This window comes from Flavobacterium saccharophilum (assembly GCF_900142735.1).
Classification (GTDB): Bacteria; Bacteroidota; Bacteroidia; order Flavobacteriales; family Flavobacteriaceae; genus Flavobacterium; species Flavobacterium saccharophilum.
In genome coordinates this window covers 865,071-922,741 of record NZ_FRBY01000001.1, presented here as the reverse complement: position 1 = coordinate 922,741, position 57,671 = coordinate 865,071, and the positions used below count along the sequence as shown (strand labels likewise).

The 57,671-nt window shown below is 34.3% G+C and carries 46 protein-coding genes and 2 tRNA genes (2 of these 48 cut by a window edge); 25 read left to right on the top strand and 23 right to left on the bottom strand.

Going from position 1 to position 57,671, the window contains the following annotated elements:
- From BUA98_RS03865 to BUA98_RS03840, 6 genes are all read right to left on the bottom strand, one after another.
- Window positions 1–175: the 5' portion of an HlyD family secretion protein gene (locus tag BUA98_RS03865; protein ID WP_072970293.1), read on the bottom strand. It extends 878 nt beyond the left edge of the window; only the first 175 of its 1,053 coding nucleotides appear in the window; its start codon is at window positions 173–175; the stop codon falls past the left edge of the window.
- Window positions 176–287: 112 nt separating this feature from the next.
- Complete coding sequence (locus BUA98_RS03860) at window positions 288–1,646, bottom strand: TolC family protein (protein WP_072970292.1); 1,359 nt, start codon at window positions 1,644–1,646, stop codon at window positions 288–290.
- Window positions 1,647–1,899: 253 nt separating this feature from the next.
- Window positions 1,900–2,721 (bottom strand): AraC family transcriptional regulator, encoded by an 822-nt coding sequence (locus BUA98_RS03855; protein ID WP_072970291.1) that lies wholly within the window; start codon window positions 2,719–2,721, stop codon window positions 1,900–1,902.
- Between the two features lie 179 nt (window positions 2,722–2,900).
- A tRNA-Asp gene (locus BUA98_RS03850) sits at window positions 2,901–2,974 on the bottom strand.
- Window positions 2,975–3,556: 582 nt separating this feature from the next.
- A tRNA-Asp gene (locus BUA98_RS03845) sits at window positions 3,557–3,630 on the bottom strand.
- A gap of 86 nt (window positions 3,631–3,716) precedes the next feature.
- Window positions 3,717–4,643, bottom strand: coding sequence for a DUF58 domain-containing protein (locus tag BUA98_RS03840; RefSeq protein ID WP_072970290.1), 927 nt, complete (start codon window positions 4,641–4,643; stop codon window positions 3,717–3,719).
- 443 nt (window positions 4,644–5,086) lie between these two features.
- Between BUA98_RS03840 and BUA98_RS03835 the strand changes: the two genes are divergently transcribed.
- Complete coding sequence (locus BUA98_RS03835) at window positions 5,087–6,667, top strand: M61 family metallopeptidase (RefSeq protein ID WP_072970289.1); 1,581 nt, start codon at window positions 5,087–5,089, stop codon at window positions 6,665–6,667.
- 70 nt (window positions 6,668–6,737) lie between these two features.
- Here the strand turns inward: BUA98_RS03835 and BUA98_RS03830 are convergent, their stop codons facing one another.
- From BUA98_RS03830 to BUA98_RS03820, 3 genes are all read right to left on the bottom strand, one after another.
- Window positions 6,738–7,211, bottom strand: a complete 474-nt coding sequence (locus tag BUA98_RS03830) for an SgcJ/EcaC family oxidoreductase (RefSeq protein WP_159433448.1) — start codon at window positions 7,209–7,211, stop codon at window positions 6,738–6,740.
- A gap of 139 nt (window positions 7,212–7,350) precedes the next feature.
- Window positions 7,351–7,944, bottom strand: coding sequence for a DUF4082 domain-containing protein (locus BUA98_RS03825; protein ID WP_072970287.1), 594 nt, complete (start codon window positions 7,942–7,944; stop codon window positions 7,351–7,353).
- Between the two features lie 51 nt (window positions 7,945–7,995).
- Window positions 7,996–8,541, bottom strand: coding sequence for a hypothetical protein (locus BUA98_RS03820; protein WP_072970286.1), 546 nt, complete (start codon window positions 8,539–8,541; stop codon window positions 7,996–7,998).
- Window positions 8,542–8,733: 192 nt separating this feature from the next.
- Here BUA98_RS03820 and BUA98_RS03815 point away from each other — a divergent pair, with 192 nt between their 5' ends.
- A complete protein-coding gene (locus BUA98_RS03815) occupies window positions 8,734–9,441 on the top strand; it encodes a LytR/AlgR family response regulator transcription factor (RefSeq protein WP_072970285.1) in 708 nt (235 codons plus the stop codon).
- Window positions 9,438–11,513 carry a tetratricopeptide repeat-containing sensor histidine kinase gene (locus BUA98_RS03810; RefSeq protein WP_072970284.1) on the top strand — a complete coding sequence of 692 codons (2,076 nt, stop codon included), beginning with the start codon at window positions 9,438–9,440 and terminating at the stop codon, window positions 11,511–11,513. The genes BUA98_RS03815 and BUA98_RS03810 overlap by 4 nt, the downstream gene beginning before the upstream one ends.
- Window positions 11,514–11,918: 405 nt before the next feature.
- Here BUA98_RS03810 and trxA read toward each other — a convergent pair whose 3' ends face one another.
- Entirely contained in the window at window positions 11,919–12,236 is a 318-nt protein-coding gene (gene trxA, locus BUA98_RS03805; RefSeq protein WP_012023423.1) for a thioredoxin, read from the bottom strand.
- A gap of 240 nt (window positions 12,237–12,476) precedes the next feature.
- Here trxA and BUA98_RS03800 point away from each other — a divergent pair, with 240 nt between their 5' ends.
- The 3 genes from BUA98_RS03800 to BUA98_RS03790 all read left to right on the top strand — a co-directional run bounded on the left by BUA98_RS03800 (window position 12,477) and on the right by BUA98_RS03790 (window position 18,913).
- Complete coding sequence (locus tag BUA98_RS03800; protein WP_072970600.1) at window positions 12,477–14,948, top strand: AsmA family protein; 2,472 nt, start codon at window positions 12,477–12,479, stop codon at window positions 14,946–14,948.
- Between the two features lie 639 nt (window positions 14,949–15,587).
- Window positions 15,588–17,774 (top strand): TIGR02594 family protein, encoded by a 2,187-nt coding sequence (locus BUA98_RS22255; RefSeq protein WP_072970283.1) that lies wholly within the window; start codon window positions 15,588–15,590, stop codon window positions 17,772–17,774.
- A 95-nt stretch (window positions 17,775–17,869) separates the two neighbouring features.
- Window positions 17,870–18,913 (top strand): hypothetical protein, encoded by a 1,044-nt coding sequence (locus BUA98_RS03790; protein ID WP_159433447.1) that lies wholly within the window; start codon window positions 17,870–17,872, stop codon window positions 18,911–18,913.
- A gap of 202 nt (window positions 18,914–19,115) precedes the next feature.
- On the opposite strand, the gene BUA98_RS03785 is transcribed toward BUA98_RS03790, so the two are convergent.
- From BUA98_RS03785 to BUA98_RS03775, 3 genes are read right to left on the bottom strand one after another with little or no spacing between them, the layout of a single operon-like run.
- A complete protein-coding gene (locus tag BUA98_RS03785) occupies window positions 19,116–20,486 on the bottom strand; it encodes an McrC family protein (RefSeq protein ID WP_072970281.1) in 1,371 nt (456 codons plus the stop codon).
- Window positions 20,483–21,943 (bottom strand): AAA family ATPase, encoded by a 1,461-nt coding sequence (locus BUA98_RS03780; RefSeq protein WP_244279165.1) that lies wholly within the window; start codon window positions 21,941–21,943, stop codon window positions 20,483–20,485. The genes BUA98_RS03785 and BUA98_RS03780 overlap by 4 nt, the downstream gene beginning before the upstream one ends.
- 56 nt (window positions 21,944–21,999) lie before the next feature.
- On the bottom strand, window positions 22,000–22,206 hold the full coding sequence (locus tag BUA98_RS03775; RefSeq protein WP_072970280.1) for a helix-turn-helix domain-containing protein: 207 nt from the start codon (window positions 22,204–22,206) through the stop codon (window positions 22,000–22,002).
- 80 nt (window positions 22,207–22,286) lie between these two features.
- Between BUA98_RS03775 and BUA98_RS03770 the strand changes: the two genes are divergently transcribed.
- Together BUA98_RS03770 and BUA98_RS03765 are read left to right on the top strand one after the other, a co-directional pair.
- Complete coding sequence (locus BUA98_RS03770; protein WP_072970279.1) at window positions 22,287–22,556, top strand: hypothetical protein; 270 nt, start codon at window positions 22,287–22,289, stop codon at window positions 22,554–22,556.
- Between the two features lie 379 nt (window positions 22,557–22,935).
- A complete protein-coding gene (locus BUA98_RS03765; RefSeq protein WP_072970278.1) occupies window positions 22,936–23,250 on the top strand; it encodes an HPF/RaiA family ribosome-associated protein in 315 nt (104 codons plus the stop codon).
- A gap of 144 nt (window positions 23,251–23,394) precedes the next feature.
- Here BUA98_RS03765 and BUA98_RS03760 read toward each other — a convergent pair whose 3' ends face one another.
- On the bottom strand, window positions 23,395–24,072 hold the full coding sequence (locus BUA98_RS03760; protein ID WP_072970277.1) for a hypothetical protein: 678 nt from the start codon (window positions 24,070–24,072) through the stop codon (window positions 23,395–23,397).
- A 424-nt stretch (window positions 24,073–24,496) separates the two neighbouring features.
- On the opposite strand from BUA98_RS03760, the gene BUA98_RS03755 reads away from it, so the two are divergent.
- From BUA98_RS03755 to BUA98_RS03735, 5 genes are all read left to right on the top strand, one after another.
- Window positions 24,497–24,988, top strand: a complete 492-nt coding sequence (locus BUA98_RS03755) for a nuclear transport factor 2 family protein (RefSeq protein ID WP_072970276.1) — start codon at window positions 24,497–24,499, stop codon at window positions 24,986–24,988.
- Window positions 24,989–25,250: 262 nt separating this feature from the next.
- Entirely contained in the window at window positions 25,251–26,633 is a 1,383-nt protein-coding gene (locus BUA98_RS03750; protein WP_072970275.1) for an ammonium transporter, read from the top strand.
- Between the two features lie 173 nt (window positions 26,634–26,806).
- Window positions 26,807–27,484 (top strand): tRNA (guanosine(46)-N7)-methyltransferase TrmB, encoded by a 678-nt coding sequence (gene trmB, locus BUA98_RS03745; RefSeq protein ID WP_059114995.1) that lies wholly within the window; start codon window positions 26,807–26,809, stop codon window positions 27,482–27,484.
- 43 nt (window positions 27,485–27,527) lie between these two features.
- Window positions 27,528–28,166: a LysE family transporter gene (locus BUA98_RS03740; protein ID WP_072970274.1), complete on the top strand. Its 639-nt coding sequence runs from the start codon at window positions 27,528–27,530 to the stop codon at window positions 28,164–28,166.
- A 192-nt stretch (window positions 28,167–28,358) separates the two neighbouring features.
- Window positions 28,359–28,688, top strand: a complete 330-nt coding sequence (locus BUA98_RS03735; protein WP_072970273.1) for an MGMT family protein — start codon at window positions 28,359–28,361, stop codon at window positions 28,686–28,688.
- Between the two features lie 259 nt (window positions 28,689–28,947).
- On the opposite strand, the gene BUA98_RS03730 is transcribed toward BUA98_RS03735, so the two are convergent.
- Window positions 28,948–30,273 (bottom strand): sensor histidine kinase, encoded by a 1,326-nt coding sequence (locus BUA98_RS03730; protein WP_072970272.1) that lies wholly within the window; start codon window positions 30,271–30,273, stop codon window positions 28,948–28,950.
- 190 nt (window positions 30,274–30,463) lie between these two features.
- Window positions 30,464–31,822, bottom strand: coding sequence for a sigma-54-dependent transcriptional regulator (locus BUA98_RS03725; RefSeq protein WP_072970271.1), 1,359 nt, complete (start codon window positions 31,820–31,822; stop codon window positions 30,464–30,466).
- 157 nt (window positions 31,823–31,979) lie between these two features.
- On the opposite strand from BUA98_RS03725, the gene BUA98_RS03720 reads away from it, so the two are divergent.
- The 7 genes from BUA98_RS03720 (at window position 31,980) to BUA98_RS03690 (ending at window position 39,493) form a co-directional block, all read left to right on the top strand.
- A complete protein-coding gene (locus tag BUA98_RS03720) occupies window positions 31,980–33,224 on the top strand; it encodes an efflux RND transporter periplasmic adaptor subunit (RefSeq protein ID WP_086065171.1) in 1,245 nt (414 codons plus the stop codon).
- A 150-nt stretch (window positions 33,225–33,374) separates the two neighbouring features.
- A complete protein-coding gene (locus BUA98_RS03715) occupies window positions 33,375–34,082 on the top strand; it encodes an ABC transporter ATP-binding protein (protein ID WP_072970269.1) in 708 nt (235 codons plus the stop codon).
- 146 nt (window positions 34,083–34,228) lie between these two features.
- Entirely contained in the window at window positions 34,229–36,664 is a 2,436-nt protein-coding gene (locus BUA98_RS03710) for an ABC transporter permease (protein ID WP_072970268.1), read from the top strand.
- A 271-nt stretch (window positions 36,665–36,935) separates the two neighbouring features.
- Window positions 36,936–38,069, top strand: coding sequence for an Mrp/NBP35 family ATP-binding protein (locus tag BUA98_RS03705; protein ID WP_072970267.1), 1,134 nt, complete (start codon window positions 36,936–36,938; stop codon window positions 38,067–38,069).
- Between the two features lie 108 nt (window positions 38,070–38,177).
- The gene (locus BUA98_RS03700) at window positions 38,178–38,417 is read left to right on the top strand and encodes a NifU family protein (protein WP_072970266.1); all 240 of its coding nucleotides are present in this window, start codon (window positions 38,178–38,180) and stop codon (window positions 38,415–38,417) included.
- Window positions 38,418–38,631: 214 nt separating this feature from the next.
- Window positions 38,632–39,117, top strand: coding sequence for a hypothetical protein (locus BUA98_RS03695; protein ID WP_072970265.1), 486 nt, complete (start codon window positions 38,632–38,634; stop codon window positions 39,115–39,117).
- A gap of 58 nt (window positions 39,118–39,175) precedes the next feature.
- A complete protein-coding gene (locus BUA98_RS03690; RefSeq protein WP_007805184.1) occupies window positions 39,176–39,493 on the top strand; it encodes a 2Fe-2S iron-sulfur cluster-binding family protein in 318 nt (105 codons plus the stop codon).
- 200 nt (window positions 39,494–39,693) lie between these two features.
- On the opposite strand, the gene BUA98_RS03685 is transcribed toward BUA98_RS03690, so the two are convergent.
- The 4 genes from BUA98_RS03685 to BUA98_RS03670 form a co-directional block, all read right to left on the bottom strand.
- A complete protein-coding gene (locus BUA98_RS03685; protein ID WP_072970598.1) occupies window positions 39,694–40,095 on the bottom strand; it encodes an SMI1/KNR4 family protein in 402 nt (133 codons plus the stop codon).
- Between the two features lie 117 nt (window positions 40,096–40,212).
- Window positions 40,213–41,202, bottom strand: coding sequence for an aspartate-semialdehyde dehydrogenase (locus BUA98_RS03680; RefSeq protein ID WP_072970597.1), 990 nt, complete (start codon window positions 41,200–41,202; stop codon window positions 40,213–40,215).
- 177 nt (window positions 41,203–41,379) lie between these two features.
- On the bottom strand, window positions 41,380–41,763 hold the full coding sequence (mscL, locus tag BUA98_RS03675; RefSeq protein WP_072970264.1) for a large conductance mechanosensitive channel protein MscL: 384 nt from the start codon (window positions 41,761–41,763) through the stop codon (window positions 41,380–41,382).
- A gap of 66 nt (window positions 41,764–41,829) precedes the next feature.
- Window positions 41,830–44,301: a bifunctional UDP-N-acetylmuramoyl-tripeptide:D-alanyl-D-alanine ligase/alanine racemase gene (locus BUA98_RS03670; protein ID WP_072970263.1), complete on the bottom strand. Its 2,472-nt coding sequence runs from the start codon at window positions 44,299–44,301 to the stop codon at window positions 41,830–41,832.
- A gap of 427 nt (window positions 44,302–44,728) precedes the next feature.
- Here BUA98_RS03670 and BUA98_RS03665 point away from each other — a divergent pair, with 427 nt between their 5' ends.
- Window positions 44,729–45,334: a hypothetical protein gene (locus BUA98_RS03665; RefSeq protein ID WP_072970262.1), complete on the top strand. Its 606-nt coding sequence runs from the start codon at window positions 44,729–44,731 to the stop codon at window positions 45,332–45,334.
- On the opposite strand, the gene BUA98_RS03660 is transcribed toward BUA98_RS03665, so the two are convergent.
- Window positions 45,329–46,066 carry a porin family protein gene (locus BUA98_RS03660; RefSeq protein WP_317614826.1) on the bottom strand — a complete coding sequence of 246 codons (738 nt, stop codon included), beginning with the start codon at window positions 46,064–46,066 and terminating at the stop codon, window positions 45,329–45,331. The genes BUA98_RS03665 and BUA98_RS03660 overlap by 6 nt on opposite strands.
- A gap of 189 nt (window positions 46,067–46,255) precedes the next feature.
- Here BUA98_RS03660 and BUA98_RS03655 point away from each other — a divergent pair, with 189 nt between their 5' ends.
- The 4 genes from BUA98_RS03655 (at window position 46,256) to BUA98_RS03640 (ending at window position 52,506) form a co-directional block, all read left to right on the top strand.
- Window positions 46,256–46,609: a hypothetical protein gene (locus tag BUA98_RS03655; RefSeq protein ID WP_072970261.1), complete on the top strand. Its 354-nt coding sequence runs from the start codon at window positions 46,256–46,258 to the stop codon at window positions 46,607–46,609.
- A gap of 153 nt (window positions 46,610–46,762) precedes the next feature.
- On the top strand, window positions 46,763–48,970 hold the full coding sequence (locus tag BUA98_RS03650) for a TonB-dependent receptor (protein ID WP_072970260.1): 2,208 nt from the start codon (window positions 46,763–46,765) through the stop codon (window positions 48,968–48,970).
- A 162-nt stretch (window positions 48,971–49,132) separates the two neighbouring features.
- Complete coding sequence (locus BUA98_RS03645; protein ID WP_072970259.1) at window positions 49,133–51,241, top strand: prolyl oligopeptidase family serine peptidase; 2,109 nt, start codon at window positions 49,133–49,135, stop codon at window positions 51,239–51,241.
- 272 nt (window positions 51,242–51,513) lie between these two features.
- Complete coding sequence (locus BUA98_RS03640; protein ID WP_072970258.1) at window positions 51,514–52,506, top strand: Gfo/Idh/MocA family protein; 993 nt, start codon at window positions 51,514–51,516, stop codon at window positions 52,504–52,506.
- Between the two features lie 197 nt (window positions 52,507–52,703).
- On the opposite strand, the gene BUA98_RS03635 is transcribed toward BUA98_RS03640, so the two are convergent.
- Window positions 52,704–53,678 (bottom strand): outer membrane beta-barrel protein, encoded by a 975-nt coding sequence (locus tag BUA98_RS03635; protein WP_072970257.1) that lies wholly within the window; start codon window positions 53,676–53,678, stop codon window positions 52,704–52,706.
- A 177-nt stretch (window positions 53,679–53,855) separates the two neighbouring features.
- A protein-coding gene (gene dnaE, locus BUA98_RS03630; RefSeq protein WP_072970595.1) for a DNA polymerase III subunit alpha crosses the window boundary here: on the bottom strand, window positions 53,856–57,671 show its 3' portion. It continues 723 nt past the right edge of the window; only the last 3,816 of its 4,539 coding nucleotides appear in the window; the start codon falls outside the window, past its right edge; its stop codon occupies window positions 53,856–53,858.

Below are 57,671 nucleotides of genomic sequence, written 5' to 3'. Positions count from 1 at the left end.
TAATTGGCGTTACATATTGTTCCACCTGAGCATCATTGGTCTCTTCGTGATTGCTGTTGAAAACATAAAACCAAATCCCCAAAATAACACCGCTCACCACAAGCGCACAAGCAATACTTGTTATAATGATATGAAACGTTTTGTTTCTACTAGTTTCATTTTTTATCTTAACCATAAACTCTATATATTTTCTTGTCTATTTTCTATTCTCTATATTCTATTTTCTAAAATCTAGCCTCGAAAGTCTAAATCTTGTCTCTTGCTTCTTGCTTCTAAAATCTAACGAACTAAATCTGAGGCATCATCCCCGCTGTATGCAACAACTCATAATGTTTCAAAACAGCATCCAATCGGGTAGAAACTTTATTGTATTTCGCCTGTAATAAAGCATTATCAGCGTCTACCATTTCTGTTATTAAAACCAATTGGTTTAAGTATTTCAGCTTTACAATACGGTAATTTTCATTCGCTAAATCCAAAGCCTTGTCGACCACCACAAATTTTTCAAGAATTTCCTGATATTGCGTATGCTCTTTGTATAGCTTATCCTGAATTTCATCTTTAATAATTTCAGACTGCATTTGCTGCCATTCAATTTTTGTAGTTGCTTGTTGCATTTTGGTCTTATTTTTATACAAAGCCGAAATATCGAAATGCGCTTCTATCCCGATTTGCCCTAAAGTGTACAAATACGGATTTGGCGGAAAAAATTTGTAGTTTGGATAGTAGAAACCATAATTTCCGAAGAAGTTTACTGTTGGCAGATAGTTTCCTTTAACTAATTTCAACTCCGTTTTTTTGATATCCAATTCCTGGCTGGCAATTCGCATTTCTTCATTCTGAGTAGCTTTACTCAAATAAAAATCATACGGATCTAAACCTTGCATTTCATCCAGATTGGCCGTAGTATCAATCGCTATTTCTTCATTTTCAGGAAGCTGAATTAAAGTTTTCAGATCGTGAAGCGCAATTTTTATGTTTTTGGAATTTGTAAGCGCATTTAATTCACGATCCGAAAGCTGTAATTCGGCTCTAATGACTTCATTTTTGGTAAGCGTTCCATGTTTTTGAAGCGACTGTACTTCTTTCAATCGGCTTTTTTCTTCTTTAATGTTTTCTTCAAAAATCTTCTGAAGTTCCATCATTTTATAAATGGCCAAATAGTTGGCAACCACTTCAAGTTCGATATCATTTTCTGTTTTTTCTGTTTTTATTTTGGCAATTTCACTTTCCTGATTCGCAATTTTGATGGCGTTATTGATCTTATTTCCAGCATAAATGGGCATTATAACAGTGGAATTGACCTGATAAATTTCAGGAATTGCCTTGGTAACCTCTTTACCGTTTAGGAAACCGCTTCCTTTGAATTCGGTAATATTCGTAATTCTCGAATACTCTCCGTTTAATTCGATCTCCGGCAAGCGGAGTTCTTTTCTTTCTTTGATGTTTTGCTCTGAGAGCGTAGTCTCTAATTGAGATCTAAGGATTTTTTTATTGTTTTCTTTAGCCAATTTCAAAGCTTCACTTAATGAAACCGAATGAATTTCCTGTGCTTGTACACTATTGAACGTGAATACAATTAGAAATAAAAGCAGGATTTTGAGAAAACAATCTTCTGTAGAATTTGTTGTTTTATTAAGGAACATGAGTACATAAATAAATTATGGTGCAAAGTTCCCACATTATTTTGTTGACTGATAATTCTAAAAAGTCAATAACATATTCATTTCGGACAAATGTTAAAATTATGATTTTCGAAAACGTTATACTAAAACACTGGTAAACAATTTATTACAAATTAAGAAGTGGTAATTATTATTTTAAAGTCTCTCGCAGATTTAGCAGATTCGGCAGATTTTTTTCTTTTTTATCTGCTAAATCTGCGAGAGAAATAATTTTTTATCTGCTTTTTAAAACATCTTCCCCATTTAAGTAATCAGAAGGTCTTTGTCCAAGGATTTTAAAGAAAGTATTACTGAATGTCGGTACACTACTATAACCTACTTCCAGCGCAACTTCTTTTACTGAAAGTTTTCTGTCCAACAGCAATTCAATTGCTTTCAGAATTCTTCTGATGGTATAATATTGAATGAAAGACATTTTGAGATCTTTTTGAAACAAGCGATACAAAGAGCGTTCGCTATAACCGAATTCATGAGCAACTTCAGAAAACAAAATGGTTTCTCCTAAATTATTTTCAACATGTCGAAGGATTTTCCCTAGTCGTTTGTCTTTTGGCTGTGGTAATTCCAAAGGCAGATTGTTAGTGCAAATTTGAGGAAGAATTGCTTTTATCGCTTTGGCAATTGTAAAGTTCGGAGAACCTTTCTTCAAATCACCATTCCATTGATTGGTAAAAAGCATCATTTGAAGCAGTAAATTATTCACGGGATAAATACCTTCATTTTTATAAAAGGCATCTTCGTCCTTCTCTACCGGAAAATACAGATTTCGCATCATCACATTTTCCGACTTTGGCTGAATGCTGTGCTCTAAGCCAGCCGGAATCCAGATAAAATGTCTTGCCGGTAAAAAATAGCTTTTCGTTTCGGTCGTTACAAAAACCACATCACCTTCGGCATAGAGCATTTGTGCTTTATTGTGTTTGTGCGTCGGAACCAACAATTCTCCCATCAAATCATGGTGACAATAAATGCTTTTTCTATCAGCATCTACTTTTGTGAGGTAGTACTTGTCTATTTTGAATGTTGATCGTTCCATTTAAATAATTTCTTGCGATATATAAATGTAGGGAAAATTAAATTCCAATATTTTAAAATCCCAAATTCCAATTAGTACATTGGTCGTTTGGGATTTGGAATTTTTTATTTGGGATTTATTTTAGAAGACTTCCTAAAACAAAAAAGCCTTTCCGTTAAGAAAGGCTTCTTCCAATATTGCGGTCTGGACGGGACTCGAACCCGCGACCCCATGCGTGACAGGCATGTATTCTAACCAACTGAACTACCAAACCAACTGCGTTATTGTGAGTGCAAAAATACAACAGAACTTTGATTCTGCAAGGGTTTTTGCGAATAAAAATTCATAAATTTTTAATTAGCTAAATTCCAATATTTTATCCCGAGGCTTCGGGACCAAATTTTAATTAAACAGGGAAACCTTTGTCAAAGTTTGAAACTTTGACAAAGGTTTTTCGTACAGAATATCCATTATCTTGTCAAACATAGCCCGTGGTTTCAACCACGGGAAAACAATCATTAGGACACAATCATGATCACAATCCGTATCCCCGTGGTTGAAACCACGGGCTATGTTTAAAATCCAATTCAATAAATCATTATAAACGCAAAGGTTCGCAAAGCTATATATAAACTTTGCGAACCTTTGCGTAAATCTTTGCGAACTTTGCGGTTAAACCCAAAATCCCAATATGTCTTAAATCAAAAAAGCCATCCACAAAAGTGGAAAGCTTTTCATTGGTCTAACTACTAAACCAGCTACGAGTTACAAAGTCGTAGCAAACAACACAACTAATCTTAGATACCGTTTTTGGGCAAAAAAGCCTTTCTTAAAAGAAAGGCTTTTCCCAATATTGCGGTCTGGACGGGACTCGAACCCGCGACCCCATGCGTGACAGGCATGTATTCTAACCAACTGAACTACCAAACCTCTGCGTTATTGCGGTTGCAAAGATAGTACAGAATTTCATTTCTGCAAGTGTTTTGATAAAAAAAATTAAATATATTTTTAAATTCTTAGCCAAAGTTTTGTTTTTCAACTAAATATGTAGTCAGGATTTTTTCAAAATTATCACCAACATTGACCGGAACGTACTTAATTTGGTTCTTGGCACAGGTTAAAGCCAGGTTTTTAAAGTACGCCTCTGCCCTTTTTTCATATTCCACTTTTACATTATCAGCAAAAATCGATACTTCTTCGCCTGATTCTACGTCGATAAACTTCCTTGGCGTGTTATCAAAATCGAATTTTAGCTCGGTTTCATGATCAACTACATGAAACAAAACCACTTTATGTTTGTTGTGTTTTAGATGTTGCAAGGCATTAAAAAGCTTTTCGTCATCTTCTGATTGAAACATATCAGTAAACAATATAATCATCGAACGACGGTGCATTTTCTCCGCAATTTGATGCAGGTACGTTATCGTATCCGTGCTCTTTTTGACTTTTGGCTGTTCTAATAATTGCTCCAGTTTATTAAGCAGCATTCTATGATGACGGTCACTTCCTTTTTCGGGAGCGTAATATTCGTAACTATCTGAGAAAACGCTTAACCCAACGGCATCACGCTGTTTCTTTAAAATATTCATCAAAACGGCCGAGGCCAAAACGGCAAAACCAATCTTCTTTTCATAAAAAGGCTGATTCGATTTTAATTCCGGATAATGCATTGATGACGAATTATCGACAATAAGATGACAGCGTAAATTGGTTTCTTCCTCAAAACGTTTCGTATACAAACGATCTGTTTTAGCAAATAATTTCCAATCGATATGTTTGGTACTTTCTCCTGCGTTATAGACTTTATGCTCGGCAAATTCAGCCGAAAATCCATGAAACGGACTCTTGTGCATTCCGGATATAAAACCTTCTACAACCTGATTCGCCAGCATTTCGAGATGCTGAAAACTGGAGACTTTCTCTATTTCCGATTCAATTTTCATTCGGTTTCTTTTTTAATATTTTGAGCACGGTACAAACCGTCTCTTGCCTGCAATAATTTTCGTTTTAATATCGGACTAAAATTAGGATTTTCTTTTAAGAAACGCTGTACTTCATCAAAAGCATATTTTGACGAATAGCCATTTTCTCTGAAACGCCATTTTCTAAAACAAGATTTTCTGATAAAAATAAAATTTAAAACCTTAATAAATCGCCTTATTTATCTTTTTTATTAATTTCTATTGTTATCCCGTCTTCTTATTACCTAACAATCAGTCGATCATAAATTACAAGGCATTTAATTTAAGTTTCGTTGAAATCGCAAACATTAGATAATATAGCATAATACATTTTACTGTTTTTTTCTTATTTTGCTATCGATTAATTGTAAAATATTCAAATACAATTGCGTACGCCAAGTACTTTTAATTTAAAAAACCATCGCATGACAAAGACATTAAAACTGAGTTACTTCCTCCTACTTTTTCACACCTTTATTTTTTGTAATGCGTCAGCCAAAATTGTCAATGAAGATCCAAAACTGAATTACACTGTTTCGTTTGAAAATCCGGAATCGCATTATCTTGAGGTTACCTTAAATTTTGATAATATTCACGCTAAAAAAACCACTCTATCACTACCTGTATGGACACCGGGTTATTATTTAATTTTAGAAACGCCACGATATATTGTAGATTTTGAAGTTGTAGATGAAAACGACAAAAAGATTTCATGGAAGAAAAACACTAAAAATTCCTGGGTTATAGAAAATGGTGCTAAAACTAAATTCGCAGTAAAATACAGAGTCTTTGCAAATAAAAAATCAGTTGCAGAATCGTACGTTGATGCAAACAAGGCTTTTTTAATGCCCAACACTATTTTCATGCATATCGAAAACAGCATCAACAATCCTGTTACTTTGACATTGTATAAAAATGCAAAGTGGAGTACTATTTCGACAGGGTTAAAATGCATTGATAAAAACAACAATACCTATTTCGCTGAAAATTTTGACATTTTTTATGATAGCCCAATTTACATTGGTAACCAAAAAACTATTGATTTTGAAAATGAAGGAAAGACCTATTCATTAGGGATTGCCACGCCACAAGGACTGGATGACGAAAAATTTGTTGGTGATCTGAAAAAAATTATGAGCGCAACAACGTCTATCATGCAAAAGATTCCGTACGACCATTACAGTTATATTATGATGGAAGCCGGCGGCGGAGGATTGGAACACTGGAACTCACAAGCCATTTTCACCAAAGGTTCTTTTGATGCTAAATCAAAACAAGAATATACGGATTTCATGAATTTTGTCACACATGAGTATTTTCACTTATATAATGTAAAAGCAATCAGACCAATAGAATTAGGCCCTTTTGATTACAATAAAGAAAATTACACCACAATGCTTTGGGTTTCTGAAGGCTTTACGGTTTATTACGAATACATCATTATGATGAAAGCCGGTTTACTTGACGGCAAAGATGCACTGAAATACCTTTCGAGCTCCATAAAAAAATATGAAAACGAAGAAGGAAGCAGACATATGTCACTTGCCCAATCTAGCTTCGATATTTGGCTGAACTTCTTTAATAATGAAAGCAATGCCAAACAAACCGTGATATCCTATTATGACAAAGGCCCTACAATAGGTTTATTATTAGATTTAGAAATTAGAAACAACACAAATAACAAAAAATCGTTAGATGATGTGATGCGTTTTTTATATAACGAATATTATATGAAAAAGAAAAGAGGCTTTACTGAAGCCGAATTCTGGTCTGCCTGCGAACAAACATCGCAAAAATCCTTAGACGAAATAAAAACATACGTTAACACCGTAAATGAAATTGATTATCAGAAATACCTAAGCTATGGTGGACTTCAAATAGATTTAACACCCATTAGTACGGCAGAAAAAAACGACAAATTCACGAAGCGAAATTATAACATCTCTGAATTGCCAAATGCTACTAAACTACAACTGGAAATCAGAAAGTCTATTTTTAATTTTTAGGCAGTTTATTAAATAGAAAAGGTTTGACTTTCGTCAAACCTTTTTTAGATCAAGACATATACAATTGTAATTATCTTGGAGGAAGATTCACTTGCGTTACCTGCATACTTACAATCTTCCAAATCGCATTCTTTTTTTCAAAGACAGCCGTAATAAATTTGGTATTGACGCTTCCTTTTTTGACCATACCGCCCGGAACAGCATAATCCTCCTTTGCCGTTAGCGTTTCTTTAATATGAGCCACCGCCGCATTTTCAGATAATGATTGCGAGTCAATCCAGTCAAATTTCACTGACGTAGGCTTAATACAACAGTCATTAATATGAGAAAACTCGGTAATTATATTTGCTTTGCCCTTCCAGTACATTCCTAAGAAATTGATCAAAACAGCCTCTTCGCTAAATGGCTCAGAAAAGGATTTCATATCATTTTTATTCCAATCTAATTCTTGTTGCTGTATGATTTTTTTAAGCTCCTGTTCTTGATTTTGAGCCATGCCATTTGTTGCAACAAATAGAAGTAGTAACACGTTTATTGTTTTCATTTTCATTGATTTAAGTTTAACATTCCCTTATATTTATCAAATTTAGATTAAAATAATCTAGTAACAGTTTAATATAAAAAAGGTTTGATTTTCATCAAACCTTTCCCAAACTTACTAATTCAAGCTATCCAAAAACAAATTACTCAGTTTGTTGAAATTTAAAAGTTATATCTCCCGCATAATAAGTGTTGCGCGCGTTGGTCGGAAAAATGGTTTCTGCTGCCGTACTTGAGATATAAGCATAACCCGTAATAACAATATTTCCAGCTACGATAGGATATGTAGCTGCAGATCCGTCTGTTTTTGTTCTGTTGATCCAATCGTCACTATTAACGGTGAAAAAATATTCTTTGTCTTTAGTTAACGCAATTGAAGCTATTGTTTTTTCTACTGTAACATTTGCTGTTGGTACATTTATAGTTTCCGATTTTATAACTGTTTTCGTCGCTGCATCCCACAAAGTAATTCTTAGCGCGCTGTTTACGTCTGGAATTTTCACAATCAAAGTGTTAATTTTCCCGGTTACGGTGGGTTTAAAACTAAAGCCGTATTCATAAATTCCTGAGTTTTTCACGTCAACTGCTTTTTGGCTAAATCCAGATCCTGCCATATACGCGTCTAAAGGATTTTCTTCATTATATTTAATTGCTTCTGGTTTGTCGTCGTCACTACTGCAGGAAAAGGTTAAGGTTGCGATTGATAAAATGGTAAAAAGGATTTTTAAAGTTTTCATAATACTATAAGTTGAATGTTATTATTTGGTTTAATGGTTTCTTTCAAAAAATTAAGGCTGAATATTAAAATGCGCACAAACTTCTTCGTAGCTCATTTTAGCATAATCTGGTTTTGCAGCTTTTGAAGTGGCAGCAGTAACGCCACCCGGAATCAAAATATAGCGCCATGATAGTGAGGTTGGAATGTTTACAGTTCCTCCCTGATCATGTCTAAATCGGAATAATTTGATCTTTTTAAGAGAAGAAACAGCGGTTATCGTATTGGCAAATCCGCCTGCAGTTGAAGTATAAGGCAGTGTGAATGTGCCGGATCCAAAAGACACATAAACCAATATGGTTCCTTTTGAAAGAATTTCATCTGATAATTCTGGTGCATTAATAGTTGTAGACATTCCAGAAGTTCCGTCTACCGTTTCTGCGGCTGCTACAGGAGCATTAATCCATGCGCTGTAAATGACATTTGCTGTTCCTGGCGCTCCCGGAGCTCCTTGTTGTCCATCAACTCCGTTGGTTCCGTCGGTTCCGTCATCGCTGCTGCATGAAATGGTAGAAATGGCAACTAATAAAATGGTAAAAATGGTTTTTAAAAATTTCATAATAATTTAGTTTAAAAATTTATTAAATGGTTCTTATTTAATTCAATAGCATTATTTTTGTAAAAGTCAAAAGCCTATTTATTTTCTGCTGATGAAGTATTACGAGACAAATTTGCAGGATTAAAATCAGGCCAAAAACCACTAATAGACAGACGACATTTTAAATAGACAGACGACACAAAAACCAAACAAATGACCAAAAAATACACCTGTATTATCATTGACGACGACGAAATTGACAGGCTGACGGTAGTATCGTTTGCTAAAAAATTTCCTGTTCTGGATATTTTAGGTGTTTTTGAATCAGCTGAAGAAGCACTTCCTTTTATCGACACCACAGACATTGACATCTTGTTTCTCGATATTGACATGCCGGGTTTAAGCGGAATTGAGTTTCGAAAAAAAGCGTTGGAAATTCCCGTTTGTATCTTTATAACCGCGCATCCGGAACATGCCGTAGAAAGTTTTGAAATCGAAACACTCGATTTTATAGTGAAACCATTAAAACTTGATCGCTTTACCCAAACCGTAAGCCGAATTGAAGAGTTTATGGAAATCAAATTGAAAGCTTCTCTTTTTGAAGCCAGTATTGGCGGCGACACGATTTATATTAAAGAAGGTCACGAACAAACGAAAGTCAAACTGCATGAAATTTTGTATCTCGAAGCCTTAAAAGATTACACTTTAATTATTACCAATAAAAAGAGGCATTGTGTTTTATCGAGTATCGGAAATCTTTTGAAAGAAGATCATTTTCAATCGTTTATCCGAATTCACAGAAGTTTTGCAGTGCAGAAACAGTTTATCCAAAAAATAAACTCTTCCGAAATTATTTTAAACAACAATATTACAATTCCGGTTGGGAGAAGTTATAAAGAGAACCTAAACTTTATTTCATGAAAAAACTGGGATTCCTGTTATTGCTTTTTATAACATGCGCTGCCTTTGCACAGCCGGAACCCAATTTAACGCGCTATAAAACTACCGAACAAAAACTTCTTGCCTGGGTAAAATATTGCAACGAAATTCAAAATTCAGAACATTATTCAGCACTTTTTACGGCTGCAGAAAAAGGGATAAAACTTTCGCAAAAACACCCGGCCTTTCTCAGTAAATTTTATTATTTCAAAGGATATTCGTACGAGTTCAGCAACAATCGATATAAAGAAGCTTTAGGCAATTATGAAGCATCTCTGAAATATGCTAAAGAAGCCAGGCATCTTAAAAATTTGACCATTGCCCTTTCACGTCTTAATTATATGTATTACGCCCTGAATGAAACTTCAAAAAATGCAGCGCTCGCCAACTACGTAAAAAAAGTACTGGATACCACAAAAAATACCTACACAAAAGCGGTTCTTTACGGAAGCATAGCCGAATATTACCTCAACAATGCCCAATACGAAACCTTTATTGATTATCAGCTAAAAGCGATTACTTTCAAAAAACAGATTTCAAAAACGGTTGCCAATACAGAAAATATCGGAATTTCATACAGCCAAATCGCGGCGGCATATACCAAAATGAAGCAGTATGAAAAAGCACTCGAGTATTTACACGAAGCTAAACCGTATGTAAAAAGTTCCCCATATGTGAGTGCCTTTTTATGCAATTATTATTTGCAGTGTTTTGTTCCGATGAAGAAACCCGACAGCATTCAAAAATATTATCGCTTAATTTATACCTACCCAACCGTAAAAGATTCTTTATTTCTGAATTTGAGTTTTGCCAACCGAAGCCTTTCTGAATATTACGTAAACGAACGCCAGACCAATGCCGCTTATTATTACGCTAAAAAAGCAGTTTTGCTCGGACAGAAATCAAATGACGATGATATTATTATGGAAGCCAATGCCATTATGGGAAGGGTTTTATATGAAAAAGGAGAGTACAAAAAAGCCATCGAAATCCTGACGCTGGCCTCTAAAAACGCTTATACCTATGACAAAGAATCGTATGTTAACATCAATAAAAAACTAGCTCAAAGTTATGCAGCGTTAGGGCTTTGGAAAGAAGCTTATAAATACAACGAGATTTACAGTCAGACCAATGATGAAATGATGCTCGAATCGGCGAAACAGAATATTGCCAATGCCGAAGCCCGTTTTCAAAACAAGGCGAAAGGACAGGAAATTAAAAATCTCTCGGCTCAAAATACCATCAAAAACATTCAGATAGCCGATGCCAAAAAACAACGTATTTTCCTCATTTCCGGATTGGTACTGGTTGGAATTATTCTGCTTTTATTATTTAAACAAAGTCAAAACCGAAAGAAAACCAATCAGAAATTACAGCTTTTGAATGCCGAATTAGACGAAGCCAATAAAACAAAAGCACGCTTTTTTGCCATTTTAAATCACGATTTAAGAAGTCCGGTTTCGAATTTAATTCATTTTTTACATCTTCAAAAAGAAAATCCGGAACTCATTGATGAAGAAATGGCTTTGAGAATGCAGACCAAAGTAATTTCCGGAGCAGAGAATTTATTATCGTCTATGGAAGATATTTTGCTGTGGAGCAAAGGCCAAATGGAGAACTTTAAACCTCAATTTCATCCTTTTCCGATTGCGATTTTATTTGAAGAAACGCAAAAGCATTTTTCAAGCGTAGAAAACATAGAAATCTCCTTTGAAGATCCGGAAAACCTCATCTTAAATACAGATGAAAATTACCTGAAAACCATCATCAGAAACCTAACCGGAAACGCCATAAAAGCACTCGACAAATCTTCAAACGGAAAAATAATCTGGAAAGCCTGGCAAGAAAACAATCAAACCTTTCTCTCCATAACCGACAACGGCCCCGGCGGAACTCAGGAAAAGTTCAAAGCCCTTTACGACGACTCAGAAGTAATCGGAATCAAATCAGGATTAGGTTTGCACTTAATCCGTGATTTAGCAACAGCAATTAACGCTAAAATCGAAGTCGTTTCAAAACCAGATTCCGGAACTACTTTTACTATTATATTCTAACGCTAAGTTTTTTAAACACATAGAAACATAGTTATGCTGTGTGTTTAAAAAGGCGTTTCACTTGCATTAAAACACATAGCTATGTGAAAACAAATCTAATGCTTAATTTTTCACGCTCCCGATAGCTATCGGGATAAAAGGGATTTAAGCAGATTTGCGCAGATTTAATCTACCAAATTTACTGCTAACTTTTTTAAACACATAGAAACATAGTTATGCTGGATGCTAAAAAAAGCATTTCATTTGCATTAAAACACATAGCTATGTTTCTTTAAATTAATGAAATGCCTTTTTTTAAGTTTTCAAAAGCTATGTTTCTATGTGTTTAAAAAACTACGCTTCTAATAGCAATAAAAAAGGCTTGACTTTCGCCAAACCTTTTTTATATCAATTATAATCTTACGATTACAACAAAGCGTCTAAACTATCTGCGTAAGTTTGTTTCGGAGCAACTCCTACTTGTTTACCTACAACTTCACCGTTATGAAAAACCAAAACGGTTGGTATGTTACGCACACCATATTTTGCAGCGAATTCCTGGTTAGCATCCACATCCACTTTACCAACAACAACTTTACCTGCGTATTCGTCGCTTAATTGGTCAATGATTGGTCCAACCATTCTACAAGGACCGCACCATGCTGCCCAAAAATCTACCATTACTGGTTTATCTGATTTTAAAACTACTTCGTCAAAAGTAGCATCTGTTATTGCTAATGCCATAATATCTTAGGTTTAAATTATGTCTGAATTATTAATCTTCAAACTAGAGTACAAATTTAAAAATTAAATACGAATGAAACACCATTCCCAAATTAGTTTTGATTATAAATGTATTGTCATTAGTTATATAATTTACATGTTTGTGTTTCCTAAAATATTTTACCTCAATAAATTGAATATCAAATTATTAAAATAACATTAATTTTTATGTTATCTTTAATGTTGAGAAAATTCGTTCCTATGACAGCAACTTTACATAGAATAAAAAACTTTCTACAATCAGCCGGTTTTAAAAAATACGCCAAACGCTTTGGTTATTTTGTTTTAGGACTTGTCGCATTAGTCTTAATTGCCGGTGCCGGACTATCGATTTATTTTAATCGGAACAAAACCGAAATAATGGCCAAAATCAACACTAAAATCAACGATAATATAAACGGTGATTTTCATATTGGCGATTTTCAGTATAAGTTTTTAACCGGTTTACCCAATTTTACTGTGGCGCTAAAAGATGTCGAACTCAAAGACAAACAATGGAAAACGCATAAACATACGTTACTAAAAACCAAAGAAATAGAAGTCCGTTTAAACGTTTGGAGTTTGCTGCAAAAAGAAATCAACATACATAAAATCCTGATCAACGACGCTCAGATTTATCTTTATAAAGCCGAAAATGGCTATTCTAACTCGGATATTTTTAAACCAAAAAAGAAAAAAACACCCGAAACCCAATCGGACAGCGAAACCACCATTGATGAAATCGACCTCAACAATGTTCATTTTATTCTGGACAATCGCATTGGTCATAAATTATTTGATTTTGATGTTGCCAGCTTAAAATCGAAAGTAGATTACGACGGAGACGACTGGAAAACCGATGTGTTTTTAGATACTCAAATTGGCAGTCTGGCCTTCAATACCGTTCACGGAAGTTTCGCCAAACAAAAACGACTCAAAGGCACTTTTGCCGTTACCTATTCGGCTGAAAGAGAAAAAATAGACGTTAAAACAGAGGGTTTAAAAATTGGATCCGATTCTTTTGATATCGTTGCTTTTTTCAATTTAGCCAAAGGCAGCGCACTATTCGGCATCAATATCAGCACTACGATTTTATGGCAAAACGCATCCAATTTATTATCGGCAAACATCAGTTCGAAGCTGAACCATTTTAATCTGAAAAAAGAAATCGATGTGAATTGCGACATCAAAGGCGATTTTAATGCCGAAGGTGATCCGCGAATTGTGGTTCAGGCCGAAGTGCATAATAACGAATTGAGTATTCCGGACGGATTATTGACAGATTGTAATTTCAAAGGTATTTTCACCAATAATTTCAAACCAAAGGAAGGTTTTAGCGATGCGAATTCGGCTGTAATTCTAACGCGTTTTTCTGCAAAATACAGAAATGTGCCGCTTAAAATTGCGCAATTATCCATCAACAATCTCGAAAAACCATTGGCAACCGGAGTCGTAAATTCTGATTTTGATCTTCCAGTGATGAACGAAGAAAACACCGAAAAATGGATTCATTTTACCGAAGGCCACGCCACGCTAAACCTTAAATTTCAGTTTGATATTGTCAATTTATACATTACCAAACCGCGTTTTATTGGAAATGTAGACGTTAAAAATGTCTCTTTCCATTTTATTCCGAAAAACATTCATGCCGAAAAAATAAACGTGAAGCTACAATTTACGCAAGAAGCCCTGATTATTAATAAAATTGCCTACAAAAATAAAAACAACACTATTTTTATAGACGGAAAAATCAATAATTTCCTCAATCTATATTACGATGCTCCTGAAAAAATGGTCGTAAACTGGAATATCTATTGCCCAAGTATCGATGTCAGACAATTTATGGGCGTTCTGGCTACTTCTCAAAAAAAGAAAGTGAATACCAAAAAACCATCTATGTCCCAACAGCTACGTAATGCCATTGAAAAATGTGTTGTAGACATTAACCTCAAAGCCGATAAAATCACCTACAATAAATTGACCGCCACCAATACAAAAGCGGTGATTCAGATGATCGATTCCCGATTGGTAATCAAAAATGGTTCGCTGCAAACGTGTGGCGGAAGTATTAATTTTAGTACGACGCTTTCTCCAAATGGCAAAAATTACAATTTCGCTTCCAACGCACAGGTCAATCAGGTTGATATTACACAGTTTTTAAAGTCGTTTAATAACTTCGGAATCAAATCATTTACGCCAAACAATATTCGCGGACAGCTCACCAGCAATACTGATATGACCGGAATGATCCATAACGGCGAATTGGTCCCGAATTCAACACACGGAAGTCTGAATTTCAAGGTCAGTCACGGCGCTTTAATAAACTTTGAGCCAATTGTTAAAATCGGGAAATTTGCGTTTCCATTTCGCGATGTCAAAAACATTACTTTCAGCGATTTATCCGGCAATTGCAAACTTCGTGGCGAACTGGTCGACGTCAATAAACTCACTATAAGTTCCAGCGTTCTCAACCTCGATGCCGAAGGTATTTATTCCTTTGGCCGCGGCACCAATATGGCGCTCACCATCCCACTCCGAAACTCCAAAGACGACGCCAAACTCGCCACCAAAGCCGAACGCGACGCCGTTCGCGACCGCGGAATTGTCCTGCATTTACTTGCCGTCGATGATGGCGGAAAAATGAAAATTAAGTGGGGGAAGAAGGATAAGGGGAAGAATAAAAAGGAGAAATAACCTCGTTTTATTATTCCATAGAAGGCACAGTTTGCCACTCTGAGCGAAGTCGAAGAGTCGCACAAGAAACTCGACAAAGTTGCCACAATCTTGTCATCCTGAAGAGGAAGCCAAAGTCTTAATCAAGATATGAGCCATAAACTCGGACGAATGAATAGTGAACTTTAGCTTCCTTTCTCAATCATAAATCTAATAAATTTTCAAAAAACAAATCTAAAAGACGGAGGAAGGATCACACACGGAACTCGACAAAGATTGGCACTATAGTATAATCAAGTTTGCTATTTCACCCGAGTATAAACACACAGTTTGTCATTCCGAGGAACGAGGAATCCCCGCAAGGAACTCGACAAAGATTATCAATAAAGTTCTAACAAGGAAACAATTGGAATTCAAAATTTGGAATTTCTCATTAGGAGCTATTTCCTGCTATCCACTTGTATCTTTTTAGGCAGATCGTTTACGGTAAACGAGATATTTCCGATGGCCTAAAAAGGATACCGCTTCTATCAGGGCTAGGGCCTCTTTTTCACAATAAAATTTCTCTAAAGTTAAAATTTGTAAGAAAATTATTTTATTTTGATAAATATATTACATTCGTAAATAATAGGATTTTATTTACAATTAAATTAATGTAATATGTCGAAGTTAAAAATATATGGAAAAGCCAATCCTGTAGTAGGTATAAAAGAATATTATTCTATTAATGATTTTTTTGGAAGCTCCCATCCTACGTCATTAGATCAATCACAATTTCAAAGTTTATCTGATGATGAAATTAAATGGAGTATTTGGGTTTTAGAACGAGGTTCTTGGGTAAAAAAGTCTGATAATAATAAAACAGGAAGGACAGTGCACTATACATTTTACCAAAGAAGTCTTACTAGAAAAGGAATAAGAATGCTCGTAGATGTAAATGGCGAAAAAGCAGTCCTTGATATAAAAACAGAAAAATCCACACAAGGGAAAATAGTACATGTTGATTTACTGGACAATAATTATAATAAACCTACAAGACCATTTGCATACGGCGATTGGATAATTGCCAAAGTACATTGTGTAGATATGGAGTTGCTACCTGTAAAAGTAACTCTATGGGAAGATGACGGAGATAAAACGAAGCAAAACACAACAAATGTAAGGATCGAAACTAAAATAAGTGACATTTTAAACGGAATAGCTTATGGTAAATTTTATCTAAATCCTAGTCATGCCTGGCTGGCAAATGCGAAATTAGCTAAAGGAGACAAAAATGAAGGAGAATTTCATGAATACTACGTAACTGCCGAAATTTTTGAAAAAATATCAAAACGAGTAGCAAGTAAAAATGCAAATATACCCAATCCTGATTATAAACCCGAAGCTCAAGCACCTAAAAAGCAAACTCCGGCGGAGAAAAAAGGCCCGTCTAAAAAAGAAGAAAAAGGAATTGCGAAATCGGACAAGAACGTTCATGATTATTATGAAACAAAAGTCTCTGTAAAAAATGAAATTTCGACAAATCCTGTTTGGGAGAAAATTAATAGTGTCATGAAGGTTTGGATGCCTGATGAGAAAAACAAAAAAGAAAACACTTGTGTTTGCAAAGAGAATAATTTTTACTGGAGTAATAAATTAACCTGTAAAGAGCGTAAAAAAGTACTTGAAGTTTGTTCTAGTCTTTGGGGAGAAGCTAACAAGAAAGAAAAAGCTAGTGAGTTAATGTCAATAATTCATTTAGAATCAGCAAATACCTTTAGTCCATCGGTTGATAATGGAGTTGGATTTTCGGGACTTATTCAATTTAGTGATGCTGCTGCCAAAAGTGTTGGCACTACTCGAAGTGCTTTGAAAAAAATGACTTTTATAGAGCAAATGGATTATGTGAAAAAATATTTTGAACCAAAAAAAAATCAATTAATAACAATGACCGATTTGTATTTGTTAGTTGTAAAACCAAATGCTGTGGGCCATGGAAATAATCCTGATTATATTCTTTTTGATGAAAGTATTTCGGTGCCAGATGGCGACGGAAGTAATACAAGTTACGAGCAACGGATGATAAATATAAACCGAGAGCCTTGGGTTACTAAATATGGATATGCATCAAACCCTCCTTTTATGAAAGAAAACGATGAACACAAATTACGAGAAAAGTGGGTTTATACCCGACAAAGAAAAGAACAACGCTGGGGTTTTCATAATGGTAAAACAACCGTAGCAGAGGTAACTCAAGAATTAAAAGAAGAACATTATGATAGAGGCGCTTCTCAAATATTTAAAGGTAGATGTGAAGATATTGAAGAAGAAAAATCAGAAAGTACTGATTTCGAAAGAGCGCCTTGGATGAAACTGGCATGGATAGAAGAAGCAAAAAAATTAAAGGAAACAGGTTCTAACGAAGAAATTCAGAAATTTTTCAATAACACTCCCTATGAAAAATCTATGAAAAAGAAAACTGAGAATGAAAAAGATATTCCTTGGTGCGCAGCTTTCGTCAATTGGGTTATGACAAATTACGGGTATACTGGCTTAAACAGGTTTGATACCGTCCGTGCACTAAAATGGGCTACTTGGCCAGAGGGCAAAGATTTGAAAAAACCAATATATGGCGCAATAGCCGTTAAAACAAGAAAAGGAGGCGGGCATGTTGGTTTTGTTGTAGGGAAAAAAGGATCTAAAATAGTTATATTAGGTGGTAATCAGGGTAATGCCCTGCAGTGTGTAACTTATAATGAATCAGACTATTTTGCATATGTAGTTCCAAAAAATTATGACGTAATGGAAGATGAATATAATCTGGTAGAATATAACGGAAATCCAGCGAAGAAAACTTCTGAAAAGTAAAAATTATGAGATATAAAATTTTAATAATCTTTATTCCTGTCTTATTAAATAGTTGCAATGGACAGAATAAAGATATAAGCAAAAATAATAACCAAATGAAAATAATATTAAAGAATCAATTAGAATACGGAGTACCCAATTATAGTAATCCATATAATTACACTATTTCGGATTTTGAGGCTATAATTCCATTAACAAAGCAAGAATTAAAAAATAGAGGTTTCAAATTTCCAACAGATAATGATTTTGCCGATAGAATTAATTCTATTTTCAGACGAGTTTTGAATTCAAAATCAGATTCAAAATACATCTATGTTAATTTCTTAAATAAATGCGATAGAGATTTTATCTATTTTCCAAATAACATATATGATTATTTTGGTGTTTTTGTAATTAAAAATGACAACTATATTACAGAAAGTTTTGCCATACCTCAACTTATTGATTATCAAAAAAAATTTCCTGATTTAGCTAATGGCGAAAATTTATTACCAAAAACTTTTATATATGAAAATGGCGAGGAAGTTTCAAAATATTTTTGGAAGGATGATAAAAATTTAATGCAACGACGTCAACAAAATATCGAAACATTAGTCAATCGAAATAAATATTTATTTAATGATAATAAAGCAAGTTTGGTGTGGTTAAAATTTCATGATGAATATTTTCTCGAACAATTAGTAAAAACTTTTGGATATGTTAAAGATCAAGATTTACTTAAATGGGTATTAGATAAAAACCTTATAAAAATCGCAGATGAAGACTTACAAGAATTTGGCAAAATACTCTGGACCAAAACTTGTGATAATAATATAATAGTTCATAAAGAAGTTTTTGACTTTATTGCAAAACAAGATAAAACTACTTTCAAAAATTACAATCTGAGTTTACGTGTTTTCGCAGAAGATTTCAAAGATGACAATTTAAGTTTTAGTGAAGTTGCAAAAATTAAAGCCTTAGTTTGTTATTATGGAACAAAGATGACGGACGATAACTTATTTTCTTATTTCTTTAATGTTAGAGATCAAAAATATGAAGAGGAATTTAAGAAAAACAATTATTACAATTTACCAGATTTTAAAGAGATATATGAATTAACAAGAAAAGGAGGCATTAGCCTTCCCGGAGAAATTGAATAATAATGGATCGTTTTTAAAGGCTTTTCCATTCCTCTTTTATTTTCTAAATTAAAAAGCGAGATTGTTTAAAAGAAACAATCTCGCTTTTTTTATGAGCTATTTCCTGCTATCCACTTGTATCTTTTGCGCCGAACCCCGGCACAAAAGCATACAGCTTCTATCAGGGCTAGGGGACTTGGTTTCATGAGAAGGTTTTAGAAAATCAGATTTCTAGTATACTTTCTATTATACTAAGTTCTTTTATAAGTAAACGTTTTGCTTCAATTATAGAATCTTTTTTTAATGGTATTCCTAATACAAAAATCAAACTGGTAACTTCATTAATTGTGTTTTTATACTTTATTTTTTTTATTTCTAATTGGTCAGATGGATAGCAAAGAAAACCAAACTTCAAATCTGTTTTACCAAATGAAGAATAAGCCATGATCTGATGTAAATCATGTCTATAATCATCTTTAAGAGTTTCACTATTGCTAGACTTATTATACAGATTTGATTTATATTTAGCATCGATGAATACCATCAGATTTTCCTTTTGATAAATAGCATCCGGTTCAATATGTTTTAATTCCCAAGAATAGTGTTTAGAAGTTTTAGAATGAAATTTAAAATTTGAAAATAATCTACCGCCAGTTTCTTTAGCAACTTCTCTGAAAATATATTGAACAAATTTTTCAAAAACATCACAAAAATCCACTCTCCAAGCAGTAGAATCAATTAAATTAAAGTTTAATATCTTATTAGCTTGTTCTTTGCAAGATTTTACAATAACAGTATCAGATGTTTTAACTGTAATGTTATTCGTTATTTTTGGTTTGTGATAATACAATTTTTCTTCAATGAAATTTAACCTTGCTCTCATTGTATTTTTAATTCTTTGAGGAGTATTTGAAGAAAGTAACTCACCTTTACAAATGTCAAATACATAACGCACTTCTGCATACTCACTATGAAATTCGCTTAATATATTTTTTCGTACAGGAAACTTTAACCTATTTTCAATTTTGAATTCATTGTTGATGTATTTCTTCCAATTTATTTGACCATTTGGTTGATTTGATATTTTTTCAACATTATCAAATTTACACCAAGACTTCGACAATAACAGTTCAAGAGAGGAGATGAATTTTACTGCTTCTAAATACAATGGTGGTCTAAAATTTTTACCTGAAGCAAGAGGTAAGCTATCAATAATTTCTGGGCTTATTTCTGCACCAAGTAAGTTTAAAATTTCAATGTAATCTTCAAAACGATCACGACCAGTAAATCTTGGCATTACTACAAAATCACCTATTTGCTTACCTGTATCAGAGGCTCTTAATGGAATAGTTCCAATGAAACCTGATGATCGGAAAAACAACGAAGTATTTTGATCTGTACCAATTATAAATGGCTGAATCCCTAAGAATTTAAATTGAGCTAAATTATATTCTATAAACTTTTGAAGAGTCTGACCAATAATTCTTCTGTCAGCTGTTTTAAACCATTTTTTTTGCAAATAGGTTCCACTTAACTGAATAGATTGTTCAGTTAAACAAGACATCTCAAAAAAAACATCTAATGGCTTACTCATTCAAAAAGTGATTGATTTATACGTGAAGCAAAATAATTATTAAATTCTTCTTTGGCATTTCTAACCAATCCTTCTTGCAAATATTCTTTTATCAATGGAAATATTTCATATTGAATTCTGCTTTTCATTTCCTCTTCACTTTTTGCAATAAAGTAGCCTTGTCCCGGTTGTAGTGAAAGCTCATTACTAGAAGCATACCAATCAAAAATTTCATTAATTTTCGAGAAATCTTCAAGAAAGAAATATTCTTCAGAATTATTTATTTCAGACACACTCACATTTGCCAAATTTTTCTTTTTCCCGTTAATAGGTGTTGGCTTTAAATCATACCATGCAAACCTTCTTCTCAATGCAAAATCTACTACAGACAAACTTCTATCGGCCGTATTCATTGTCGCTATTACGTGAAAATTATCTGGTAATCTATTAATTTTAAAGTCTGGAGAAATTTCTATTTCAACATCCCATTTATCCATTTTATGTTCAAACAAATAAAAAATGGGACCCAAAACATTAGAAAGATTTGCTCTATTAATTTCGTCAATTATTAAAATTACTCTTTCCCCGCTATTTTCTTCTGCATACTTTAATGCCTTAGTAAAAATTCCTAAATTTTCTTTATAGAGAAGGTGATTGCTATTCAAATCTGGTCGAATACCAAATATGAAATCAGAAAAACTGGTCTCTGCATGAAATTGAGTAAAAAATGTTTTTGTTCTTATTTTTATTTTTTCTGCAACTTCCTTAGCCGTTCTAGTCTTACCAGTTCCAGGTGGTCCTTGCAGAACAATATATTTTCTATCTATAAGAAGATTATTTATTTCTTCAACTTCATCTATTTTCTCTTCTTTAAAAAAGGGCTTTAATGCATCTGAAATTGCTTTACGCTGTTCCTTATTAGATGACCAATTTCTAAGTTTTGCATAACCTGCCACAAATGCTGCTATTATTTTTTTTCCTTCTTCACTTTCAGGATTTTCAACAATTTGGCAAACTGGTAAAACTTTTGTGTAAGTCTTTATTGTGTTTTTTATTTGCTCTAGGTCTTCACTATTAGCAATAGTTTTAGGCAAAGGTGTTTCTATATCTGAAAAGTCCGATTTACAAAAACCTTTTTCATTAATAAGTTTCGAAAAAAGTCTTCTTACTCCAGGATAATTGGCAAGATCGTAATCATTTTTGAAACCGCTTGACCCAATACCTAAGCAAACTAACCAAGGTTTATCTTCAATACATGGGAAAATAGTTAATGAAAAGTCATGGAATGGCCCTCCAGATTCTTCCTCCGGATGAATAAAACCAAAATAAGCACCTTTATCTTTAAGAGAATCTGATCCAGTATTATTTCTTTCGATATATGATTTATTAAACTCTTTATCATTATTTGCACCAAATTCTATAGCTTTTTGCCTGATAAATTCTAATACATTTTTAATCCGTATATTTTCTTCGTTCATATTTTCTGTTGGAGTATTATTTTATAGATTTTGCTCAACTTTATTCATCATTATTACTATTCATCGAATAAGTCTTTTATCTTAACTTCTAAAGCATTCGCTAATCGCTCAACTACTTCAATAGAAACATTTCTTTCACCTTTTTCAATCGTTGGCAGATAGGTTCGATCTATCTCTGCTAAATTGGCTAGCTTTTCTTGAGACAGTCCTTTGAGTTTTCTAAGCTCCTTTATCTTAAGTCCAAATTTTTGCTTAATATCCATGTTAACAAAAGTTGCAAAATGTAGACTCTAAAACAACGGAGTATAGTCGGGTTTTTATTTATCTTTGAAATAAAATTCCTATGTTAAGCTTAAATGAAAAAATTCAACATTTAGAAAATTACTTATCGCAACCAAATGAAAATTATGCAGATAGCTTTAAAGAAGACATTTTTATGTTTATAGATGATTTTACTAATCAAAATAAGCTTTTGTCTTTTCTAAATAACATTAATTCTTTAGAAGAAATTGAAAATTGGGTTGATAAATTATGCTCTAGGATTGTTTTAAAGTTTGACCCTGAAGGAGAAGAAATCAACGATTTTATATATGATTATATACAATTTGGTTAATTTAAAAAAATATGATAGAATATTCAATCTTAGAAATCCCAACTGTTCTAAATCCACCCATAAAACTTGTAGATATTATTTACAATTGTCCTATTTGTGATTATGAAATTGAAATAGATATGGATGTAGATGATAGAAGTTTTGTAAAGTGTGATTGCTGTGAACACATAATTAAATTTAGAATTAAGAAAATCTAAATTAGGAATAATTACCTCTTGCCTTTTTTGTGTGCTCTTGATTGCCGAACTACTTGCGGGGATTCCTCGTGCCTCGGAATGACAAAAAAATACGCTTAAAATTTCATAATGTTTCCTTAACTCACTTGGCTTTTCATCTTAAAAAAGATAGCTTTGAGAAACAATCATTAAATATAAACCATATGAAAATTCAAATCAATACCGACAAAAACATCGAAGGACACGAAAGATTAGAAGCTTATTTTTCTGGAGAATTAGAAAAAGGGCTAACACGTTTTGAAGAAAAAATTACCCGCGTTGAAGTTCATTTCGGAGATGAAAATGGCGAGAAATTCAGCTTAAACGATAAGAAATGTGTAATCGAAGTCCGCACAGCAAAACTACAACCCATAACCGTTACAGAACACTCAGATACACTTGAAAAAGCTTTTAGTGGTGCTTTGGCCAAAGCCAAAAAAACATTGACGACTACTTTCGAAAAACAAAAAAGTTTTTAAATAGAAGATTTCATAAAAAAATCCGTTTCAATTGAAACGGATTTTTTTTTATATGTTTTCTAGAGGTTCAAAGACTCAGAGAAACAAAGGGACAAAGATCTGATTTCCTTTGTGCCTTTGAGCCTTTGTAGCTTTGCCCCTCCTTTAGGATTTCGGTAAAGGCTGACCTACTGCAATATCGCAACGGTGTCCTGGTTGTCCGTGTGCCGGATTCATTCCTTCGGCAACTTTAGGCGCTTCGGTGCTTAATAAGGCCGGGACTGCATTTTCAGTACCCGCTGGTGGTGTAACAGTAAAGGTTTTCGTAGTACTTCCACTTTGTGCTGACGTTGAAGTTGCAGCAACTGGTTTTGCAACAGGAGAATTTAAAGGCGCTCCAACCGGAATGTCACATCTGTGCCCTGGCTGACCGTGCGACGGATTCATTCCTTTCGCCACTTTTACCGGAGCTGCAGCAGTTGTAGTTGTAGTTACCACATTTTTCTGATTCGGATTTACCTGTACCGTTTGTGTTGGTTGAGCAGTTGCCGTTTGTCCTTGTGTTGGTGCCGAATTCAACGGCGCACCCACTGCAATATCACAACGGTGTCCCGGCTGTCCGTGTGCCGGATTTAATCCTTTTGTTTCTCCCAATACCGTATTCGGATTAGTCTGTGGCTGTGGTGCCTCCACTACCGACTTGACTTTCGCCGTATCTTTTACCAATCCCAATTTAACTAATTCAGAAGTTGGTGTACTTTCCTGAGGTTCTAATTCCTTTTTGCAAGACACAAAAAGTAAAGAAGTAATAACGATCGAACTGATAAATATTTTCGGATTCATGATATGGTATTTTAAAACAATCAAAGATAGTAAATGAATGTTTATAGCATATAAGTTATATAAGAGAATTTGAGTTTTTGCGAATTTCCACACAAAGGCACTAAGGCACAAAGTTTTTTAGATTAATTAAGCGTACTGTTTGTCATTTCGACGAAAAAGACTCGAGCGATAGCGACTGGCGAAGCAAATCGTCGCGAGAAGCTCGACAAAGATTGGATTTTCGTTGCGGAGTTACTTGCGAGGATTTCTCCTTCGTCGAAATGACATAAAATGAGAAAAAAAATTTGCGCCTCTGCTCCCGATAGCTATCGGGATTGCGAGAGATATTATGGGCAAAGTCTAAAAACCTTTGAACCTTTGCCTCTCTGAACCTCTGAACCTTTAAAAAGATTTTTTCTTATCTTTAACTCAAATAACCAAACCCATGAAAAAAACTATCTTACTTTTATTATTTGTGACCGTTTTTGCTAATGCTCAAAAGGCGGAAAAAGAAAAAATCAACAAAACACTGAACGACTGGCACAAAGCCGCTGCCGATGTGAAATTTGAAGACTATTTTAATGCAATGACCGAAGATGCGATTTTTATTGGGACAGACGCTACAGAAAACTGGGTGAAACCAGACTTTCAGACTTGGGCACAGCCTTTTTTCAAAAGTGGCAGAACCTGGAATTTTACAGCTCTGGAACGTCATATCTTTTTTGACAAAACCGGAAATGTGGCCTGGTTTGATGAATTGCTAAACACACAAATGAAAATTTGCCGCGGTTCTGGCGTTTTGATAAAAGTGGGAAAAGAATGGAAAATTCAGCAATACGTTTTATCAATGACCGTTCCGAATGACGAAGTTGATGCTGTAATTAAAATAAAAGCGCCAATCGAAGATGCTTTGATTGCGAAACTTCAAAAAAAATAAACATTTTAGAACTTTCTTATTATAAACCTAACTTTTATAGCACGTTACAAATCACGATAGCAATTTAATTATAACATATTTGGCAATTTGGACTCTTTTTTTTGATTCAGAAATACAATTCTATCAAAAAAAGGATCTGAATTTTACAAAATTAACTAAAATCAAACACCTACCTCTATTTTAACAGCCCTAAAAATCAAAATCTTTATTTTTTTTTAACTTTGACCCCAAAAAAAATAGGGTTCAATAAAGTATTTGAAAAATGAAAATAGAAAGACGCTGGATCATTTCCTTTATTATTATAAGTTTAGTTTGTATTACAGGCGCATTTTGGCCAACAGTTACTGAAAACAATTACGTTCTATCAGAATTTGGCACTTTAGACCAAATCGTTCCTGCCGACGTTGCCTGGATGTTAACTTCTTGTTGTCTGGTTTTAATCATGACGCCGGGATTGTCTTTTTTCTATGGCGGAATGGTAGGCAAGAAAAATGTGATTTCGACCATGTTGCAAAGTTTCATCTGTTTGGGCGTTGTAACACTTTTATGGGTTACCGTTGGTTTTAGTTTAGCTTTTGGAGATCCTGTAGGTTTTGGATCTGGAGAGCACTTTTACAGCTTCTTCGGAAATCCGACCACTTTTGCTTTTATGGATTACGTAAATATTTTACCCCATAAAAAACTGGCAAGCACGATTCCGTTTATGCTTTTTGCTTTGTTTCAAATGAAATTCGCGATCATCGCTCCGGCCATCATTACGGGTTCGTTTGCAGAGCGCGTTCGTTTTATTTCGTATTTAATTTTCATTAGTTTATTTACCATTTTCATATATGCTCCTTTGTGTCACGCCGTTTGGTATCCAACAGGAGTTTTAGGAAGTTACTTTGGCGTTAAGGATTTCGCCGGAGGAACTGTGGTACATATGAGTTCAGGATTCGCTGCTTTGGCCGGAGTTCTGGTTTTAGGAAAAAGAAAAAACAGTCAGCATATTCCAACCAATATTCCGTTTGTATTATTAGGAACGGGAATGTTATGGTTTGGCTGGTTCGGATTCAACGCGGGTTCAGCTCTTGCCGCTAACGGAACTGCAGCTATGGCTTTTGCAACCACCACCACTTCATCGGCAGCAGCCATGTTAACCTGGGTTTTCTTCGACCGAATGAACGGTAGAAAAGTATCGGCTCTAGGAGCTTGTATCGGAGCTGTAGTAGGTTTAGTTGCCATTACTCCTGCTGCAGGATTTGTATCGGTTCCTGAAAGCATGTTCTTCGGATTTGTTACTGCTTTGGTTTCAAATTCAGTTGTAAATTGCAGCTTCTCAAAAAGATTTGATGATACCCTTGACGTTTTTGCCTGTCATGGTGTTGGTGGAATTATGGGAATGATTCTGACTGCTATTTTCGCTCACGGCGAAGATGCTAGTTTATTACACGGAGGCTGGAATGTTTTCGGACATCATATGATGGCGTTGGTATTGGTTTCTATTTTTACTTTCTTCGGAGCTTATTTCCTATTCAAAGTAACGAACTTTATAATTCCACTAAGAGTTTCAGAAGAATCAGAACACATTGGATTGGATTTATCACAACACGATGAAACTTTAGATCCAAAATCAAAAGCAATTACGGAGCCTCATTACGGTTAAGAAAAAATATTCTTTGCATTAAAATTAGCCACAAATTCACGAATTTTTTCTGCTTGTATTGACGACAACAGATAATTAAAAATTCGTGAATTCGTGGCTAAAAATTTTAAAACCGAATTCAACCTATTTTCATTCGTTTATATTCCTTAATTTTGCTGAAAATTTTTGTAAAAGTGGGAAGTAAAAATAAACTAAAAAGATTCAGGGAAAACGAAACATTTCAAAACGTTTTTCAACCAACCAGAGAAGAAGTTGTAGGCGATTTAATGCCTTTAAAAGGAAAATGGAACTCTGATTTCTTTAAAAATGACAATCCATTAGTTTTAGAATTAGGATGTGGAAAAGGAGAATATTCTGTTGGATTAGCAGAAAGATATCCGAACAAAAATTTTATCGGAATTGATATTAAAGGAGCGCGTTTCTGGAGAGGTGCTAAAACCGCTGTTGAAACTGGATTGCATAATGTTGCTTTCATTCGAACTCAAATCGAATTGATTGATCATATTTTCAACGAAAATGAAGTAGACGAAATCTGGATTACTTTTCCGGATCCGCAAATCAAATACAAGAGAACAAAACACAGAATGACAAACTCTGAGTTTTTGAAATTGTACAAAAAAATCCTTAAAAAAGATGGTGTCGTAAACCTTAAAACTGATAGCGAATTCATGCACGGTTATACGCTTGGATTGCTTCACGGTGAAGGACATGAAGTTTTATATGCGAATCATAATGTGTATACTAACGAAGGAAGTCCGGAAGAAGTTACTGCTTTTCAGACCTTTTATGAAAAACAATATTTAGAAATTAACAAGGCAATTACGTATATTCGTTTTAAAATTAAAGACTAATTTAATTTTAAAAACAGATTTTACTAACCCATCACACAACTGAATGGTCTTAATTACTCCATTACTTTCAGGTTTTATTGCCGCTTTCATTGGAATTATTCCTCCAGGTTTAATCAACATGACAGCTGCAAAAGTAAACCTGAAAGAAGGAAGAAAGAATGCTTTGTGGTTTGTGGCCGGTGCGCTTCTGGTTATCTTTTTTCAGGTTTATGTGGCTCTTTTGTTTGCTCACGTAATTGATAATCGCCCTGATGTTGTGACTTTATTGCGTGAAGTTGGATTTGTTATCTTCTCCATTCTAACGATCTATTTTCTGTTTATCGCCAAAGAACCGAAAACCAAAAAGAAATCAAAAATCAAAAAGAGCAGTAAAAAAAGTCGTTTCTTTTTAGGAATGTTACTTTCGGGATTGAACTTCTTCCCGATTCCGTATTACGTTTTAGTAAGTGTTACTTTAGCTTCTTACCATCTTTTTGTATTTGAAAGCAATATCATTTTTACTTTTGTAATGGGTTCTGTTTTGGGTTCCTTTGCTGCTTTATACAGTTATATTGGCTTCTTCGGAAAAATAGAAAAGAAAACCGATTACCTGATGCGTAACATGAATACTATTATTGGAAGCATTACGGGTTTGGTTGCAGTGGTTACTCTTTTTAATATTTTAAATTACTATTTCAGGTAAAAATTGGTTTGCACAAATTAAGGGATTCGCTCTTTTGTGGTAAAAAAATATTTCACGCAGATTTAAAGGGATATTTTTGACTAAACTAATCTTTCTATTTGGTAAAATATTCAACTTATTAAAGGATTAAAAAGATTTATATTTGATTTGCTCAAATCTGCTCAAATCTGCGTGAAACCAATTCTAAAACCTATGGCAGAAGATAATTTTTTTGAAAGAGTTTATGAGATTGCCAGACAAATTCCGTACGGAAAAGTGACTTCTTATGGTGCTATTGCAAAAGCTTTAGGAACGGCGCGCTCTGCCCGAATGGTCGGCTGGGCGATGAACGCCTGTCATAATAGGGATGATGTTCCTGCGCATCGCGTTGTAAACCGAAAAGGACTTCTAACCGGAAAACACCATTTTCACGGAACGAATTTAATGCAGCAACTTTTAGAAAATGAAGGTATCGAAGTTATAGACAATCAAATTATAGATTTGGAAAAACATTTTTGGACGCCTGAAGTTTCCAGAATATAAGTTTATTTTAAAGTTTTTGTTGCTTTACTGTGGCATTTAATCTCGCAAAGGCACGAAGGCGCAAAGTTTTTCCTCTACACAATCTTGTCATTCCGAGGAACGAGGAATCCCCGCAAGTAACTCCACAATCAAAATCGTCAATCTTTGTCGAGCTTCTCGCGGGGATTCCTCGTTCCTCGGAATGACAAAAATGCGCTTACAAACTTTTGGCTAAAATCTTTGTCAAAGTTTCAAAAACTTTGACAAAGATGAATTCGTATCAAATCAAGCAAATAACAAAGCTCGTTTTATCTTCATCGGTTTGATAGCTCAAGTAACCGCCGTGAGCTTCGATGATGTTTTTGGAAAGCGTTAAACCAATTCCCGCGCCGTCTTTTCTGGTGGTAAAGAAGGGCAGAAAAACTTTGTCGCGAATTTCAGAATCAATGCCTTTTCCGTTATCCGAAATCGTGATGAAAAAACGATTGTTTTCGGTATAACTTGATAAAAACATTTTTTTTTCACTCTTCTCTTTCAAGGCATAAATACTATTCGTAATCAAGTTGATAATCACCTGTTCCATCTGATTTTTATCAATCAAAATCGAACGGGAACTATTAATATCATTTATCAATTCGATATTTTCTGCTTTTAAAATCGGATTCATGATTCGGAGGCAATCCTCGAAAAGCGTGTTGATTGGCGTCATCACTTTTGTTGGCGTTGGAAGCATGGCTAACTTTCTATAATTTTCCACAAAAACCTGTAAATGATCGCTCCTGTTTATAATTGTCGAAATACTGCTTTTGATGTCTTCAAAATCATCTTCTTCCAGTTTTTCCTGATCGACAATTTGGAGTAAATTCTGCGAAAGTGCACGTATTGGCGTTAAGGAATTCATTAATTCGTGTGAAATAATTTTCATCAAATTAATCCAGGCTTCTTTTTCCTTTTTCTCAATCACACGCTGAATACTATCCAATAAAATGATAAAATATTCTTTTTTATAGGTTTTTGTCAGTGAGGTTTGGAGCATAAAAGTCTGTAAATCCTGCTCTTCAATTTTAATCGAAATAGCCGATTTTAGTTCGGCAAAATCAGACTTTTCAATTTCATTACAAAGCGATGGCAAATAGTTTTTTAAGTAACTCCAGTGACTCACTTTTGGCACTTTGAATAAATTAGAGAAGCAATCGTTCATCAAAAAGATATTCCACTCGTCATTATCCTTTTCTAAAATCAGCGCTCCGGTATCAATGCTATTTAAGATCGATTGATACACCAATTCTTTTGAGGTTTGTTCTTGCTGTTGGATTTTTAAAGCATCGTATAAAAGATATAAACTTTCGAAATTGTCTTTTTTATTCTCTTCAGGAAAATTGGTCGAAAAGTCCTTTTGAAGCATGGAGAGCAATGTTCTGTCATAAAACAATAATTGGTTTTTTACGAAAAAATACATTTCGAAAAGCATTACAACCGCAAAAAGTCCGACCAAAATGGCATTGTAATAAAACATTTTATAGATCAGAAAAACGCAAAAGAAAAAGAGCACCATGACAAACAAGACTCTCACAAATAAGGCGTTATAAAACTTCCAATTTTTCATTGTTTTATTTTTTTGTTGCCACAGATTACTCGATTAAAAATGATTTCTTCACTTGACTATATAATTCTCTCGCAGATTCTGCAGATTTGGCAGATTATTAAAATTAAAATCATTTTTATCTGCGAGATCTGCAAAATCTGCGAGAGACTAATTTAAATCATTTTTAATCCTTTAATCTGTAGCAAAACTATTATGTGTTTTTCAAATCGTATTTTTCTATTCTTCTATATAAAGCGGCTCTTGACAAACCTAATTCTTCGGCGGTTTTGCTTATGTTGCCGTGGTGTTTGAACAAGGCTTTTTCTATCGCGGTTTTTTCCATTTCAGAAAGTGGATTTTCATCATTTTCCTGAACATCTTCAAAATCCAGAATATCCAAGTCGTGAACCGAAATTGTGTTGTTATCAGCTAAAATCAAAGCGCGTTCGATCTTGTTTTCCATTTCGCGGACATTTCCTTTCCATGGATATTTTTCTAAATACGGACTTGCATTTTGTTCAAACTGCCATTCCGAAGCTTCGGGACCATGATTGTATTTTTCGGCTATCTGATCGAGGATAAAATTAGCCATCGGAACAATATCATCTTTTCGCTCGCGCAAGGATGGCAAATGAATTTCCATTGTATTGATTCGGTATAACAAATCTTCTCGGAAGGTTTTGTTTTTCACTTCTGCTTTAATGTCGCTGTTTGTCGCCGAAATAATTCGGACATTTAATGGTCTTGGTTTGCTTTCGCCCAAGCGCGTAACGGTTTTGGTTTGTAAAACGTGTAATAATTTGGCTTGCAAATGCAATGGAATATTCCCGATTTCGTCCAGAAAAATAGTTCCACCCGAAGCCATTTCGAATCTTCCCGGAGTATCTATTTTGGCATCGGTAAAAGCGCCTTTTGCGTAGCCAAAAAGTTCGCTTTCAAATAAATTATCACTCAAAGAACCCAAATCAACATGAACAAAAGGTTGATTTTTTCGTTCAGAATGTTGATGAATAAATTCGGCAAAAACATATTTTCCGGTTCCGTTTTCTCCCAAAATCAAAACGTTGGCGTCGGTTTTAGCAACTCTTTCAGCAATAGAATAAGCTTGTTTTATTTTTTGTGAAGTTCCGACGAAATATCTTTTTTCGGTTTTTTCGATTACCGGTTTTTTACTATTTTTTCTACTTTCGGCGACAGCCTTATCAATTGTTTCGAGTAATTTTTCGTTGTGCCAGGGTTTCAAAACATAATCAAAAGCACCGATTTTTATACCTTCAACAGCCGTTTCAATTTTACCAAATGCTGTCATTAAAATCACAATCGTTTGAGGCGAAAGTGTTTTAATTTCTTTTAACCAATGAATTCCTTCTCGTCCATCTTCAAAACCAATGCGGTAATTCATGTCTAAGAGAACCACATTTATTTCATTTTCGCTTAAAAGAGAAATGATTTTTTTAGGATTGTTTGTGGTAAAAATGGTTTCAAAATGTTTTTTGAGAATCATTTTTGCCGAAAAAAGAATTTCTTCCTGATCGTCAACAATTAATATTTGGGCTAATTTTTTTCGCATCTGTCTTTTTTTGTCCGATTTTGAACGGTCAACTGTTCATTATCGAACACTCCTTTTTTTGAATGGTTTTTAAAGCTTCTTTAAAATCAAGGCTTTACAAATAATAAATTTTGTGGCACAGTATTTACCTATTGGTAATCAACAAATTATTTATAAAATGGACAAGGTAATTCCTCGTAAAAATAGAAAATTTAGATATCTCACAATAGCAATTGGAGTTTTTTTAGCTTTGGCTGTCATCATCTTTTTTTCGTTTAACACTAAAAGAAGTTTAAATGTAAAAGCAGAAGAACTATCAGTTCAAAAAATCGAAAAAGCCTTTTTTGAAGATTTTGTGGTTTTTCAGGCCAAAGTTGAACCTTTGAACGTGATGCTTGTAAACGTTACAGAAGGAGGATCTGTAAAAGAGATTTTTGTTGAAAATGGTGCGATGGTTACACAAGGACAATCTTTAGCTCGTTTGTACAACCCGAATACAGAACTAAATTACCTGACTCAGGAAACCGCCATTATTGAGCAAATCAACAATTTGAATACTGGAAAACTGAACATTAGAAATCAGGAATTGAATTTAAATAAAGATTTGGTTTTGATCGAACACGATTATAATGATGCCAAAAGATTATACGATATGAACGCGAGATTATATGAGAAAGAAGTAATCTCGAAAAACGACTGGAATACTTTTAAAGAAAGTCTTCGTTTTCAGGAAGAACGAAAAAGAACGATTCAGCAGAGTATTCAGAAAGAAAAACAAACCAATCAGATTCAGATTTCGCAAATCAACCGTTCGATTCAGACGATGGAGAAAAGCTTAGATATTTTAAGAAACAACAAAAAGAACTTTTTAATAACTGCTCCGGAAACTGGACGATTAACATCCTTTGAACCTGTTTTAGGTAAATCATTTCAGGCGGGAGAAAGCATCGGAAAAATCGATTCGAAAAAAGGCTACAAATTGGCTGCCGATGTTGATGAATTCTACTTAGAAAAAGTTCGCGAAGGTTTAAAAGGTCAGGTAGAATTTAAAGGAAAAACACTGGAAGTTTTAGTAACCAAAGTAATTCCGGAAGTAAAAAGCGGACACTTTACAGTAGAATTGGCTTTTACTTCTAAAGAAGAAATTGTTTTACAAGACGGACTTAGTTTTGGTGTAAAACTGATTTTATCTGAGAAAAACAAAACATTAGTCGTTCCGAAAGGAAGCTTCAATCAGGAAACGGCCGGAAAATGGATTTTTGTAGTCAAAGGAAATAAAGCCGAAAGAAGAAACATCAAATTAGGCAGAGAAAACCCTTCGTATTATGAAATTCTGGAAGGACTAAAAGAAGGCGAATCTGTAATTACTTCTTCTTATACGGATTATAAAGATGTTGAAGAGTTATCTATAAGTTCTCAATAAAAAAGGTTTCAAGTTTCAGGTTTCAAGTTTGAAAACCAACTCACAACTCACATTTTACAATTCATAATTTACAATTAATAAGGGTTTCAATCATCAATCAAAATCATCAATCAAAAAACGAATAATAACATTTCTAACACCTTTACCATTATGATAACAATTCAAAATTTAACCAAAGTTTTTAGAACAGAAGAAGTAGAAACATCAGCCTTGAGCGGTATTTCTTTAGAAATTAAAAAAGGTGATTTTTTAACTATCATGGGACCTTCAGGTTGTGGAAAATCGACTTTATTAAATATCATCGGGCTTTTGGACAGCGCTACCGATGGGAGTTATAAATTATTAGATCAGGAAATGATCGGTTTAAAAGAAAAAGGAAGAGCCGCAGTTCGTAAAGAAAACATCGGTTTCATTTTCCAGAATTTTAATCTGATCGACGAGCTTTCTGTTTACGATAATATCGAATTGCCTTTGCTTTACAACAACGTAAAAGCATCGGACAGAAAGCAAAAAATTGAAGCTATTGCAGAGAAATTAAATATTTCACATCGTTTGAAACATTATCCGCAACAGCTTTCAGGAGGTCAACAACAAAGAGTTGCCGTTGCAAGAGCTTTGGTAAATGATCCAAAAATCATTCTTGCCGATGAGCCAACCGGAAATCTGGACAGTAAAAACGGTAATGAAGTAATGGAACTTTTAACAGATTTGCACGCTAAAGGTGCAACAATTTTAATGGTAACTCACTCTGATTATGATGCTTCGTTTTCGCAAAAAACAATTCATATGAAAGATGGTGTAATATTCTCTGAGCGATTCAATCAGAGAAATGTAGATGTTTTTATGGACGCTAAATAATTTCAAAATGATAAAATTTATTGTAACTGCGATCACAATCCTAATTGGATTTGTTTGCCAAATATTAGCAATGATCTAAAAATCTAATGGTTTCAGAAACCTATTAGATCTTATTAAAAACTAACAACAACTATAAAAAATACACCATGATTTTTAACTGGTTTAAAATATTTATATATCATTTAAAGCAAAGCAAACTGTTTTCGTTTTTAAATGTTTTAGGATTAAGCATCGGAATTGCCGGAGTGATTTTCGCGATTTTATATTGGAACAATGAAAACGCTTATGACCAATGGAATCCGGAAAAAGAAAATGTATATCAGGTTTTAAACAAAATAGGAATGACAGGCGATACCTGGGCTACATCCTCTATTCCGTTTGGCGAAACCTGTAAAGCAACCATTCCTGAAATTGAGTCCATTGCTTTCCTTAATATCTGGTACAGTGAGGCACCTATAAAATATAAGGATCAAAAAGTAATGGATAAAAAAATCATGGGAGCAGACAATGGCTTTTTTGATGTTTTTCCGTTTCCAATTTTGAAAGGAGCCAAAACTAATATCTTAAAAGAAAATAATAGTGTGGCGATGTCTGAAGAGGCTGCAAAATTACTTTTTAAAGATGAAGACCCGATTGGTAAATCAGTGAGCTATGAGAGTAAGACTTATATTGTAAAATCCATTTATCGTTTGATGAAACCTTCTTCTATAGAACCAAATTTTGTTTTTGGAGGCGTTAGACGTGAGCAGGACAAAGACAGCTGGGGAAATTTCAATTATGGCTTGATGGTTAAAATTAAAAAAGGAGCTGATCCTGTTGCCGTTTTAAAGAAAATGCAAAATGTAGATTTTGTAAACAGAACATTAAAAGATGCAAAAGAAAGCGGTATGACTGTCGCACAACATATTAAGGAATATGGACAAACCACGGTAATACTAGACCAACTGAAAACTGCTCGTTTGTATGGAACTAAGTCTTCATCAGGGCGTAATTTTCCGGAAGGCAGAGGTAATTTGCAATTGCTTTATATCATGGTTGGTCTCTCTATTTTGATTTTGGTTTTATCATTAGTAAACTATATCAATTTGGCAACGGCTTCTGCTATAAAACGTGCTAAAGAAGTAGGTGTTCGTAAAATTGTCGGTGCAACAAAAAAACAGATTATTGCACAGTTTATTTTTGAGACAGCTATAATTGTAATTCTGGCAATCATTTTTGCTTTGGCAATTGTTGAACTTTCTTTGCCCTACTACAACAACTTTTTGAAGAAAACTTTAACCATGAATGGTGGCGAATTCTACCTGCAGCTCATTTTTATATTTGGATTAGTAATCGTTCTTGCAGGTATTTTTCCAGCCGTTTACATCTCAAATTTTGAGACTTTGAAAGTTTTAAAAGGGAATTTTTCAAGAAGCAAAAGCGGTATCTGGGTTCGAAATTCAATGCTGATTTTTCAATTTGGAATTGCAGCGTTCTTTATTATTGGCGCCCTGATTGTAAACTCGCAGGTTAATTATATGATGAACAAAGATCTTGGTTTTAGCGGCGATCAAATAATTCGAATTCCCTACAGCCTTCCAGATTTTCGTACCAAAACCGATAAATACCAGACTGCAAAACAAGAAATCGCCAAAATTACTGGAGTACAAGGAGTTACAACTTTTGCAGGATCGTTTGGAAACAGCACCAACTCAAGTTCCGGATTTACACACAATGGCATTTTTGTACAGCCAAGAAATGTTGAAATGGATTTTGGTTTTCTGGAGATGATGAAAATTAAAATTGTAAAAGGTCGTGATTTATCGCCTCAATTTGCCTCTGATACTATTGACAATTGGTTGATAAATGAAACTTTAGCAAAAAAACTAAATCTTAAAAACCCTATTAACACAATTATTACATCTGGCTGGGGCCGAGGAAATGATAATGAAAATATGAAATTTAAAATCGTGGGGGTTGTCAAAGATTTCCATATTACAGGATTACAGGATAAAGTACCGCCTATGATTTTCATCAATCTTAAAACTTTAAAATGGAATAACTTTGACAATATTTATGTAAAAGTTTCTCCAAATAATTTAAGTGAAACATTGGCCAGTTTAAAAGCCTACTGGGAGAAAAATGTAAATCCTGATTATCCTTTTGATTATGAATTTGTAAATAAAGGTTTCGCCAAAACATATGAAGAACAGGTAAAACAAAAAGATGTTTTCTTTATTCTAAATCTCGTTGTAATCATTATTGCCATTTTTGGATTGTTTGCTTTGGCATCATTTTCGATGGAAAGAAGATTGAAAGAAATTGCCATCAGAAAAACATTAGGTGCAGAAACAGATATTTTGCTTAAAGAATTATCAAAACAATATGTAATTTTTTGCCTGATGGGATTCTTAATCGGAATTGTTCCAGCTTATATTTTATTGCAAAAATGGCTGGAGAATTTTGCTTTCAGAATCAATGTTTCGGTTATTCCGTTTACTGTAGCACTGGTTTCATTATTGATTTTGACTTTAATGATTGTTTTGGCAAAAGCCTATCAGGTGACCAAAATAGACATTTTAAAATATTTAAAATACGAATAAAACTTGTAGACCATTTTTTTTAAGAAACCCGTCAGATTTAGTAGATCTGGCGGGTTTCTTTTTCTTATTAAGCTAAATTTTCAACCTTCATTAATTTTATTGATGACTAAAAAAGCGCAATAGTATCATTTTGAATAATTTCGATATCAATAAATACGATTCAAAAAGGGCAGAAATCCGAACATAATCTGTTATCTTTGCAGTCTGAAACGAGTTTAAATAAAGATAGTGTTTAAATAAGTTGCATCAATAGAAAACACCTACATTAAAAATGAAATTAGATAGAAAAGAAATTCTTAAAGCTCTGGAAACAATCACCATAGCTGGAGAAGGAAAAAATATGGTTGAAAGCGGTGCTGTTGCCAATGTTATTACTTTTGGTGATGAAGTTGTGGTAGATTTACTATTGCACACACCTGCAATGCACATTAAAAAAAGAGCCGAAGATGATATCAAAAAGACAATTCACGAATTGGTATCTCCTGAAGCAAAAGTTAAAGTAAACATTAAAGTTGAAGCGAAGGAAAATCCTAATGAAATAAAAGGGAAAGCAATTCCGGGAATCAAAAATATTATTGCCGTTGCCTCTGGTAAAGGTGGCGTTGGAAAATCTACAGTTACGGCTAATCTTGCTGTAACACTTGCTAAAATGGGTTTTGCTGTTGGAATTTTAGATGCTGATATTTATGGGCCATCTATGCCTATTATGTTTGACGTTGAAAACGAAAAACCGATTTCGATTACCGTTGACGGAAAATCAAAAATGAAACCAGTTGAAAGCTTTGAAATCAAAATACTTTCTATTGGATTTTTTACAGCACCAAGTCAGGCAGTAATCTGGAGAGGACCTATGGCTGCAAAAGCATTAAACCAAATGATTTTTGATGCAGATTGGGGAGAATTAGATTTCATGCTAATCGATTTACCTCCGGGAACGGGAGATATTCACCTTTCTATCATGCAATCATTGCCAATTACCGGAGCTGTTGTAGTGAGTACACCTCAGGCTGTGGCTCTTGCAGATGCTAAAAAAGGAGTTGCCATGTTTATGCAGGACAACATCAATGTTCCGGTTTTGGGAATTATTGAAAATATGGCGTATTTCACGCCAGAAGAATTACCTGATAATAAATACTATATCTTTGGACAAGAAGGAGCTAAAAACCTTGCAGAAGATTTAAATGTTCCATTTTTAGGAGAAGTACCAATTGTACAGTCAATTCGTGAGGCAGGAGATTACGGTCGTCCGGCAGCTTTACAAACAGCATCTGTAATTAAAACTATTTTTGAAGAAATTACTAGAAATGTGGTACAAGAAACAGTAAACAGAAACGATAGCTTACCAGCAACCGAAGCCATTAAAATTACAACTATGGCAGGATGTTCAGCGGTAAAGAAAAATTAGATAATTTAGATAATGAGAAAATTAGATAATGAATATTTGGATGATTTAAAATTTTCTAATTATCTCATTTTCTAATTGGCACATTGTTTAATTGACACATTAATAATTATGACAACAGAAGAATTAACAAGCAACGTACTATTGGCTCTAGATGAAATCAGACCGTTTTTAAATTCTGATGGAGGAGACATTTCGCTAATCTCTATCGAAGATGACAAACACGTTAAAGTTCGTCTTGAAGGGGCATGTATTAGCTGTAGCGTAAATCAGATGACACTAAAAGCTGGTGTTGAAACAACAATAAAAAAGTATGCTCCACAAATCGAAACTGTGGTAAATATAATGTAAAACTAAAGGCGTATTTTTCTTTTTACCATTTCAATTATTTAACAGGAATAATAGGCCTTAAGAACGTTTGTCTTGCAAATTTCGAATAAAGCTTTTAAAAAGGCATTTAAAATTGCGGATTTAACAAAAAACAATATAAAGATTTAAGAGTTTTAGTTAACGAATTAATACATTTTTAACTTAAATTTGTCACATAACCCTAAATCTTATATATATGAAGAATTATTACGCTCTATTTTTATTGTTATTTTTTGTATCTGCAAATTACGCACAACAAAGCACACAAACCCTGGTTGTTGATAAAGCATGGGTAAGCGAATCTGAAGAATGGTCAGATTTTCAATATGCTGGACAAATCGTATTCTCGACAAGTTCAACTGCTGAAGAAGGAAGCCTTAGAATTGGTAATTATGATTTCCTTTATGATTTTTCAGAAGGAAAAGCAAAATTCTCAAATAAGTCAACTTATAGTACAGCTGAATTTGCTCATCCGAGAAAAATCTCTGCTACCACTGACAAACAAGGAGTCATCAATTCAACTTACGAAGGAATGTTGATTTTTCAGTCAGATAATGATTATTACTCCGTAATTGCAGTTGTTACAATTTTAGAAAAAGGTGGCAATAAACTTGGTGTAAAAATGCACCTTAAAGAAAACGCTAGAAAAGAATTCGCATTTAGCCTGAAACCAACTAGCTAATATAAATAAGGATTTAGTCACGTTATTAAATCCGACCTATAAATTTCCAATTAATAAAATGGATGTATTAATAAAGATTAAAGATCGAGAAGGAGTTATACACGAGTTACAAGCTCCAACTGATATGGCAATGAATATAATGGAGTTATGCAAGGCATACGAACTTCCTGTTGAGGGAACCTGTGGCGGAATGGCCATGTGTGCCTCTTGCCAGTGTTATGTTCTTAATGATGTTGCATTACCCGAAATGGGAGATGATGAAGAAGCCATGCTTTCGGAGGCATTTTATGTTAAATCTAATAGTCGTTTAGGCTGTCAGATACCAATTACAACAGAATTAGAAGGACTGGAATTAGAACTGGCTCCTGAATATTAAAATAAATTACAATTTTTTTAAAATTCCAAATTCCAATAGAACATTTACACTATTGAAATTTGGAATTTTTGTTTGGAACTAATCAGACTACGGGATATTAAAAATAAAATCCCAATATTTGAAATTCCAAATCCCAATACAACGCGGTTTACACATCAATAGTTAAACCTGACAGGTTTTAAAAACCTGTGGAGTTTGCGTTACTCCTCAATAAGTTCAGTTATATTTTTTGTTACTTCCTTAATTTCTCCTTTTTCATGAAACCATGAATAAATTTTCTCACTTAACTGTTTAGCATCCTTTTCTAATGGAAGAAGAATTAAATAATCACCACATCCATTTGTAGCAATTGCAACAGCATTTTCGGGAAAATTATGCCACTCTTTAGCTTGTTTCGTTTCTAAAATAATATGATTACAAGTTCTGCTTATTCTCTTTTTATCCGATTTATCAAAAAAAGGGTAAAGTTGCCAATCATAGTCTTCTGTTATCAATTCGCCTCCATTCTGATTTATCATTTTTTGCTTAAATTCATATGGAAATTCAACACCCAAATGTTCTTCTGTTTCAATTATATATTTTACATCTATCGGAAATGCCATAAATTCTCTTGATAAAATTAAACCGCAATTTATAGTAAATCTCATTAACAAAAAAACCGTAATTACATCGCTGCAATTACGGTTTTTCCTTTATAACAATTTTCTTTAATCTCTGGTTTATACCAAACCTGCTGCAATTAAATATTCAGCAATTTGGATGGTGTTTGTAGCTGCTCCTTTTCTTAAGTTATCAGCAACAATCCACATGTTTAAGGTGTTTGGCTGGCTTTCGTCACGACGGATTCTTCCAACAAAAACATCATTTTTACCTTCTGCATAAAGTGGCATTGGGTATGTAAAGGTATCTAAATTATCCTGTACCACTACTCCATCAGTATGGTGTAAAATTTCACGAACTTCGTTTACATCAAAATCATTTGTAAACTCAACATTAACCGCTTCGCTATGTCCTCCCACAACAGGAACACGCACTGCAGTAGCTGTAACTCTGATAGTGTTATCACCAAGAATTTTTTGAGTTTCACGCACTAATTTCATTTCTTCCTTAGTGTATCCGTTTTCTTCAAAACTATCACAATGTGGAATTGCATTTCTGTGAATTGGATATTTGTAAGCCATTTCACCCTGAATTCCTGCGTATTCGTTTTCTAATTGTCTTACTGCTTTTACACCAGTTCCGGTGATCGATTGGTAAGTAGAAACTATGATTCTTCTGATGTTGTATTTTTTATGCAAAGGAGCCAATGCCAATACCATTTGAATAGTAGAACAGTTTGGGTTTGCAATAATTTTATCTTCTTTTGTCAATGTCGAAGCATTGATTTCTGGCACTACTAATTTTTTTGTAGGATCCATTCTCCATGCAGAAGAATTATCAATAACAGTTGTTCCGGCTGCAGCAAATTTTGGTGCCCATTCTAATGAAGTATCACCTCCGGCAGAGAAAACCGCAATATCAGCTTTCATATCAACTGCTGTTTGCATTCCTACTACCTTATATTTTGTTCCTTTATATTCAATTTCTTTTCCTACTGACCTTTCAGATGCAACAGGAATTAATTCTGTAACAGGAAAATTTCTTTCCGCTAAAACTTTAAGCATTACTTCGCCAACCATACCAGTGGCACCTACAACCGCTATTCTCATTTTTATATTTTTAGTATGAATTAAATCTAAATTATAATGCAAAAGTATACATAATAAAAGTGAAAACAAGACGCTTCACAAAAAATAACAAAATGTTATAAATTAAACAAAAGCAAAAAAACCGCCCCAATTAAGGAGCGGTTAAGTTAGACTTAGTGTAGCGGTATATATATTATATTATTGTTTATTTTTTAACAGATCTCTAATTTGTGTAAGCAATTCTTCCTGAGTTGGTCCGGCTGGTGGTGCTGCAACAACTTCATCCTTCTTCTTCACTTTATTTATTCCTTTAATAATTAAGAACAATACAAAAGCAACAATTATAAAGTTAATTACAGCCGAAAGGAACAGACCATATTTTACTCCTCCAAAAGCGGTTAACTCTTCAATGGTAGATAAATGCGCCGCATCTAAAGCCGGTTTCAATAACAATGGTGTAATTACATTTTCGATAAATGAGCTTACAATTTTACCAAAAGCAGCTCCAATGATTACACCGACAGCCAGATCAACCACGTTGCCTTTCATTGCAAATTCCTTAAATTCTGAAAAAAATCCCATAATTGTATATTTAGTAGTGATTAATAGATATCGAAAATACGTAATTTTCTTTAAAATCCCAGTAAACTATCGGAAAAATACCCTTTTTACACGTTGCGAAATACTCGTTAAAATTTCATACGGAATGGTTTTTAAAGCCTCTGCCATCTCCATCACTGTTGGGCTTTCGCCGAAAATAATAACCGAATCTCCTTCTTTACAATCAATTTCGCTTACATCTACCATTAACATATCCATACAGACACTTCCAACAATGAATGCTTTTTGATTTTTTATCGTAACATACCCAACCTGGTTTCCCCACAATCTCGAAATACCATCAGCATAACCAATTGGAATTGTGGCGATTTTAGTTTCTTTATCTGCCATAAAACGCCGACCGTAACCAACGCTATCACCGCCCGGAATTGTTCGAACCTGAGAAATAATAGACTTTAATGTACTAACGTTTTCTAAATATTTTTGTTCCGATGGATCATTGGAAACACCATACAAACCGATTCCCAACCGAACCATATTATATTGCGCATCAGGAAAATTGCTTATTCCGGAAGTGTTCAGAATATGCCGAATAGGATTAATATTTAATTCTGAAATTAATTTAGAAGATAATTTTTCGAATAAATTTATCTGAGAAATCACAAAATCATAATGTTTCATTTCGTCGCTTGTTGCCAAATGAGACAAAGCACTTTTAACCTTTACGGTTGTATTTCCTTTTAAAGTTGCAATTAATTCTTCAAGCGTATTTTCTTCAAAACCCAAACGATGCATTCCTGTATCTACTTTTATATGAATAGGAAAATCTTTCAGATTCTTTTCACGTGCAATCTTCAAAAAAGCATTTAATCCTTTTATACTATAAATTTCAGGTTCTAACTGATATTGAATAATGGAAGGAAAACTGGTCGATTCCGGATTCAAAACCATAATGGGTAATTTAATTCCGCCATTTTTCAACGAAATTCCTTCATCGGCGAAAGCCACACCTAAATAATCTACTTTATGATGCTCCAGTAATTTTGCAATTTCCAAACCGCCATTGCCATATCCAAAAGCTTTTACCATTACCATGATTTTTACTTCGGGATTTAATTTCGCTTTAAAGAAATTCAGATTATGACTAATGGAATCTAAGTTAATTTCCAGAACCGTTTCATGCGTTTTTTCTTCAAGTAATGCAACGATTTCTTCAAACTGAAATGATCTTGCACCTTTAATCAAAATCGTTTCATTATTGAAATCTAAACTATCGAACTTCGAAATAAATTCGGCTGTATTTTCAAATGTAATAATGTTTGGAAATTTGGCTGCAAAAGAGGTAATTGTCTTTCCAATTCCAATTACACGATTAACTTTATTATCAGCAATGAGTTGTGCTACTTTTGAGTATAATTCTTCATTTGAAAAACCGCTTTGGAAAATATCCGATAAAATAACCGTTTTCGTTGCGTTCTTCTTTTGTTGGCTTTCCAAAAAATCCAGCGCAATTTTAAGCGACTGGAAATCGGAACTGTAACTATCGTCAATTATACTGCAATTATTGATTCCATTTTTCACTTCCAAACGCATTTTGACCGGATATAGCATTTTCATGCGTTCCTGAATCGTTTCAAAATCGTAATTAAAATAAAGCAGAACCAATAAACAAGAAATGGTATTTTCAACCGAAGCTGAATCACTAAACGGAATTTCTAAATCAAAAAATTCATTTTGGAACTGATACTGAACAATGGTTTTTTCATTTCTGCTTTCTTTTTCCAGAATAAAAACATCTGCCGTACGATCAGTAAAACTCCAGGAAAAAAGAACTCTCTCGTTTACTGGATATTCTGCACAAAATGCCTTTAAACATTGATCAACAAGTTCATTTTTTTGATAAATAATAACTTTTGATTGTTTGAAAAGCAATAGTTTTTCTTTGATTTTCTGCTCCAACTTTTCAAAGCCTTCATCGTGTGCTGGCCCAATATTGGTTAAAACACCAATGGTAGGCCTGATGATATTTTCGAGTTTGCCCATCTCATTTACCGTCGAAATTCCGGCTTCGAAAATACCTAAATTATGTTTTTCGTTAATGGCAATTACAGAAAGTGGAACACCAACCTGAGAATTATAACTCTTAGGACTTCTAATAATATTATAATCGGGACTTAATAAAAAATTAAGCCATTCTTTTACAATTGTTTTTCCGTTACTTCCTGTTAATCCTATTATGGGAAAATCAAAAAGATCACGATAATAACCTGCGAATTGCTGCAAAGCTTTAAGCGTGTTTTTTACCACCAAAAAATTGGCTTTTCCTTCGCTGTTTTTTGGAATGTGATGCACCACAAAATTCTGAACACCTTTTTCTATCAACTCCGCAATATATAAATGAGCATCATTATTAGCGCCTGATAAGGCAAAAAATAATGTTTGTGATCCGTTTTGCAACGAACGGCTGTCAATAGAAATATGATCAATAAAAATATCAGTGTCAGGACCTGTACATTTGGCGTCTAGAACTGAGATTAGGTTTTTTAAATTTATGCTCATTTAGAAAGTTTCTTTTGTCAAATTTAGAAAAAGGTTTGCCACGAAATTCACAAATTTTCACTAATTATTCGATTCGAATAAAAGTAAACAGGAAAAAGGTTTGCCACGAATTATCACGAATTATCACGAATTATTTTTCACGCAGATTTAAAAAAGATTTTAGCAGATACACGCAGATTTCATTTATTAAATCAATAAAATCTGCCTGAATCTGCAAAATCTGCGTGAAAAAATAGTAAGCGAAGATTAAAAAAAGTTAGCAACGGCCAGGGCGACAGTAAATAAACAATTGCAATACTATCCAAGAATTATTATATTCTTTTTTTTGCACTGCTTTAAAATGTTTTAAAGATAATTTGTGAAAATTTATATATTTCGCGGCAAAAAACATTATTATATTTGTTGAAAACCACAAAAGTATAGCGTTTTGAAAAAGATACTTCCACTATTCTCCTATATCCTGCATCCGATTTTTATTTCGATATATGCTACCTTGTTTTATCTATTTTGCAAGGGAGATATTTTTACCAATCAGGAGAAATATTATGTGTTGTTCCAGATCTTAATTATAACTTTTTTAGTTCCGGTCTTATTTTTCCTGTTACTTCGCTCAACAGGACACGTAAATTCTGTAATGGTTCCCGAAACATCGCAACGCAAAATTCCACTCGTTTTACAGTGTTTTTTATATATTCTTCTGGTAAAAAGAAGTATCGTAATTGCACGTTATCCTGAACTTCATTTCTTTTTTCTGGGTGCCTTATTCAGTACAATTCTAGCTTTAATATGCTCGCTTTTCAAAATAAAGGCAAGTCTGCATATGATGGCGATCAGTGGCCTGACCATTTTTGTAATTGGATTAAACATGCATTTACAAATGCAGAATCCTTATTGGGGCGCTCTACTGATCTTAATGACCGGTGTTGTGGCGTCTTCAAGATTAGAAATGGAAGCCCACACGCCTAAAGAAATAATGATTGGCTTATTACTGGGTGTTTTACCGCAGTTATTGTTTTTATATTTGTGGCTATAGAATATAAAAAACCAATCCCAGGTTTAATGTTCTCATATTGACACTGTCTCCGTTTATCGTCTTTACCGTCGATTTATACAACGGATTTAAACCATAATAGGCATAAATATTCCAGGTATTATATCCTGCTGAAATGTAAGCTCCGTATTGGAAATCATTTAAGTCTGGATTATTCTGAATTTTATAAGTATTCTCTCCGTCTTTCAAAACAGATTTTGCGGCAAAAACATAACTGAATTTTATTCCTGTATAAATTCGCCAGAATTTTGTACTATCAAAAGTCGAGTTTCGCCATCTGAATTCTATCGGTAAATCAACTGAATATTGACGAAATCTATTAGAAACAAATTCGTCATAATCGTTAACACCATAAAGTAATGTCCCGTCAGTAGCTGTTGAAACCGTTAGATTTTGATAATAATTTTGGTAGCTTATTCCCAATCCTGGTGCAATGGCAAAAGTTCTTTTTTTATTGATGGGAAAGTCACGTAAAAAACCTCCCGAAAATCCGGCAGAAAATTTATCTTGTTTTAAGCCCGGAGGTCCCTGAACTAATAGATTATAGGTTATCGTAAAATACAACTGATCTTCACGATATAAAGAGTCAATTTTAACCACTGGTTTTATTTCAGGTTTCTCTTCTTCCTGCGAAAAAGCATTGAAAAACGAAACTAAAAACAAACAACTTAAAAGGAATCGCATATCGTATTTTGGTTTTAAAGAGGTTCTCAAATAAACGTTTTTTAGCGTTGATTTATTTCACACAAATATAATATAATGCCACTTCAGGATACTATTTGAAAGCAATTATTCTCTTTTTCACGAAGAATAAAACCATTTACTGCACTATTTTCAACAAATCAGCAACAGAATCCAAAAAATGAATCAATTTTTCATTGCTCTTTTATACCTTTGTCCTGCATGAAAAAAAAGCAGCTCCTATTAAGTGTTTCCTTCGCGCTGACGATATTGTTTTCAATATTGTTTCAGTCGATACACAGTTATGAGCATATTGTAAAGCAACTTTCAGAAAAACAATGTCATCACGATTATAATGATCCTCAAGGTGAAATAACGCACCAGCATCATAATTATGATTTGTGTTATGTTTGTCATTTTGCTTTTGGAAGTTATATTCTTCCTGAAGATTTTGCTTTTCAATTTCGCACTTTTCACAAAGAAATCCCTTATTTCTTTACCGTTTCTGAGAGTGTTTTTTCGTTTTCAGGAAGCGCTTATTTATTGCGTGGACCACCAGCTATTATAGTTTCTTAGATTTCGAACTACTCGAAATAAAATCAAATTCTTAATTATAAAATCCGAAAAAATAAATTTTCCATCTTAACATATGTTAGGATTGGCAAGTTTGCTTTGATTGCTGATTTTATTTAAAAGAAAAAATCAATTAAACTATAGCATCATTTTCAAATGAAAAAAATCATATTAGCCCTTATTTTAGGGTTTTCGAGCCTACTTTCTGCTCAAAATACTGTTACGGGAACCGTTACTGATCCTCAGAATCAACCCTTACCGGGCGTTTCTGTTTATGCGCCGGAATTACACAAAGGGACAACCACTGACGCAAACGGAAAATACGAATTTACCAATCTTCCAAACGGAAGTTTTAGGGTTGCTTTTACTTTTGTTGGTTTTACGACTCAAAACAAAACCATCTCTAAATTATTAAAAGAAAACACTTTAGACATCACGCTTTCAGAATCTGTTTTTGAAATGGATGAAGTTGTGGTTTCTACTCCTTTCAACAAACTGCAATCGCAAAACGTTATGAAAGTCGAGCATGAAAGCATCAAAACCTTACAGCAAAAGGGAACTTCCACTTTAATTGAAGGTTTGGCTACAATTCCGGGAGTCTCTCAGATTTCTACTGGAACATCTATCGGAAAACCGGTTATTCGTGGTTTGAGCGGGAATCGTGTTTTAGTTTATTCGCAAGGTGTTCGTATCGAAAATCAACAGTTTGGAGATGAACACGGATTAGGGTTAAACGATGCCGGAATAGAAAGTGTCGAGGTCATCAAAGGACCGGCTTCTTTATTATATGGCTCTGATGCTTTGGGCGGTGTATTGTATTTCAATCCTGAAAAATTTGCTGACGAGAATACTTTTAAAGCTAATTTCAGTCAAAAATATTTCACGAATACAGAAGGAAGCAATTCTTCTATTGGATTAAAAACATCGACGGATAATTGGAAATTTCTAGCCAGAGGAAGTTTTAACACGCACTCTGATTACAAAATTGCCGATGGTGACCGTGTAACCAATTCACGTTATAATGAAACCGATTTTAAAACGGGAATTGGATATAGCAATTCAAGTTTCTCCAGTGTTTTGAGATACAACTATAATAAACTGGATCTTGGAATTCCGGAAGACGGTATTGCAGAACAATCATCAAGCAAAAACACCATGTTTCCGAGACAGGGAATCTTCAATCATTTATTGAGTTTAAACAATGTCATCTTTTTTGAAAACTCAAAGTTAGATGTTGATTTAGGCTATATCGCCAATGATCGAAGCGAATTTGAAGACAGCAACGATGCTTCTTTAAGAATGAAATTGAATACTTTCAATTACAACGCAAAGTATCATTTCCCGAAAATGGGCAAAATTGAAACGATTTTAGGTGTTCAGGGAATGCATCAGACCAATACTAATTTTGGTGAAGAATTTTTGATTCCGGATGCTACGACAAATGATTTTGGTGTTTTTGGAACAGCCAACTACGAATGGAACAACAGTGTTTTACAAGCCGGATTACGTTTTGACAATCGAAATATAACTTCTGAAGAACACGGAATCACAGGCGAAGAAGGTTATTTTCAGGCTTTAGACCGATCTTTTGACAGCTTTAATGCTTCTTTGGGATATAAAACCAAACTAGCAGAACCTTTAACACTTCGATTGAATGTAGCAACAGGATTTAGAGCACCAAATTTAGCCGAATTAACTTCAAACGGAGTTCATGAAGGAACGAATCGTTACGAAATTGGAAATCCAAATTTAAAAACAGAGCAAAACGTTCAAACTGACTTAAACTTAGAATATAAAAATTCGCACTTTGAATTCTTCGTAAACGGATTTTACAATCACGTAAACAATTATATCTATACTTCACCAACCGGAGATGTTATTGATGATAATGACGTTTTTGCTTATATACAGGATAACGCACAATTGTATGGTGGTGAAGCAGGATTACACTTTCACCCGCATCCGTTAGACTGGTTGCATTTTGAAACAAGTTTTGAAACGGTAACAGGTAAAAAAGATAACAAAGATTATTTACCTCTAATTCCGGCTAATAATTGGAACAATACCATTAGAACGGAATTCAAAATCAAAGATTGGTTCCAAGAAGGCTTCGCCACTTTAAATGTTTCTTCCACTTTCAAACAAGACAATGTAAGTGGCTTTGAAACGGCCTCAAAAGGGTACACTTTGGTAAACTTAGGTTTTGGTGGAACCGTAAAATTGGGTAAAACTGCTTTTGATGTTAACCTGAACGGGAACAATTTGTTTGATAAAGAATATATCGCGCACCTTTCAAGATTAAAAACAGACGGTATTCCTAATATTGGAAGAAACATTGTTTTAGGAGTGAATTTTAATCTATAACTTTTCACTTAACCGCAACGAACGCTATGCAATTACGCAAGGTTCGCAAAGCTTTGTTTTAAACTTTGCGAACCTTGTGTAAAACACTTTGCGAACCTTGCGGTTAAATATTTATCATCTAGCAAAAAATGCTATTTTTGTTACAACCGTTAAACTTAAACCATGAAAAAAACATTTCTAATAATGGCTATTACAACTGCAGGAATTTCTTTTGGACAAAATAAGATTCAATATCCGGAAACAAAAAAAGGTGAAACTGTCGATGTGTATTTTGATACAAAAGTAAACGATCCGTATCGTTGGCTTGAAGACGACAGATCTGCCGAAACAGGAGCCTGGGTACAAGCTGAAAACAAAGTTACTTATGCCTATTTGGATAAAATTCCGTTTCGTGATGCACTAAAAAAGCGAATGGAAACACTTTGGAATTATGAAAAAATAGGAGCTCCCTCTACAGAAGGAAAATATACGTACTATTCTAAAAACAACGGACTTCAGAATCAATCGGTAATCTACAGAAAAGGTTCTGATGGAAAAGAAGAAGTTTTCTTAGACCCAAATACTTTTTCTAAAGATGGAACAACTTCACTTGGTGGAATGGATTTTTCTAAAGACGGATCAAAAGCTGCTTATTCTATTTCTGAAGGTGGAAGCGACTGGAGAAAAGTGATTATTATAGATGCTGTTTCTAAAAAAGTTTTGGAAGATACTTTAGTGGATGTAAAATTCAGTGGAATCTCATGGCACGGTAACGAGGGATTTTATTATTCAAGTTATGACAAACCAAAAGGAAGTGAATTATCAGCTAAAACAGATCAGCATAAATTGTATTTTCATAAACTGGGAACTTCTCAAAAAGACGATAAACTTATTTTTGGAGCAGATCAGAAAAGAAGATATGTTGGCGGTTATGTTACGGAAGATGATCGTTATTTAGTGATTTCGGCTTCGAATTCTACTTACGGAAACGAACTTTATATTAAAGATTTAACTGTTGCAAACAGTCCAATTGTGACTATTGTCGATAACTTCAACAGCGACAATTCCATTATCGAAAATGAAGGAAGCAAATTGTTTATCGAAACCGATTTAAATGCACCAAACAAACGCGTTGTTACTGTTGATGTAAGCAATCCAAAACCAGAAAACTGGAAAGATTTCATCAAAGAAACGCAAAACATTTTATCGCCTTCAACAGGTGGTGGATACTTTTTTGCCAATTATACAAAAGATGCCGTTTCGCTTGTACAACAATACGATTATAGCGGAAAATTAGTTCGTGAAATCAAACTTCCGGCAGTAGGAACAGCAGGCGGATTTGGAGGAAAAAAGCACGAAAAAACTTTATATTACAGTTTTACAAACTACACTACTCCAGGAACAATTTATTCATTGGAACCAAAATCAGGTAAATCTGAAATTTATCAAAAACCGGTGGTAGATTTTAAAAGTGAAGATTACGAATCTAAACAAGTTTTCTATACTTCAAAAGACGGAACAAAAATCCCGATGATTATCACTTATAAAAAAGGATTAAAATTAAATGGTAAAAACCCAACGATCCTTTACGGTTACGGTGGATTTAATATTAGTCTGACACCGGCTTTTAGTATTGCAAATGCCGTTTGGATGGAAAATGGTGGCGTTTATGCTGTTGCTAATTTAAGAGGTGGTGGTGAATACGGAAAGAAATGGCACGATGCCGGAACTAAATTACAAAAGCAAAATGTGTTTGATGATTTTATTGCGGCGGGCGAATATCTTATAGCTCAAAAATATACCTCATCAGATTTCTTAGCGATTCGTGGGGGTTCTAACGGAGGTTTGTTAGTTGGAACTGTAATGACACAGCGCCCTGATTTAATGAAAGTAGCATTGCCTGCAGTAGGTGTTATGGACATGTTGCGTTACCATACGTTTACAGCTGGTGCAGGATGGGCATATGATTACGGAACTGCTCAGGATAACAAAGAAATGTTTGAATATTTAAAAGGGTATTCTCCTGTTCAAAATGTAAAAGCTGGGGTTAAATATCCAGCAACAATGGTTACAACCGGCGATCATGATGACCGTGTGGTTCCGGCACACAGTTTTAAATTTGCTGCTGAATTGCAGGAAAAACAAACTGGTGACAATCCTGTTTTAATTCGTATTGATGTAAAAGCAGGTCACGGAGCAGGAAAATCGGTTGCAGCCTCTATTCAGGAAAATGTAGATGTACAGGCGTTCACGCTTTACAATATGGGCTTTACTGCTTTGCCAAAAAAGTAAATAAAGCTTAAGTTTTTTTAGCCACGAATTCACGAATTAATATTGATTTTAATTCGTGAATTCGTGGCTAATTTTTTCAAGACTGCCTAGAATTTGTTTCACGCAGATTCTGCAGATTTAGGCAGATTAATTTGATTTTAAAAGAAAAAAAATCTGTGTGCATCTGCTTAAATCTTTTTTAAATCTGCGTGAAAAAATAATTCATGAATTCGTGGCGAACCTTTTTTAAATAATCCTTTTCGCTTAAATTTGAAAAACTAAAAAACCGAAAGATGAAAATCATAAAATGGGGCATTATAGGCTGTGGAAATGTAACCGAAGTTAAAAGCGGTCCCGCCTTTCAAAAAACTCCAAATTCAGCGTTAGTGGCCGTAATGCGAAGAGATGCCAAACTTGCCGAAGATTATGCCAAACGTCATAATGTACCAAAATGGTATTCAAATGCTATAGATTTAATAAACGATCCGGAAGTTGATGCGGTTTATATCGCTACTCCTCCATCTTCTCATAAAGAATACACTATTTTGTGCGCCAAAGCAGGAAAACCTGTTTATGTTGAAAAACCAATGGCTTTGACATTTGAAGAATGCAACGAGATGATCAGCGTCTGTAAAGAACATAATGTCCCTTTGTTTGTGGCTTATTACAGAAGAAGTTTGCCAAGATTCTTAAAAATTAAAGAGCTAATTGATCAGAACAAAATTGGAACTATACGACATGTAAACTGTGTTTTATATCATCCCTTTGAACAGCGTTATGATGACGAAATTAATTTGCCGTGGACGGTTTTACCACATATTTCAGGCGGTGGCATATTTGTCGATTTAGCTTGTCATACTTTAGATTTTCTTGATTTTATTTTAGGCCCGATCCAATCCGTTCGCGGTCATGCAAGTTCACAGCTTAAAGCATATCCTGCCGAGGATTCAGTTTCAATGTCTTTTTTATTCGAAAACGGAATCCATGGAACTGGTTTATGGAACTTTGCCAGTTTTGAGCGTTATGACAATACTGAAATTGTGGGTGACAAAGGAAAAATTTCGTTTTCTACTTTCGGAAATGACCCTATTCATATACAATATGTGAATGGCGAAAAAGAAAGTATTACGATTGAAAATCCGATTCATATTCAACAACCACTTATTGAAACTGTAGTTGCAGAACTTTTAGGTAATGAAGGTGTAAATCCTTCAAAAGGAACTTCTGCGGCCAGAACGAGCTGGGTTATTGATGAAGTTTTGAAGGAATTTAGGAATTCGAAATAGAAATAATTCGATACAGTTCTGTCATTTCGACCGAAGGGAGAAATCACACTAGTTGCTCGCCAAAGATTAAAGATTTTGATTACGGAATTTCTTGTGTGATTTCTCCCTTCGATCGAAATGACAAAAAAGCTTAAAACAAAAAAAGAGGATATTCATTTGAATATCCTCTTTTTTTATAAACTATAAATTCTTAAAAATTATAGGCTGTATTTAAGACCTAAAGTCAAACCTAAACCTGAGATTCCAACATAAGAACTTAATTCGTCCATTGCATCATTTGGACGTGTAGTATCTGTCGCGTCTGTTGTTGTTGTTGTATTAGGATTGAACAAAGGGTTATTAGAATTTACATCTAATTTTTCGTGATAATTTGTATGAATTTGAGCAGTAGTTCTAGTTGCTAAAGCATCTTGTCCATTCACTGTATATTCTGTAGTTTCTTTAGTTTTTCCGTGTACAGTAAAGTTACGGTATTCCAATTCAGCAAAAGCAGAAATGTGTTTTCCTAATTTATAAGATGTACCTAAAGCAGCCATAAATCCAATTGTTGGATTTGGTTTTACTACATCTTTAGAGTAAATATTAGATGTGCTTACTACATTATTACCAACATAAGATACTAATTCTCTATCAGTTTTAATATCTAATGTACCGTGAATTGGAACAATAACTCCAACTTTAGTGTAAGGTTCAAAACCATGAGCCTCACCTAAAAACATTACAATAGCTGGTGCTAAATCAAAAGCTTTAATTTGCCCATCTGCTGTGAAACTGATGTAAGTAGCTACGTTATTTGCAGGGTTAAAACCATAAAGTCTATCAGTAGTTTGCGCCATTGTTTTGCTATTACTAATATAGTAGTTAGCAGACATCTCAACTCCTAAACGAGTAGAAAAACGGTAACCAGCAGTAATTCCAGATCTGAAACCTTGTCCAAAAGAACCTGTAATAGCCTCTCTTGAAACCAATTTATTATTTGTTAAAGTACCTTCATAAACATCTCTGTTTGGTGCCTGACCTCCTACTTCTGGAAATTCAGTCGAAGCAGTTTGGTTGAAATAAGATCCGCCTAATTTAAAATACCAGCTTTCTGGCTTATCTGCTTTTTCTGTTTGCGCCATTGTGGCCATAGAGCAAACTAATAATCCTAATAAAAATAGGTTCTTTTTCATAATTCTGATTTAATTAATTTATGCAAACATAAAATATTTTAACATATTTTTTTGGTTTGCAAAGTTAGACTTGGAACGAAAACGTTGTAATTTCGGGCAATATTACTAAAAAAGTATTATGCATGCATATTTTTAACATAAAAATTTTACATAATTCTAAAATTTAACTGTTAAAATTTAATTCAGTTTAAAATTTATCTGAAGTTTTTCTAATTCCTGCAATAACTCTGTCGAAATCCTTACTTTTAATCTTCTGCTCGGCATTGTCAGTTTGGTTACTACCTTAATTTCCTCAACCTCTTTTACTTCCTGAATTTTAGTTTCTTCTAATGGTGAATCTGTATCTTCGCTTTCATCTACAAAGACAGCCTCTTCGGTTTCTTCAAAATCAGTATTGGTTTCAACCTCAACCAAACGTTTTATTTTTTCTAATTCCATGATTTCAAAAGTCACCGAATTATCTCCTTTATAAGCATTAAACAAATGACTCAGCGTATGAATAAAATCTGTTTGTAAATCTTTAATATTCAACAACAGTATCAATTTTTTTGCAAAAGCCTCCAATACATCCTGTAATTGTCTAACCTCAACAAATGTCAGTCTTGGATCAGACTTTTTACCTGTATCGTGATTTACCCAGCCATCTTTTATTAAAATCTTCAAATAAGCAAAGTTATTCTGAATCAGGAAATGCCTGAACTTTAAATATTCTTCACCAAAAATCTTAAACTCATAACTTTCATCATATCCTTCTAAATTAAATACCGCCCAGCCTTTTCCGTTTTTGGCTACACGGTGCTGCACATTATTAATAATTCCGGCAAAATTTAGATTTTTCCCCACATATTCATTCATACTTTTCAGCGCTTCTAATCGGGCGTTGCAGAAGTATTTCATCTCAAACCTAAAATCGTCCAAAGGATGTCCCGAAATATAAATCCCGACAACTTCTTTTTCCTTCGCTAATTTTTCCATGGTACTCCAGTCTTCACATGGGGGTACAACAGGTTCTGCTATTTGCACTTCGCTGGCTTCACCAAATAAACTTACCTGAGATGAATTTTCATTTTCCTGAAACTTCGATCCATAACGCATCGCCTTTTCATAAAAGGTAATTCCGTCACCATCATCATGAAAATATTGTGCTCTGGTTGTCCCTTCAAAAGAATCAAAACCTCCTGCTAATGCTAAGTTTTCAATTGCTTTTTTATTGGCTGCACGCAAATCAATACGTTTCGCTAAATCAAAAATCGATTTATATCTTCCGTCCTTTCTGTTTTCTACAATTGTTGCTACAGCTCCGGAACCAACTCCTTTAATAGCGCCCATTCCAAAACGAACAGCATAACTATCGTTTACAGTAAATTTATAATACGATTCGTTTACATCCGGACCTAAAACCTGTAAGCCCATTCGCTTACATTCTTCCATGAAAAACGAAACCTGCTTGATATCGTTCATATTATTCGAAAGTACCGCGGCCATATATTCTGCTGGATAATGCGCTTTTAAATAAGCTGTTTGATACGCAATCCAGGCATAACAAGTCGAGTGCGATTTGTTGAAGGCATAACTCGCAAATGCTTCCCAGTCTTTCCAGATTTTCTCTAAAACCTTTGCATCATGGCCTTTTGCCGATGCTTGCTCAACAAACTTAGGCTTCATTTTATCAAGTACATCCTTTTGTTTCTTACCCATCGCTTTACGCAAAACGTCGGCCTCACCTTTTGTAAAGTCAGCCAGCGACTGCGACAAAAGCATTACCTGCTCTTGATAAACTGTAATTCCGTAGGTTTCTCCTAAATATTCTTCGCAGGCATCTAAATCGTATTTGATTTCTTCATCACCATTTTTTCTTCGAACGAAAGACGGAATATATTCTAAAGGTCCCGGACGGTACAAGGCGTTCATCGCAATTAAATCTCCAAAAACCGTAGGCTTCAGATCTTTCATGTATTTCTGCATTCCGGGCGACTCATATTGGAAGATTCCAACTGTTTCTCCTCTTTGGAAAAGTGCATACGTTTCAGGATCATCAATAGGAAATGTATCGGGATCCAGATCAATATTGGTTCTATATTTTACCAGTTTAACGGTATCTTTTATCAGCGTAAGGGTCTTCAGACCCAAGAAGTCCATTTTCAGCAATCCGGCACTTTCAGCAACCGAGTTATCAAACTGTGTTACATATAAGTCGGAATCTTTTGCAGTTGTAACCGGAACGAAATTCGTAATATCCGAAGGCGTAATGATTACCCCACAGGCGTGAATTCCGGTATTTCGCATCGATCCTTCCAGGATTTTTGCCTGTTGAATGGTTTCTCCGGCCAAATCATCTTCATTGGCAATGGCAATCAATTCTTTTACGTTATCAAATTCATCTGAACGAAGTGCTTTTTTAACCTCATCTTCGTTTTCAGAAATAAAACGCGCCAAATTCCATTTTGACGGCATCATTGCCGGAATTAGTTTGGCAATTCTATCGGCTTCAAATAAGGGTAAATCCAATACACGCGCCGTATCACGAATCGCTGATTTGGTTGCCATTTTACCATACGTGATAATTTGCGCCACCTGATTTTTTCCGTATTTGTTGATTACGTAATCCATAACACGACCGCGACCCTCATCATCAAAGTCGATATCAATATCGGGCATGGATACACGATCCGGATTAAGGAAACGCTCAAAAAGCAAATCGTATTTAATCGGGTCAATATTTGTAATTCCCAAACAATAGGCTACCGCAGAACCGGCAGCAGATCCACGTCCCGGACCTACCGAAACATCCATTTTTCTGGCTTCGGCAATGAAATCCTGAACGATCAAAAAGTAACCTGGATATCCGGAATTTGAAATCGTTAACAACTCAAAATCCAAACGTTCCTGAATCGATTCTGTAATTTCGCCATATCTTCTTTTGGCACCTTCCATAGTAAGGTGTCGCAAATATTTATTTTCACCTCGAACACCGCCATCAGCTTCATCTTCAGCAACAACAAATTCTTCCGGAATATCAAATTTTGGAAGCAATACATCACGATAAAGTGAATACCCTTCAACCTTGTCGACAATCTCCTGAATATTGATAATCGCTTCGGGCAAATCAGAAAAGAGTTTTTTCATCTCTTCTTCCGACTTGTAGTAATATTCCTGATTTGGCAATCCGTAACGATAACCACGGCCACGACCAATTGGCGTCGCCTGTTTTTCACCGTCTTTTACACACAATAAAATATCATGCGCATTGGCATCTTCTTTATTTAAATAATAAGTATTATTGGTCGCTATTAATTTGACGTTGTGTTTCTTAGAAAATTCAATCAGCGTTTTGTTTACACGATTTTCATCTTCCTGATTGTGGCGCATGACTTCCAGATAGAAATCATCTCCAAATTGTTCTTTCCACCAAATCAAAGCTTCTTCGGCCTGGTTTTCACCGATGTTCAGAATTTTACTTTGGATTTCTCCGTATAAATTCCCGGACAAAACCATGATATCTCCCTTATATTTTTCGATGATATTTCGATCAATTCTCGGAACATAATAAAATCCATCTGTAAAAGCGATCGACGACATTTTTGCCAAATTGTGATAACCGGCTTTATTTTTAGCCAATAACACAACCTGGTTTCCGTTGTCTTTTTTGCTTTTATCTAAGTGATTCTCACAAACATTAAATTCACAACCTACAATTGGTTTTATTTCGGTTTCAGTTGGCTCCTCGCCAGCTTCAACCAAAGCTTTGTTTTTTCCGGAGGCTGCTTTATTGTGGTTCATAACGGCGCTCACAAAGTGGAAAGCTCCCATCATGTTTCCGGTATCGGTCATCGCAACGGCTGGCATTCCGTTTTTGGCTGTAGCCGCAACAATATTTCCGATTCCAATAGTCGATTGAAGAACCGAAAACTGTGTATGATTGTGTAAATGCGCGTATTTAGCTGCTTTAAAATCTTCTCTCTCAGAATGAGAAACTGTAGTTTCTTTACCAGT

What these genes read in the sequence shown, in the direction of transcription:
- mscL (WP_072970264.1), bottom strand. Translation starts at nt 41,763, where the DNA reads ATGGGATTTTTTTCAGAATTTAAGGAATTTGCAATGAAAGGCAACGTG.
- BUA98_RS03715 (WP_072970269.1), top strand. Translation starts at nt 33,375, where the DNA reads ATGATAACAATTCAAAATTTAACCAAAGTTTTTAGAACAGAAGAAGTA.
- BUA98_RS03685 (WP_072970598.1), bottom strand. Translation starts at nt 40,095, where the DNA reads ATGGCATTTCCGATAGATGTAAAATATATAATTGAAACAGAAGAACAT.
- BUA98_RS03830 (WP_159433448.1), bottom strand. Translation starts at nt 7,211, where the DNA reads ATGAAAACAATAAACGTGTTACTACTTCTATTTGTTGCAACAAATGGC.
- BUA98_RS03640 (WP_072970258.1), top strand. Translation starts at nt 51,514, where the DNA reads ATGAAAATCATAAAATGGGGCATTATAGGCTGTGGAAATGTAACCGAA.
- BUA98_RS03820 (WP_072970286.1), bottom strand. Translation starts at nt 8,541, where the DNA reads ATGAAATTTTTAAAAACCATTTTTACCATTTTATTAGTTGCCATTTCT.
- BUA98_RS03860 (WP_072970292.1), bottom strand. Translation starts at nt 1,646, where the DNA reads ATGTTCCTTAATAAAACAACAAATTCTACAGAAGATTGTTTTCTCAAA.
- BUA98_RS03645 (WP_072970259.1), top strand. Translation starts at nt 49,133, where the DNA reads ATGAAAAAAACATTTCTAATAATGGCTATTACAACTGCAGGAATTTCT.
- BUA98_RS03740 (WP_072970274.1), top strand. Translation starts at nt 27,528, where the DNA reads ATGGTCTTAATTACTCCATTACTTTCAGGTTTTATTGCCGCTTTCATT.
- BUA98_RS03750 (WP_072970275.1), top strand. Translation starts at nt 25,251, where the DNA reads ATGAAAATAGAAAGACGCTGGATCATTTCCTTTATTATTATAAGTTTA.
- BUA98_RS03710 (WP_072970268.1), top strand. Translation starts at nt 34,229, where the DNA reads ATGATTTTTAACTGGTTTAAAATATTTATATATCATTTAAAGCAAAGC.
- BUA98_RS03760 (WP_072970277.1), bottom strand. Translation starts at nt 24,072, where the DNA reads ATGAATCCGAAAATATTTATCAGTTCGATCGTTATTACTTCTTTACTT.
- BUA98_RS03775 (WP_072970280.1), bottom strand. Translation starts at nt 22,206, where the DNA reads ATGGATATTAAGCAAAAATTTGGACTTAAGATAAAGGAGCTTAGAAAA.
- BUA98_RS03835 (WP_072970289.1), top strand. Translation starts at nt 5,087, where the DNA reads ATGACAAAGACATTAAAACTGAGTTACTTCCTCCTACTTTTTCACACC.
- BUA98_RS03765 (WP_072970278.1), top strand. Translation starts at nt 22,936, where the DNA reads ATGAAAATTCAAATCAATACCGACAAAAACATCGAAGGACACGAAAGA.
- BUA98_RS03770 (WP_072970279.1), top strand. Translation starts at nt 22,287, where the DNA reads ATGTTAAGCTTAAATGAAAAAATTCAACATTTAGAAAATTACTTATCG.
- BUA98_RS03840 (WP_072970290.1), bottom strand. Translation starts at nt 4,643, where the DNA reads ATGAAAATTGAATCGGAAATAGAGAAAGTCTCCAGTTTTCAGCATCTC.
- BUA98_RS03735 (WP_072970273.1), top strand. Translation starts at nt 28,359, where the DNA reads ATGGCAGAAGATAATTTTTTTGAAAGAGTTTATGAGATTGCCAGACAA.
- BUA98_RS03725 (WP_072970271.1), bottom strand. Translation starts at nt 31,822, where the DNA reads ATGCGAAAAAAATTAGCCCAAATATTAATTGTTGACGATCAGGAAGAA.
- BUA98_RS03670 (WP_072970263.1), bottom strand. Translation starts at nt 44,301, where the DNA reads ATGAGCATAAATTTAAAAAACCTAATCTCAGTTCTAGACGCCAAATGT.
- BUA98_RS03815 (WP_072970285.1), top strand. Translation starts at nt 8,734, where the DNA reads ATGACCAAAAAATACACCTGTATTATCATTGACGACGACGAAATTGAC.
- BUA98_RS03635 (WP_072970257.1), bottom strand. Translation starts at nt 53,678, where the DNA reads ATGAAAAAGAACCTATTTTTATTAGGATTATTAGTTTGCTCTATGGCC.
- BUA98_RS03810 (WP_072970284.1), top strand. Translation starts at nt 9,438, where the DNA reads ATGAAAAAACTGGGATTCCTGTTATTGCTTTTTATAACATGCGCTGCC.
- BUA98_RS03800 (WP_072970600.1), top strand. Translation starts at nt 12,477, where the DNA reads ATGACAGCAACTTTACATAGAATAAAAAACTTTCTACAATCAGCCGGT.
- BUA98_RS03720 (WP_086065171.1), top strand. Translation starts at nt 31,980, where the DNA reads ATGGACAAGGTAATTCCTCGTAAAAATAGAAAATTTAGATATCTCACA.
- BUA98_RS03755 (WP_072970276.1), top strand. Translation starts at nt 24,497, where the DNA reads ATGAAAAAAACTATCTTACTTTTATTATTTGTGACCGTTTTTGCTAAT.
- BUA98_RS22255 (WP_072970283.1), top strand. Translation starts at nt 15,588, where the DNA reads ATGTCGAAGTTAAAAATATATGGAAAAGCCAATCCTGTAGTAGGTATA.
- BUA98_RS03790 (WP_159433447.1), top strand. Translation starts at nt 17,870, where the DNA reads ATGAAAATAATATTAAAGAATCAATTAGAATACGGAGTACCCAATTAT.
- BUA98_RS03730 (WP_072970272.1), bottom strand. Translation starts at nt 30,273, where the DNA reads ATGAAAAATTGGAAGTTTTATAACGCCTTATTTGTGAGAGTCTTGTTT.
- BUA98_RS03785 (WP_072970281.1), bottom strand. Translation starts at nt 20,486, where the DNA reads ATGAGTAAGCCATTAGATGTTTTTTTTGAGATGTCTTGTTTAACTGAA.
- BUA98_RS03780 (WP_244279165.1), bottom strand. Translation starts at nt 21,943, where the DNA reads ATGAACGAAGAAAATATACGGATTAAAAATGTATTAGAATTTATCAGG.
- BUA98_RS03700 (WP_072970266.1), top strand. Translation starts at nt 38,178, where the DNA reads ATGACAACAGAAGAATTAACAAGCAACGTACTATTGGCTCTAGATGAA.
- BUA98_RS03690 (WP_007805184.1), top strand. Translation starts at nt 39,176, where the DNA reads ATGGATGTATTAATAAAGATTAAAGATCGAGAAGGAGTTATACACGAG.
- BUA98_RS03655 (WP_072970261.1), top strand. Translation starts at nt 46,256, where the DNA reads ATGAAAAAAAAGCAGCTCCTATTAAGTGTTTCCTTCGCGCTGACGATA.
- BUA98_RS03680 (WP_072970597.1), bottom strand. Translation starts at nt 41,202, where the DNA reads ATGAGAATAGCGGTTGTAGGTGCCACTGGTATGGTTGGCGAAGTAATG.
- BUA98_RS03825 (WP_072970287.1), bottom strand. Translation starts at nt 7,944, where the DNA reads ATGAAAACTTTAAAAATCCTTTTTACCATTTTATCAATCGCAACCTTA.
- BUA98_RS03650 (WP_072970260.1), top strand. Translation starts at nt 46,763, where the DNA reads ATGAAAAAAATCATATTAGCCCTTATTTTAGGGTTTTCGAGCCTACTT.
- BUA98_RS03705 (WP_072970267.1), top strand. Translation starts at nt 36,936, where the DNA reads ATGAAATTAGATAGAAAAGAAATTCTTAAAGCTCTGGAAACAATCACC.
- BUA98_RS03855 (WP_072970291.1), bottom strand. Translation starts at nt 2,721, where the DNA reads ATGGAACGATCAACATTCAAAATAGACAAGTACTACCTCACAAAAGTA.
- BUA98_RS03695 (WP_072970265.1), top strand. Translation starts at nt 38,632, where the DNA reads ATGAAGAATTATTACGCTCTATTTTTATTGTTATTTTTTGTATCTGCA.
- trxA (WP_012023423.1), bottom strand. Translation starts at nt 12,236, where the DNA reads ATGGCATTAGCAATAACAGATGCTACTTTTGACGAAGTAGTTTTAAAA.